At 72.2% G+C, this 54,812-nt stretch carries 58 protein-coding genes, 1 pseudogene and 1 riboswitch (1 of these 60 only partly in view); of the genes and pseudogenes, 24 read left to right on the top strand and 35 right to left on the bottom strand.

The annotated features are described in order from the left end of the window. The first annotated feature begins 37 nt into the window (after positions 1-37). Positions 38-799, top strand: a complete 762-nt coding sequence (locus tag ACZ7EG_RS32685; protein WP_471086898.1) for a GntR family transcriptional regulator — start codon at positions 38-40, stop codon at positions 797-799. A gap of 140 nt (positions 800-939) precedes the next feature. Here ACZ7EG_RS32685 and ACZ7EG_RS32680 read toward each other — a convergent pair whose 3' ends face one another. The 3 genes from ACZ7EG_RS32680 to ACZ7EG_RS32670 form a co-directional block, all read right to left on the bottom strand. Continuing rightward, positions 940-2,088, bottom strand: a complete 1,149-nt coding sequence (locus ACZ7EG_RS32680; protein WP_471086895.1) for an ROK family protein — start codon at positions 2,086-2,088, stop codon at positions 940-942. An 86-nt stretch (positions 2,089-2,174) separates the two neighbouring features. Beyond that, positions 2,175-2,837 carry a response regulator gene (locus ACZ7EG_RS32675; protein ID WP_471086892.1) on the bottom strand — a complete coding sequence of 221 codons (663 nt, stop codon included), beginning with the start codon at positions 2,835-2,837 and terminating at the stop codon, positions 2,175-2,177. Between the two features lie 14 nt (positions 2,838-2,851). Beyond that, entirely contained in the window at positions 2,852-4,021 is a 1,170-nt protein-coding gene (locus ACZ7EG_RS32670) for a sensor histidine kinase (protein ID WP_471087177.1), read from the bottom strand. A gap of 108 nt (positions 4,022-4,129) precedes the next feature. Between ACZ7EG_RS32670 and ACZ7EG_RS32665 the strand changes: the two genes are divergently transcribed. Genes ACZ7EG_RS32665 through ACZ7EG_RS32655 form a run of 3 tightly spaced genes read left to right on the top strand, consistent with a single transcriptional unit; the run spans position 4,130 to position 6,265 of the window. Further along, on the top strand, positions 4,130-5,050 hold the full coding sequence (locus ACZ7EG_RS32665) for an ABC transporter ATP-binding protein (protein ID WP_471086889.1): 921 nt from the start codon (positions 4,130-4,132) through the stop codon (positions 5,048-5,050). Positions 5,051-5,052: 2 nt separating this feature from the next. Further along, on the top strand, positions 5,053-5,778 hold the full coding sequence (locus tag ACZ7EG_RS32660) for an ABC transporter permease (RefSeq protein WP_471086886.1): 726 nt from the start codon (positions 5,053-5,055) through the stop codon (positions 5,776-5,778). 55 nt (positions 5,779-5,833) lie between these two features. After that, positions 5,834-6,265: a hypothetical protein gene (locus tag ACZ7EG_RS32655; RefSeq protein WP_471086883.1), complete on the top strand. Its 432-nt coding sequence runs from the start codon at positions 5,834-5,836 to the stop codon at positions 6,263-6,265. Between the two features lie 4 nt (positions 6,266-6,269). Here ACZ7EG_RS32655 and mug read toward each other — a convergent pair whose 3' ends face one another. The 8 genes from mug to ACZ7EG_RS32615 all read right to left on the bottom strand — a co-directional run bounded on the left by mug (position 6,270) and on the right by ACZ7EG_RS32615 (position 15,646). Next, a complete protein-coding gene (gene mug, locus ACZ7EG_RS32650) occupies positions 6,270-6,815 on the bottom strand; it encodes a G/U mismatch-specific DNA glycosylase (protein ID WP_471086880.1) in 546 nt (181 codons plus the stop codon). Between the two features lie 13 nt (positions 6,816-6,828). Beyond that, positions 6,829-8,271 carry an adenylosuccinate lyase gene (gene purB, locus ACZ7EG_RS32645; RefSeq protein ID WP_471086877.1) on the bottom strand — a complete coding sequence of 481 codons (1,443 nt, stop codon included), beginning with the start codon at positions 8,269-8,271 and terminating at the stop codon, positions 6,829-6,831. Between the two features lie 92 nt (positions 8,272-8,363). Next, positions 8,364-9,143, bottom strand: coding sequence for an SGNH/GDSL hydrolase family protein (locus tag ACZ7EG_RS32640; RefSeq protein WP_471086874.1), 780 nt, complete (start codon positions 9,141-9,143; stop codon positions 8,364-8,366). Positions 9,144-9,205: 62 nt separating this feature from the next. After that, on the bottom strand, positions 9,206-10,219 hold the full coding sequence (locus ACZ7EG_RS32635) for a hemolysin family protein (protein ID WP_471086871.1): 1,014 nt from the start codon (positions 10,217-10,219) through the stop codon (positions 9,206-9,208). Beyond that, entirely contained in the window at positions 10,216-11,556 is a 1,341-nt protein-coding gene (locus ACZ7EG_RS32630; RefSeq protein ID WP_471086868.1) for a hemolysin family protein, read from the bottom strand. Before ACZ7EG_RS32630 ends, ACZ7EG_RS32635 begins: the two co-directional genes overlap by 4 nt. A 176-nt stretch (positions 11,557-11,732) precedes the next feature. After that, positions 11,733-12,197: a GNAT family N-acetyltransferase gene (locus tag ACZ7EG_RS32625; RefSeq protein WP_471086865.1), complete on the bottom strand. Its 465-nt coding sequence runs from the start codon at positions 12,195-12,197 to the stop codon at positions 11,733-11,735. Positions 12,198-12,252: 55 nt separating this feature from the next. After that, on the bottom strand, positions 12,253-14,820 hold the full coding sequence (locus tag ACZ7EG_RS32620; protein WP_471086862.1) for an ABC transporter permease: 2,568 nt from the start codon (positions 14,818-14,820) through the stop codon (positions 12,253-12,255). Between the two features lie 4 nt (positions 14,821-14,824). Beyond that, complete coding sequence (locus ACZ7EG_RS32615) at positions 14,825-15,646, bottom strand: ABC transporter ATP-binding protein (RefSeq protein ID WP_471086859.1); 822 nt, start codon at positions 15,644-15,646, stop codon at positions 14,825-14,827. Between the two features lie 134 nt (positions 15,647-15,780). On the opposite strand from ACZ7EG_RS32615, the gene ACZ7EG_RS32610 reads away from it, so the two are divergent. Then, positions 15,781-16,056: a toxin-antitoxin system HicB family antitoxin gene (locus tag ACZ7EG_RS32610; RefSeq protein WP_361940119.1), complete on the top strand. Its 276-nt coding sequence runs from the start codon at positions 15,781-15,783 to the stop codon at positions 16,054-16,056. 4 nt (positions 16,057-16,060) lie between these two features. Beyond that, positions 16,061-16,435: a fic family toxin-antitoxin system, toxin component gene (locus ACZ7EG_RS32605; protein WP_104781954.1), complete on the top strand. Its 375-nt coding sequence runs from the start codon at positions 16,061-16,063 to the stop codon at positions 16,433-16,435. Here the strand turns inward: ACZ7EG_RS32605 and ACZ7EG_RS32600 are convergent, their stop codons facing one another. The 5 genes from ACZ7EG_RS32600 to bioB form a co-directional block, all read right to left on the bottom strand. Continuing rightward, positions 16,436-17,110 (bottom strand): class I SAM-dependent methyltransferase, encoded by a 675-nt coding sequence (locus tag ACZ7EG_RS32600; protein WP_471086855.1) that lies wholly within the window; start codon positions 17,108-17,110, stop codon positions 16,436-16,438. Positions 17,111-17,328: 218 nt separating this feature from the next. Next, positions 17,329-18,228: a class A beta-lactamase gene (gene bla, locus ACZ7EG_RS32595; RefSeq protein WP_471086852.1), complete on the bottom strand. Its 900-nt coding sequence runs from the start codon at positions 18,226-18,228 to the stop codon at positions 17,329-17,331. Between the two features lie 84 nt (positions 18,229-18,312). Continuing rightward, the gene (gene bioD, locus ACZ7EG_RS32590) at positions 18,313-19,038 is read right to left on the bottom strand and encodes a dethiobiotin synthase (protein ID WP_471086849.1); all 726 of its coding nucleotides are present in this window, start codon (positions 19,036-19,038) and stop codon (positions 18,313-18,315) included. A gap of 1 nt (position 19,039) precedes the next feature. Next, positions 19,040-20,320 carry an adenosylmethionine--8-amino-7-oxononanoate transaminase gene (locus ACZ7EG_RS32585; protein WP_471086847.1) on the bottom strand — a complete coding sequence of 427 codons (1,281 nt, stop codon included), beginning with the start codon at positions 20,318-20,320 and terminating at the stop codon, positions 19,040-19,042. Continuing rightward, positions 20,313-21,485 (bottom strand): biotin synthase BioB, encoded by a 1,173-nt coding sequence (gene bioB / locus ACZ7EG_RS32580; protein ID WP_471086845.1) that lies wholly within the window; start codon positions 21,483-21,485, stop codon positions 20,313-20,315. The genes ACZ7EG_RS32585 and bioB overlap by 8 nt, the downstream gene beginning before the upstream one ends. 150 nt (positions 21,486-21,635) lie before the next feature. Between bioB and ACZ7EG_RS32575 the strand changes: the two genes are divergently transcribed. Next, positions 21,636-22,763 carry an 8-amino-7-oxononanoate synthase gene (locus ACZ7EG_RS32575; protein ID WP_471086842.1) on the top strand — a complete coding sequence of 376 codons (1,128 nt, stop codon included), beginning with the start codon at positions 21,636-21,638 and terminating at the stop codon, positions 22,761-22,763. 63 nt (positions 22,764-22,826) lie between these two features. Here the strand turns inward: ACZ7EG_RS32575 and ACZ7EG_RS32570 are convergent, their stop codons facing one another. Next, entirely contained in the window at positions 22,827-23,057 is a 231-nt protein-coding gene (locus tag ACZ7EG_RS32570) for a DUF397 domain-containing protein (RefSeq protein WP_471086839.1), read from the bottom strand. Between the two features lie 9 nt (positions 23,058-23,066). Next, positions 23,067-23,927 (bottom strand): helix-turn-helix domain-containing protein, encoded by an 861-nt coding sequence (locus tag ACZ7EG_RS32565; RefSeq protein WP_471086836.1) that lies wholly within the window; start codon positions 23,925-23,927, stop codon positions 23,067-23,069. A 213-nt stretch (positions 23,928-24,140) separates the two neighbouring features. On the opposite strand from ACZ7EG_RS32565, the gene ACZ7EG_RS32560 reads away from it, so the two are divergent. Beyond that, positions 24,141-24,599, top strand: coding sequence for an ATP-binding protein (locus ACZ7EG_RS32560; RefSeq protein WP_471086833.1), 459 nt, complete (start codon positions 24,141-24,143; stop codon positions 24,597-24,599). A gap of 137 nt (positions 24,600-24,736) precedes the next feature. Here ACZ7EG_RS32560 and ACZ7EG_RS32555 read toward each other — a convergent pair whose 3' ends face one another. From ACZ7EG_RS32555 to ACZ7EG_RS32540, 4 genes and pseudogenes are all read right to left on the bottom strand, one after another. Continuing rightward, entirely contained in the window at positions 24,737-25,366 is a 630-nt protein-coding gene (locus ACZ7EG_RS32555; protein WP_471086830.1) for a DUF6328 family protein, read from the bottom strand. A gap of 82 nt (positions 25,367-25,448) precedes the next feature. After that, positions 25,449-25,922 carry a C40 family peptidase gene (locus ACZ7EG_RS32550; RefSeq protein ID WP_344464487.1) on the bottom strand — a complete coding sequence of 158 codons (474 nt, stop codon included), beginning with the start codon at positions 25,920-25,922 and terminating at the stop codon, positions 25,449-25,451. A 3-nt stretch (positions 25,923-25,925) separates the two neighbouring features. Then, positions 25,926-26,106: riboswitch (cyclic di-AMP (ydaO/yuaA leader) on the bottom strand. Positions 26,107-26,472: 366 nt separating this feature from the next. Further along, positions 26,473-26,781 carry a hypothetical protein gene (locus ACZ7EG_RS32545; protein ID WP_471087174.1) on the bottom strand — a complete coding sequence of 103 codons (309 nt, stop codon included), beginning with the start codon at positions 26,779-26,781 and terminating at the stop codon, positions 26,473-26,475. Between the two features lie 159 nt (positions 26,782-26,940). Next, positions 26,941-27,033 (bottom strand): annotated as a pseudogene (locus tag ACZ7EG_RS32540) (ATP-dependent Clp protease proteolytic subunit); the annotation flags it as partial. Positions 27,034-27,093: 60 nt separating this feature from the next. On the opposite strand from ACZ7EG_RS32540, the gene ACZ7EG_RS32535 reads away from it, so the two are divergent. The 9 genes from ACZ7EG_RS32535 to ACZ7EG_RS32495 all read left to right on the top strand — a co-directional run bounded on the left by ACZ7EG_RS32535 (position 27,094) and on the right by ACZ7EG_RS32495 (position 33,996). Then, the gene (locus tag ACZ7EG_RS32535; RefSeq protein WP_471086826.1) at positions 27,094-27,342 is read left to right on the top strand and encodes a hypothetical protein; all 249 of its coding nucleotides are present in this window, start codon (positions 27,094-27,096) and stop codon (positions 27,340-27,342) included. Positions 27,343-27,392: 50 nt separating this feature from the next. Next, a complete protein-coding gene (locus tag ACZ7EG_RS32530) occupies positions 27,393-27,521 on the top strand; it encodes a hypothetical protein (protein ID WP_471086823.1) in 129 nt (42 codons plus the stop codon). Between the two features lie 113 nt (positions 27,522-27,634). After that, a complete protein-coding gene (locus tag ACZ7EG_RS32525; protein ID WP_104781970.1) occupies positions 27,635-27,937 on the top strand; it encodes an urease subunit gamma in 303 nt (100 codons plus the stop codon). A gap of 13 nt (positions 27,938-27,950) precedes the next feature. Continuing rightward, positions 27,951-28,262, top strand: a complete 312-nt coding sequence (locus ACZ7EG_RS32520; RefSeq protein ID WP_053674249.1) for an urease subunit beta — start codon at positions 27,951-27,953, stop codon at positions 28,260-28,262. Then, entirely contained in the window at positions 28,255-29,976 is a 1,722-nt protein-coding gene (locus ACZ7EG_RS32515; RefSeq protein ID WP_471086820.1) for an urease subunit alpha, read from the top strand. Before ACZ7EG_RS32520 ends, ACZ7EG_RS32515 begins: the two co-directional genes overlap by 8 nt. 10 nt (positions 29,977-29,986) lie before the next feature. Beyond that, positions 29,987-30,661 (top strand): urease accessory protein UreF, encoded by a 675-nt coding sequence (locus ACZ7EG_RS32510; RefSeq protein ID WP_471086817.1) that lies wholly within the window; start codon positions 29,987-29,989, stop codon positions 30,659-30,661. Between the two features lie 155 nt (positions 30,662-30,816). Then, positions 30,817-31,494 carry an urease accessory protein UreG gene (gene ureG, locus ACZ7EG_RS32505; protein WP_471086814.1) on the top strand — a complete coding sequence of 226 codons (678 nt, stop codon included), beginning with the start codon at positions 30,817-30,819 and terminating at the stop codon, positions 31,492-31,494. After that, positions 31,491-32,264, top strand: a complete 774-nt coding sequence (locus ACZ7EG_RS32500; protein WP_471086811.1) for an urease accessory protein UreD — start codon at positions 31,491-31,493, stop codon at positions 32,262-32,264. The genes ureG and ACZ7EG_RS32500 overlap by 4 nt, the downstream gene beginning before the upstream one ends. A 130-nt stretch (positions 32,265-32,394) precedes the next feature. Then, positions 32,395-33,996, top strand: coding sequence for an alpha/beta hydrolase (locus tag ACZ7EG_RS32495; RefSeq protein ID WP_471086808.1), 1,602 nt, complete (start codon positions 32,395-32,397; stop codon positions 33,994-33,996). A 56-nt stretch (positions 33,997-34,052) separates the two neighbouring features. Here ACZ7EG_RS32495 and ACZ7EG_RS32490 read toward each other — a convergent pair whose 3' ends face one another. Further along, the gene (locus ACZ7EG_RS32490) at positions 34,053-35,084 is read right to left on the bottom strand and encodes an NAD-dependent epimerase/dehydratase family protein (RefSeq protein ID WP_471086805.1); all 1,032 of its coding nucleotides are present in this window, start codon (positions 35,082-35,084) and stop codon (positions 34,053-34,055) included. Between the two features lie 59 nt (positions 35,085-35,143). Beyond that, on the bottom strand, positions 35,144-35,863 hold the full coding sequence (locus tag ACZ7EG_RS32485) for a lysophospholipid acyltransferase family protein (protein WP_471086802.1): 720 nt from the start codon (positions 35,861-35,863) through the stop codon (positions 35,144-35,146). Between the two features lie 346 nt (positions 35,864-36,209). Between ACZ7EG_RS32485 and ACZ7EG_RS32480 the strand changes: the two genes are divergently transcribed. Beyond that, positions 36,210-36,665, top strand: coding sequence for an RpiB/LacA/LacB family sugar-phosphate isomerase (locus ACZ7EG_RS32480; RefSeq protein WP_471086799.1), 456 nt, complete (start codon positions 36,210-36,212; stop codon positions 36,663-36,665). Between the two features lies 1 nt (position 36,666). Here the strand turns inward: ACZ7EG_RS32480 and ACZ7EG_RS32475 are convergent, their stop codons facing one another. From ACZ7EG_RS32475 to ACZ7EG_RS32455, 5 genes are all read right to left on the bottom strand, one after another. Further along, positions 36,667-37,905, bottom strand: coding sequence for a PP2C family protein-serine/threonine phosphatase (locus ACZ7EG_RS32475; protein WP_471086796.1), 1,239 nt, complete (start codon positions 37,903-37,905; stop codon positions 36,667-36,669). 65 nt (positions 37,906-37,970) lie between these two features. Further along, positions 37,971-40,430, bottom strand: a complete 2,460-nt coding sequence (locus ACZ7EG_RS32470) for a SpoIIE family protein phosphatase (RefSeq protein WP_471086793.1) — start codon at positions 40,428-40,430, stop codon at positions 37,971-37,973. Between the two features lie 553 nt (positions 40,431-40,983). Then, positions 40,984-42,237 carry an ornithine--oxo-acid transaminase gene (gene rocD, locus ACZ7EG_RS32465; RefSeq protein ID WP_471086790.1) on the bottom strand — a complete coding sequence of 418 codons (1,254 nt, stop codon included), beginning with the start codon at positions 42,235-42,237 and terminating at the stop codon, positions 40,984-40,986. Continuing rightward, positions 42,234-43,064: a dimethylargininase gene (gene ddaH, locus ACZ7EG_RS32460; protein ID WP_471086787.1), complete on the bottom strand. Its 831-nt coding sequence runs from the start codon at positions 43,062-43,064 to the stop codon at positions 42,234-42,236. The genes rocD and ddaH overlap by 4 nt, the downstream gene beginning before the upstream one ends. A 126-nt stretch (positions 43,065-43,190) precedes the next feature. Continuing rightward, positions 43,191-43,706, bottom strand: coding sequence for an Lrp/AsnC family transcriptional regulator (locus ACZ7EG_RS32455; protein ID WP_142165257.1), 516 nt, complete (start codon positions 43,704-43,706; stop codon positions 43,191-43,193). A 123-nt stretch (positions 43,707-43,829) separates the two neighbouring features. Here ACZ7EG_RS32455 and ACZ7EG_RS32450 point away from each other — a divergent pair, with 123 nt between their 5' ends. From ACZ7EG_RS32450 to ACZ7EG_RS32435, 4 genes are read left to right on the top strand one after another with little or no spacing between them, the layout of a single operon-like run. Next, entirely contained in the window at positions 43,830-44,579 is a 750-nt protein-coding gene (locus tag ACZ7EG_RS32450) for a LytR/AlgR family response regulator transcription factor (RefSeq protein ID WP_471086783.1), read from the top strand. Between the two features lie 2 nt (positions 44,580-44,581). Beyond that, complete coding sequence (locus tag ACZ7EG_RS32445) at positions 44,582-44,980, top strand: hypothetical protein (RefSeq protein ID WP_471087171.1); 399 nt, start codon at positions 44,582-44,584, stop codon at positions 44,978-44,980. 27 nt (positions 44,981-45,007) lie between these two features. Then, positions 45,008-46,720 (top strand): sodium/solute symporter, encoded by a 1,713-nt coding sequence (locus ACZ7EG_RS32440; RefSeq protein ID WP_471086780.1) that lies wholly within the window; start codon positions 45,008-45,010, stop codon positions 46,718-46,720. Continuing rightward, entirely contained in the window at positions 46,717-47,931 is a 1,215-nt protein-coding gene (locus tag ACZ7EG_RS32435; protein WP_471086777.1) for a sensor histidine kinase, read from the top strand. Before ACZ7EG_RS32440 ends, ACZ7EG_RS32435 begins: the two co-directional genes overlap by 4 nt. A 4-nt stretch (positions 47,932-47,935) precedes the next feature. Here the strand turns inward: ACZ7EG_RS32435 and ACZ7EG_RS32430 are convergent, their stop codons facing one another. The 5 genes from ACZ7EG_RS32430 to ACZ7EG_RS32410 form a co-directional block, all read right to left on the bottom strand. Further along, positions 47,936-48,115 (bottom strand): hypothetical protein, encoded by a 180-nt coding sequence (locus ACZ7EG_RS32430; protein WP_362243437.1) that lies wholly within the window; start codon positions 48,113-48,115, stop codon positions 47,936-47,938. A gap of 80 nt (positions 48,116-48,195) precedes the next feature. Continuing rightward, positions 48,196-49,146 (bottom strand): cytochrome c oxidase assembly protein, encoded by a 951-nt coding sequence (locus ACZ7EG_RS32425; protein WP_471086774.1) that lies wholly within the window; start codon positions 49,144-49,146, stop codon positions 48,196-48,198. Positions 49,147-49,303: 157 nt separating this feature from the next. Further along, entirely contained in the window at positions 49,304-50,329 is a 1,026-nt protein-coding gene (locus ACZ7EG_RS32420; protein ID WP_471086771.1) for a 6-phosphofructokinase, read from the bottom strand. A gap of 203 nt (positions 50,330-50,532) precedes the next feature. Beyond that, entirely contained in the window at positions 50,533-51,261 is a 729-nt protein-coding gene (locus ACZ7EG_RS32415) for a type 1 glutamine amidotransferase (protein ID WP_471086769.1), read from the bottom strand. A gap of 23 nt (positions 51,262-51,284) precedes the next feature. Continuing rightward, entirely contained in the window at positions 51,285-52,523 is a 1,239-nt protein-coding gene (locus ACZ7EG_RS32410; RefSeq protein WP_033307230.1) for a MurT ligase domain-containing protein, read from the bottom strand. Positions 52,524-52,681: 158 nt separating this feature from the next. On the opposite strand from ACZ7EG_RS32410, the gene def reads away from it, so the two are divergent. Next, positions 52,682-53,227, top strand: coding sequence for a peptide deformylase (gene def / locus ACZ7EG_RS32405; RefSeq protein ID WP_471086765.1), 546 nt, complete (start codon positions 52,682-52,684; stop codon positions 53,225-53,227). A gap of 63 nt (positions 53,228-53,290) precedes the next feature. Here the strand turns inward: def and ACZ7EG_RS32400 are convergent, their stop codons facing one another. Then, positions 53,291-53,935 carry a TetR/AcrR family transcriptional regulator gene (locus tag ACZ7EG_RS32400; protein ID WP_376644778.1) on the bottom strand — a complete coding sequence of 215 codons (645 nt, stop codon included), beginning with the start codon at positions 53,933-53,935 and terminating at the stop codon, positions 53,291-53,293. A gap of 172 nt (positions 53,936-54,107) precedes the next feature. On the opposite strand from ACZ7EG_RS32400, the gene ACZ7EG_RS32395 reads away from it, so the two are divergent. Next, positions 54,108-54,812: the 5' portion of an acyl-CoA dehydrogenase family protein gene (locus ACZ7EG_RS32395; protein WP_362243449.1), read on the top strand. 522 nt of this gene lie beyond the right edge of the window; 705 of the gene's 1,227 nt are visible here — the first part of the coding sequence; it begins with the start codon at positions 54,108-54,110; its stop codon lies off the right edge, out of view.

The raw sequence follows: 54,812 nt of genomic DNA, 5'->3' as shown, positions 1-54,812 counted from the left end.
TGAAACGCTGCCGACCACGGCGATTGCGGAGGACAGGGTGGGGACCACGCAGCTGGAATCGGTGCAGGAACCGAAGTACTGGCATTTGAAGACCGTGCTCAGTGAGGCGCTCGACTCGGAGTTCTCCGTGGGGGAGATCCTGCCCAACGAGCGCGACCTCGCGGCACGCTTCGGAGTCGCCCGCGCCACGCTCCGCCAGGCCCTGGAGCAACTCGAACTCGAGGGCAGGCTGCAGCGGCGCCGCGGTGTCGGTACGACCGTCGCGCCGCCCCGCATGGGCGTCTCCCTCGGCACCGGCCCGCACACCTGGCCGGGCGGCCCCGAGGACGCCTGGCAGCCCGTCGACTGCACGGCGGCCGTGCCGCCCCCGGCCGTCGCCGACGCACTGGAGACCGGCCGGGACGAGCCCGTGCACATCGTGAGGCGCTCCCGCGTCTCGCACGGCCGGCCGGTGGCCGCGGAGCTGCTGTACATCCCGCAGCCCTCGGTGCCCGAGCTCTCGGGCATCGACGCGCCGTCCGGAGCGGCACGCGCGCGTGCGGTGCTGCGGGAGCTGCAGCGGCTGGAGCTGGAGCGGCAGGAGAACGCGGTGGAGCTCGGCTCCGCCGGGGCCGACGAGGCGAAGGAGCTGGACCGGCTGCCCGGGGCGCCCGTACTGGTGGTGACCACGCGGTTCGTCGCCGGGGGGCGGGTGGCCGCGTTGTCGGTGGCGACGTACCGGGCTGACACGTGCCGCCTGACCTTCGGTGACTCGGGGGATGTGCAGATCCACGCCGGGATGCAGCGGCAGGCTTCCTGACCGTTCCGTACGGGGGCGTGCGGGGCGCGGCGGACCGCGGGTTCGTCGCGGCTTGTCGCGCCCCCGCGGCGGAGCCGATACGACACGGCCGCGCGCCCCCGGGAGGGGGCGGAGCCGCATATCGACACGGCCCCGCGCACCTAGAAGGGGCGTTGCTCCACCGCGAAGAGCTGTTCTTCCACGTGGTCCAGGGCCAGGCGCAGGGCGCCCGTTGCCACTGCCGCGTCTCCCAGGACGGAGAGGGTCACCTCCGGGGGGCGCAGGCAGTAGCGGGCGAGTTCCTCGCGCAGAGGGGTCAGGACGCCGTCCAGGCCCGCCGCCCAGCCGCCGATCACGACCAGCTCCGGGTCCAGGGCGAGGACGAGGGCCGCCACGTCGTGGACGAGGCGCTGGATGAAGCGGTCGACGGCTGCGCGGGCCTGCTGATCGCCCTCGCGGGCCTGCGCGAAGACCGCGGCGACCGCCTGCTCGTCGAGGGGGTGCAGGGGCTCGTCCGTGGTCGACAGGAGCGTCTCGGGCGTCACCCCCCGGCCCAGCAGATGCAGCGCCCCGATCTCACCGGCCGCCCCTCCGTAGCCGCGGTGCAGCCGCCCCCCGATCAGCGAACCGGCGCCCGGGCTGAGCCCCGCCAGCACGAAGACCACGTCGTCCGACTCGGTGGCGGCGCCCTTCCAGTGCTCGGCCACGGCGGCGGCGTTGGCGTCGTTCTCGACCAGGACCGGGCACTTGAACGACCGGCTCAGCCGCTCGCCCAGCCGCAACCCCGTCCACCCCGGCAGCGCCGTGCCCAGCCGCACCGTGCCGTCGGCCTCGACGATCCCGGGCGTCGCCACGCCCACGGCCCGCAACGAGCCGCGGGCGACCCCGGCCCGCCTCAGCAGCTCGGCGACCGCCCCGCGCAGCCGCTCCAGCCGCTCGTCCGCCCCCGCCGTCTCGGGCACGTCCTTCGCCTGGGCGCCGATCACCCGGCCGTCCAGGTCGGACAGCAGCGCCGCCACCCGGTGCGCCCCGATCTCCAGCCCCATCAGATGCCCGGCCTCCGCCCGGAACCGGAACCGCCGCGCCGGACGCCCCTGCCGCCGGGCAGCACCCTCCTCGGCCGCCTTCTCGACGACGAGCCCGGCCTCGATGAGCCCTTCGACGACGCCCTCGACGGTCGGCCTGGACAGCCCCGTCACCCCGGTGATCTCGGTCAGCGTCGCGCAGTCCGTGGCGCGCAGCGCGTGCAGCACCACCGCGGAGTTGATCCTTCGCAGCAGCGAGGGATCCCCGCCGGTCAGCCGCCCCACGTCCGTCCTCCCAGGTCGTGCGCGTGTTGGCCGGATCGTACTTCGGTACGGCACACCCCGGCGAGGGGCAGACACAGCCCCGGCGATCAGCCCGGCGCCACGAACCCGGACTCGTACGCCGCGATCACCGCCTGGGTGCGGTCCCGCGCCCCCAACTTCGCCAGCACCGAGCTGACATGAGACTTCACGGTCTCGGTCCCCACGACCAGTCGGGCGGCGATCTCCGCGTTCGACAGGCCCCGCGCCATCAGCCGCAGCACCTCGGCTTCCCGCTCGGTCAGCTGGGCCCGCTCCAGCACGGCCCGGGCCGCACGGTTCCCGCCGGTGTCGCCGTACTCGGCGGCGAGCTGCCGCACCGAGGCCGGGAACAGCAGCGACTCGCCCTCGGCGATGAGCCGCACCGCGTGCACGATCTCGGCGGGCCGGGCCCGCTTGAGCAGGAACCCGTCGGCGCCCGCCCGCAGCGCCTCGTACACGTACTCGTCGTTCTCGAAGGTCGTCACCACGAGGATCCGGGGCGGCTCGTCGACCGTCCGCAGCAACGCCCGGGTGGCCTCGATGCCGTCCAGCAGCGGCATCCGCACGTCCATGGCGACCACGTCCGGCCGCAGCCGCCGCACGAGCGGGATCACCGCCGCCCCGTCGGCGGCCTCCCCGACGACCTCGATGTCGGGCTGTGCCTCCAGCACGGCCCGCAGACCCGCGCGCACGAGAGGTTCGTCGTCGACGAGGAGAACGGTGACCGGCATCGGGCCAGCGTAGATCACCTCAGGGGCAGTTCCGCATGGACCTGCCAGTCGCCTTCGTCGGGTCCGGTCCGGGCCCGCCCGCCGAGCAGGGCCGCGCGCTCCCGTATCCCCCTCAGGCCACTGCCGCGTCCGGAGCCGACCGTCCCGGCCGGCAGGGGATTGCGCACCGCGAGGACGACGGTGTCGTCGGCGACCTGGACGCGGACGCGCACCGGGACCGCGCCCGCGTGCCGCAGCACATTGGTCAGCGACTCCTGGAGGATTCGGTAGCCCTCCCGGGACACCGGCCCGGGTACCGTCTCCACCGGGCCTGTCACCTCGGCGTCGACCTTCGCCCCCGAGGCGCGGGCCGACTCCAGCAGACGCCCTGCGTCCGCCAGGGTCGGCCTCCCGCTCACCGGATTCCCCGACTCGCGCAGGACGCCGAGCACCCTCTCCAGGTCCTCCAGGGCGGCCCGGCCGGTCTCCTCGATGGCGGCCAGCGCCCGGTCGGTGAAGGCCGGATCGCCCGCCGCCCGGGCGGCGCCCGCCTGCACGACGGCGACCGTGAGCGCGTGCCCGATGGAGTCGTGCAACTCGCGGGCGATCCGCGTGCGCTCCAGCAGCTGGTCCGTTCGCTCCTCCAGCGCGGCCAGCCGCTCGGCGGGGGAGGGGCCGAGCAGGCGCAGGGCGATGCGGGTGATGAGGTGCCCCGAGCCCACCACGACCGCCGCCGCCAGGACCAGGGGAAGGGGCGCGAGCAGGGCGTGCCACCAGTGCCGGCCCTCGACGGGCAGCCAGGCGCCGCCGAGGCGCCCGCCGCCCAGCGCCGTCGACACCAGGTCCATCGTGAGGAGGAGAAGCTGGACGGCGAGATGCGACACCAGGGCGCCGAGGAACAGCCTTGTCTGGAGCCACACCACCATCCGCCCACGGTCGCCCCACGTGGCTGAGGGGGCGACGACGATCTCCGCGCTCCCGGCCGCGTCCCGATGGCCCGTCAGCAGCAGCCTGGCCTGGAACCCCTCCACGACCCGCATGGCGGGGACCAGGCCCGCGAGGCCGAGCAGCAGGGTCGCCGTGCCCACGGTCCACCACGCCTCGTCGATGAACAGCCACAGGGTCGGCCACACGATGGCCATGGAGAGATGAAGCCACCGCGTGTACGTCACCGCCCGGGTGAACGGGCGCAGCATCCGGACCATGGCGTCATCGTGCCAGCAGGCACCGGCGGTGAGCCTCCCCCGCACGGGGGAGACGATCTCCACCACCGGGGGAGGACCGCACCCCGGTCCGGCCCCGACGCTGCTGCCATGACCAGCATCGACGTCCAGGACCTCACCAAGGAGTTCGGCGACCGGCGAGCCGTGGACCGGCTCACCTTCCGCGTGCTGCCCGGCCGCGTCACCGGCTTCCTCGGCCCGAACGGCGCCGGGAAGTCCACCACCATGCGGCTGGTGCTCGGCCTCGACCGGCCGACCACCGGTTCCGCCACGATCGGCGGCCGGCCCTACCCGGCGCTCCGCGATCCCCTGCGCCATGTGGGCGCCCTTCTCGACGCGCAGGCCGCGCACGGCTCCCGCACCGCCCGCGACCATCTCCGCGTTCTGGCGGCGAGCAACCGGATCCCGGACCGGCGGGTCGACGAGGCACTGGAGGAGACGGGCCTGGCGTCGGTGGCCCGGCGCCGGGTACGGACGTACTCGCTGGGCATGCGCCAGCGGCTCGGCATCGCCGCAGCCCTGCTGGGAGATCCCGAGGTCGTCATGCTGGACGAGCCGTCCAACGGCCTCGACCCCGAAGGCATCGTGTGGATCCGGCAGTTGCTGCGCCGCCTCGCGGAAGAGGGCCGCACGGTCCTGGTCTCCAGCCATCTGATGAACGAGACCGCGTCCTTCGCCGACCACCTGGTCGTCCTCGGCCGGGGCCGGCTTCTCGCCGACACCCCGATGCGGGACTTCATCCACGCGCGCGTTCAGCCCCGCGTCCGCATCCGTACGACCGACCCCGGCGCCCTCACATCGGCGCTCGCCCGGCACGGCCACGCCGCCGAGGAACACACGGACGGGCACTGGACCGTGCGCGACGCGCGCGTGGACGACATCGGCCGCATCGCCTCGGCCTCGGGTGCGCCGGTCCTGGAACTGGCCGCCGAGGAGGGCACCTTGGAGCAGGCCTACTTCGACCTCACCCGGGCCGAGACCGAGTTCACCGCACAGCCCCAGGAGGCCTGACCATGGAATTCACGCCCGTACTGCGCTCCGAGTGGCTGAAGGTCCGCACCCTGCGCTCACTCCCGGGAGCACTGCTGGCCCTGCTCGCCGTGACCACGGCGTTCTCCGCGATCGCCGGAGTCCCGGATGCCTCGGACCCCGGGTTCGATCCGCTTTTCACGGCCCTGTCCGGCGTCATACCGGGCCAGATCGCGGCCGTCACCTTCGGGGCCATGGCCGTGTCGTCGGAGTTCCACCAGGGCGCGTTGCGGCTCTCCCTGGCCGCGGTGCCGCGGCGCGGACGGTGGTTCGCGGCCAAGGCGGCCGTCATCGCCCTGCCGGCTCTCCTGGTGGGGCTGGCCACGGCCCTCGCCGCCCTCCTCGTGGGGCGGGCGGCCCTCGGCGCGGCGGCCGACGGGCTGAGTACCGGCGAGCAGGTGCGCGGGGTGGTGGGCTGTGGTGTCTACCTCATGCTGATGGCCCTGTTCGCCGCGGGGACCGCCGCCCTGCTCCGCAGCGGCGTGGCAACCCTCTCCCTGCTGGTGCCGTTCATCCTCGTCGTGTCGTTCGTGATCGGCGACGCGACGGGCACCGCCGCCGACTTTCTGCCCGACAAGGCCGGGCAGGTGGTCCTCAGGGAGACGTACGACGGCACCCTCGGCCCCTGGTCGGGACTCGCGGTGACCGCGCTGTGGACGGCCGCCGCCCTGCTGGCGGGAGCCTGGAGCGTACGGCGCAGGGACGCCTGACGGCGAGCCGGTTGATGCCCCGCCAAGTGTCAGTGGCGGCGGGTTTACTGGAGCCATGAACATCGCACAGCACATCGCCCTCATCGACGAGCTGTGCTACCGCCCCTTTCCGGCGGAGCACGGCCCGTCGGACGTCGGTGTCTCGGGGCCCGGTCATCACCTCGCGGTGTTAGAGGCCGGGGCCGGCGGCGATCCCGGGGCCCGGGCGGTGACGACCGACCAGTTCGAGAAGGACCGGGACGCCGTCTACGAGCTCCTCGCCTCCCGCTGGGGCGACACGGACCCCTACAACCTGCAGACCGTGCTGCTGCGCACCGAGCGGGAGGACATACCCCGGCCGTGGGCCGAGTTGAGCGCGCGGGCCGGCGTGGCCCACCTGTGGGAGGTGGAGGGCACGGGCCGCTGGGTCGCCGTGGCGGTCGCGGACCGGGACGCCTCCCGGGAGGTCCAGCTGCTGGCGCTGGTCACGGAGACGGACCCGCCGTAGCGGATCAGTCCCCGGCGGCTTCCCGCAGCCGCCCGAACTCCTGCGCCATCGTGTCGAGTGTCCAGTGCGCGTTCAGCCCGCTCGGGTTGGGCAGCACCCACACGCGTGTGTCACCGATCGTCCGCGCCTGCGCCCCCACCCGCGCCTTGCGGTCGTCGAACGCGGCGCGGTACGCCGTCACGCCGACCACGGCCAGCCAGCGGGGCCGCAACCGTGCCACCTTCGCCGCGAGCAGCCGCCCGCCCTCCCGGTACTCCTCGGCGCTCAGCTCGTCCGCCCGGGCGGAGGCCCGCGCCACGACGTTGGTGATGCCGAGCCCGTACGACAGCAACTCCTGCTGCTCGGACGGCTTCAGCAGCCGCGGCGTGAACCCGGACCGGTGCAGCACCGGCCAGAAGCGGTTGCCCGGCCGGGCGAAGTGATGGCCCGTCGCGGCGGTCATCAGGCCGGGGTTGATGCCGCAGAAGAGGACATGCAGACCCTCCGCGACCACGTCGGGCACGACGCGGTCGCGGGCGGCCCGAAGCTCCTCGGGCGTGAAACGCGCCATCGCGAGCGGCGCGTCAGAGGATCGCGCCGGGCGTGTAGCCCGCGGCCTCGGGGTGCTGCTTGACGATCTCCTCGACCCGGGCGACGACGGCGGCGACCTGGTCGCCCGCGGCACCGGTGAAGGACAGCTTGTCGGCCATCAGCGCGTCCAGCTGTTCCCGGTCCAGCGGGATGCGCGCGTCGGCGGCCAGCTTGTCGAGCAGCTGGTTGCGCTCGGCGCCCTGCTCGCGCATGGCGAGCGCGGAGGCGACGGCGTTCTCCTTGATCGCCTCGTGCGCGAGCTCCCGGCCGACGCCCGCGCGCACGGCACCCATGAGGACCTTCGTGGTGGCGAGGAACGGCAGGTAGCGGTCCAGCTCCCGGGCGACGACCGCCGGGAACGCGCCGAACTCGTCGAGCACCGTCAGGAACGTCTCCAGCAGACCGTCCAGCGCGAAGAACGCGTCCGGCAGTGCGACGCGGCGCACCACCGAGCAGGACACGTCGCCCTCGTTCCACTGGTCGCCCGCCAGCTCGCCGGTCATCGAGGCGTAACCGCGCAGGATCACCATCAGGCCGTTGACACGCTCGCAGGAGCGGGTGTTCATCTTGTGCGGCATCGCCGAGGAGCCGACCTGGCCGGGCTTGAAGCCCTCGGTGACCAGCTCGTGCCCGGCCATCAGTCGGATCGTCTTGGCCAGCGACGAAGGGGCCGCCGCCAGCTGCACCAGCGCGGTGACGACCTCGTAGTCCAACGAGCGCGGGTAGACCTGGCCGACCGAGGTGAACGCCTGCGAGAAGCCCAGGTGCCCGGCGATCCGCTGCTCCAGGTCCGCCAGCTTCGCGGCGTCCCCGCCCAGCAGGTCCAGCATGTCCTGCGCGGTGCCGACCGGGCCCTTGATGCCGCGCAGCGGGTAGCGGCCCAGCAGCTCCTCGATACGGCTGTGGGCGACGAGCAGCTCGTCGGTGGCGGTGGCGAAGCGCTTGCCGAGGGTGGTGGCCTGGGCGGCCACGTTGTGCGAGCGGCCGGCCATGACCAGCTCGCCGTACTCGCCGGCCAGCTTGCCGAGACGGGCGAGGACGGCGACCGCGCGGTCGCGGACCAGCTCCAGGGAGAGGCGGATCTGGAGCTGCTCGACGTTCTCGGTGAGGTCGCGGGAGGTCATGCCCTTGTGGACGTGCTCGTGCCCGGCGAGGTCGTTGAACTCCTCGATCCGCGCCTTCACGTCGTGTCGCGTGACCTTCTCGCGCTCGGCGATGGAGGCCAGGTCGACGGTGTCGAGGACGCGCTCGTAGTCGGCCAGGGCCGCGTCCGGCACCTCGATGCCGAGGTCCTTCTGGGCCCGGAGCACGGCGAGCCAGAGCTGCCGCTCCAGCCTCACCTTCTGCTCGGGCGACCAGAGCGTGGCGAGCTCGGCGGAGGCGTAGCGTCCGGCGAGGACGTTCGGGATGCGGGGCTTGGCGGGAGCGGAAGTCACGTGTACGGATTCTACTGGCGATTCCTGCAGGCCAGCGCCGCGGGTGTCTTTGTCGGAACCTACGAGAGCGGGCCGGCCGCATCCACCTGCGGCTACGCCAGGTCCTCGTACGGCATCAGCTCCGGCCGCTTGGGGGGCAGTCCGTCGCCCGAGGAGCGGCCCGTCAGGCGGCGGCCTATCCACGGGAGCAGGTGCTGCCGGGCGAATCGCGCGTCCGCGACGCGCCGCATGACCCAGCCCGGCGGCAGCGTCGCCGGCATCGGCGAGTGCCACTCGGCGTCCTCGGGGTCGTAGCCCAGCGTCTGCCACACCGCCTCCGCGACCCGGCGGTGGCCCTCCGCCGTCAGGTGCAGCCGGTCCACGTCCCACATCCGCGGATCGCTCAGGGAGGGCGCGCCGTACAGGTCGACGACGATCGCGCCGTGCCGGGCCGCCAGCTCGTCGACGCAGGCGAACAGCTCTTCCATGCGCGGCCGGAACCGCTCCAGGACCGGGCCCTGCCGTCCCGGGCTGCGCATCAGGACGAGCTGCCGGCACGCGGGGGCCAGCTTCTCCACGGCCTCCTCCAGGAGCCCGCGCACCCGGCCCATGTCGCACTTGGGCCGCAGCGTGTCGTTGAGCCCGCCGACCAGGGTGATCGCATCGGCCCCCATGGCCGCAGCGACGTCGACCTGCTCGTCGACGATCTGCTGGATCAGCTTGCCGCGCACCGCGAGGTTGGCGTACCGGAAGCCGGGCGTCCGGGCCGCCATCCGGGCGGCGAGCAGGTCGGCCCAGCCGCGGTAGGAGCCGTCGGGCATCAGGTCCGACATGCCCTCGGTGAAGGAGTCGCCGACGGCGACCAGGCTGGTGTGGGTGGGGTTCGTCTGCATGGCGACGGAAATGGTATCCCGTGCACATACCCGTCAGTCGGTCGGTCCCGCCGGACCGGTTCTCACGCCCGCTGCCCGAACAGTTCCCGCAGGACGTCCTCCATGGTCACCAGCCCGGCCAGCCGCCCGTCCGCCCCGAGGACGGCCGCGAGATGCGTACGACTGCCCCGCATCGCCGTGAGGACGTCGTCCAGGGGCGTGTGTTCCCGCACGCGCGCGATGGGGCGCATGTCCCGCAGCCGGAACGGCGTGGTGCGCCCGGCGGCGTCCAGGGCGTCCTTCACATGCAGGTAGCCGACGATCCGCCGCCCCTCGTCCACCACGGGGAAGCGGGAGAACCCGGACTCCGCCGACAGCCGCTCCAGTTCCTCCGGGGTGACACCCACGCTCGCGTACACCACGCGTTCCAGTGGCAGCACCACGTCCCGCACGGGGCGGCGGCCCAGTTCCAGCGCGTCGCGCAGCCGTTCCTGGGCACGGTCGTCGATCAGTCCGGCCTCGCTGGAGTCCTTCACGATCTGCGCGATCTGCGCGTCCGAGTAGGAGGCGGCGACCTCCTCCCGGGCCTCGACGCGCAGCAGTTTCAGCAGGGCGTTGGCGAACGTGTTCACCGTGAAGATCACCGGACGCAGGGCCCGGGACAGCGCGACCAGGGGCGGTCCGAGGGCCAGCGCGCTGCGCACCGGCTCGGCGAGCGCGATGTTCTTCGGCACCATCTCGCCGAGCAGCATGTGCAGATAGGTCGCGAGGGACAGCGCGATCACGAAGGACACCGCGTGCCCCGCGCCCTCGGGCACGCCCGCCGCGTGGAACACCGGCTCCAGCAGATGCGCGATCGCGGGCTCGGCCACCACGCCCAGCACCAGCGTGCACAGCGTGATGCCGAGCTGGGCGGCGGCCATCAGCGCGGACACGTGCTCCAGACCCCACAGCACACTCTTCGCGCGCCGGTCGCCCTGGTCGGCGTAGGGCTCGATCTGGCTGCGGCGCACGGAGATCAATGCGAACTCGGCACCGACGAAGAAGGCGTTGACGACGAGTGTCGCCAGTCCGATCAGCAGCTGGGCGGCGGTCACAGCTCCACCCCCTTCTCGTCGGGCTGCCGGTCGTCGAGGGGTGCGCGCAGCCGGACGCGGGCCGCCCGGCGCCCCGTGGCGTCCAGGACCTCGAGGTGCCAGCCGGCGACCTCGAGGGTGTCACCCGCGGCCGGTATCCGGCCCAGCACCGTCGCCACCAGCCCGGCGAGCGTCTCGTAGGGCCCCTCCGGAGCGCGCAGCCCGATGCGTTCCAGGTGGTCCACGCGTGCGGAGCCGTCGGCCGAGTACAGCGCGTTCCCGGACTCGTCGGTACCGGCCGCGGCCAGGTCGGGCGTCTCGTGCGGGTCGTGCTCGTCGCGCACCTCGCCGACGACCTCTTCGACGATGTCCTCCAGCGTGGCCACGCCCGCCGTGCCGCCGTACTCGTCGATCACGACGGCCATCGTGCGCTTGCCGGAGAGCCGGTCCAGGAGCCGGTCGACGGTGAGCGTCTCCGGGACCAGCAGCGGCTCGCGCATCAGCTCGGAGACGTAGATCCGGGTCCTGCGCTCGGCCGGCACCGCCAGCACGTCCTTGACGTGGGCCGTCCCGACGACCGAGTCGAGGGTCCCGCGGTACACGGGGAACCGGGACAGGCCCGTCGCCCGGGTCGCGTTCGCCACGTCCTCCAGGGTCGCCTGCACCTCCAGCGCGACGACCTGCACCCGGGGCGTCATGACGTTCTCCGCGGTCAGGTCGGCGAGGTTCAGCGTGCGCACGAACAGCTCGGCGGTGTCCGCCTCCAGGGCGCCCTCCTTGGCGGAGTGCCGGGCGAGGGCGGCCAGCTCCTGCGGCCCGCGCGCCGAGGCGAGTTCCTCGGCCGGCTCGACACCGATCCGCCGTACGACCCGGTTCGCCGTGTTGTTCAGGTGCGTGATGAACGGCCGGAACGCGGCACTGAACCAGCGCTGGGCGTTGCCCACGGTCTTGGCGACGGTCAGCGGCGAGGAGATCGCCCAGTTCTTGGGCACCAGCTCGCCGACGACCATGAGGAACACCGTGGACAAGGCGGTGCCGATCACCAGCGCGATGCTGTGCGACGCCGAGCGCGAGACGCCGAGGTCCTCCAGCGGCCCGGCGATCAGGGCGGCGATCGACGGCTCGGCGAGCATGCCGACCACCAGGTTCGTGACGGTGATGCCGAGCTGCGCCCCGGAGAGCTGGAACGTCAGGTTCCGTACGGCCTTCAGCGCACCCTGCGCGCCCCGCTCGCCGCGCTCGACGGCCTGCTCCAGCTCGGCGCGCTCGACCGTGGTGAGGGAGAACTCGGCCGCCACGAAGGCGCCGCAGGCGAGCGAGAGCAGGATCGCCGCCAGAAGGAGGAGCACTTCGGTCATCGGTTCACCCCCGTTCCATGGTTCTCCAGGACGGGGCGGAACGCGCGGTGTCGCGCACGGGGAGGCTCGCCCATGGGCGGAGGCTCACAACCTTTCATGCAGGACCGAGTGGCCATTCAAGAGTAAAGGATGGGCAAAGTCCGCCTCCGGTTGTGATCAGTGCCTCGCGGCCGTGACTACTCGGTGAGCGGCTTCACCCAGCGTCGCCACTGCTCCTCTGCCCCGTATCCGGCCGCTCCCCACGTCCGGTGCGCGGTCTCGTTGCGCGTGAGCACCATCGCGTCCGCGCGGCGCCCGCCGAGCCGTACGAACCGCTCCTCCGCGGCGGCGAGCAGTGCGGTCGCGACACCCTGGCGGCGGTGGTCCGGGTGGACGGCCAGCCGGTACAGATGGCAGCGCCAGCCGTCGAACCCGGCGATCACCGTGCCGACCAGTTCGCCGTCGCTCCCCCGAGCTCTCGACTCCGCTCGAGCAGAGGGGACCCCCATGGCGAGGATCAGCGCCTCGGGGTCTCGCGCGACGAGCCGCTCCACCCCACCGCGGTCGTCGCTGATGCTCGTGCCCTCGGCGGCCACCTTCCAGAAGGCCAGAACAGCGTCGAGGTCCTCGGGCGTCGCGGCCCGGATGCGTACATCGGTCATCCCGAGATCACATCACCCGCGCCGACCCGCGGCAGGCCGTTTCAGGATGCGGACGTCACTCGTGGGCGATGGCCGCCAGGACGTTCATGCGGGAGGCGCGCAACGCCGGCAGGAGCGCCGCCACGACTCCCACCACCGCCGAGCCGGCCACCACCAGCACGATCGTGACCCACGGGATCGCCAGGGCCGTCATGCCCTGGAGGGCCAGTACCTGCTGTGTGCACACACCCCACACCAGCCCCAGTGCGAGCCCGAGGACCGCGCCGAACACCGCGATCACCACCGACTCCAGCCGGATCATCCGCCGCAGCTGACGCCGGGCCAGCCCGATCGCCCGCAACAGTCCGATCTCCCGGGTGCGTTCGACGACCGACAGCGCGAGGGTGTTGACCACGCCCAGTACCGCGATGATGATCGCCAGCCCGAGCAGCGCGTACACGAGGTACAGCAGGACGGCGATCTGGTCACGGACCAGCTGCTTGTAGTCGGCCAGGTCCCGCACCTGCACCTGCGGGTACGGTTCCAGGGTCTCCTCCAGGTGCGCGCGCAGATCGTCGTCGCTCGTGCCTGCGGCGGCGTTGACGTACAGCGCGGAGTCCCGCCCGCCCGGCGCGTACCGCTCCAGGGTGCCCAGCCCGAAGAACAGCCCGCCCTGGGTGCCGAACCCCTCTGCGGTGTCCTGGTCGGTGAGCGCACCGACCGTCAGCTCGGCCGAGCGTCCGCCCGGGAACTCCACCGGCAGGACGCTGCCCACACGTACGCCGTGGTCGCGTGCGAAATCCCGGTCCATGGCCAGGTGCCCGCGTGCGAGCGCGGCCGCCGAGTCCCCTTGCGCGTAGGTGATGTTGGCGACCTCGTCGAGCCGCGGATCGTAGCCCGCCGCCGTGGTCTCCACGCGGTCGCCGTCCGGGAGGCGCACCGCGACCGGTGTGAACCTCCCGCGCACGACCAGGCCCACGCCTTCGGTGCGGCGCACCTTGTCGGTGACCTCCTGCGGGAACGGCTGGAAGTTGGTGTTCTGCACGACGAAGTCGGCGCCGAGCGTCGTGTCGATCTGCCGGTCGAACGAGGCGGTCATCGACTCGCTCGCCACCGACATCCCGCCGACCAGGGCGATTCCCACCATCAGAGCCGCCGCGGTGGCTCCGGTGCGGCGGGGGTTGCGCAGGGCGTTGCGCTGGCTCATCCGGCCGATCGGACCGAACAGCGCGGGGAAGGCCGCGCCGAGCACCCGGATCACCGGGCGCACCAACAGGGGCCCGGCGATCACCGTCGCGATCAGGGTGAGCACCACGCCGAGCCCGAGCAGGGACGCCGCCGACGACGTCTGCCGGGACACCGCGCACCCCGCGAGTGCCGCCGCACCGGCTGCCCCGACGATCGCGCCCGCCACCGCACGCACCCGCAGCGGCCGGCCCACCCCGGTCACCTCGGCGTCCGAGAGCGCGGCCATCGGCGAGACGCCCGCGGCCCGCCGGGCCGGGAGGTACGCGGCGACGAAGGTGACGCCGAGCCCGACGACGTACGCCGCCACGGGGGTCACCCAGCCGATCTGCATCTCGTCGGCGTCGATGTTCATGCCGAGCAGGCCCATCAGAGCGATCAGCCCGGCCGCGAGCCCGATGCCCGCGGCGAGTCCCAGCGTGGAGCCGACGAGCCCGAGAAGCAGGGCCTCGGTGAGCACCGAGGCGCGGACCTGGCGCCGGTCGGCTCCCAGCGCACGCAGCAGGCCCAGCTCACGGGTGCGCTGGGCGATGAGCATGGAGAAGGTGTTGACGATCAGGAACACGCCGACCAGGACGGCGACCCCGGCGAAGCCGAGCATCACGTACTTGATGACGTCGAGGAACCCGCCCAGTTGCTCGACGTCCGACTCGGCCTGTTCGTCGGCCGTCCTGAGGTCGTAGGTGTGCGCTCCGAGCGCGCCGGCCACGCGCTGTTTGAGCCGGTCGTCGCCGACGCCCCGCGCCGCGTCGACCGAGATGCTCGTGGCCGTACCCGGCCGGCCCAGCAGCTTCGTCTGGGCGGTGGGGGTGTCGAAGTAGAGCAGCGCGGAGCCGGGGTTCGTGGTCGTGAACGTGGCGATGCCGACCACCCGGACCCGGAACGACCCGGGGGGTGCGATGACCGTGAGGCTGTCGCCGACCTGCACGTCCTTGCGGCCGGCGGTCTCGGAGTCGAGCAGCGCCTGCGCGGGGCCGCGCGGGGCATGACCCGAGGTCAGTTGCACGGGGCTGCGCTCGTTCGGGTTCCAGGCGTAGCCGAGCGTCGGTGCCCCGGTGGTCGGGCCCACCGGGTCGTTCTCCTCGTTCACGACCGTGAGGCCGTTCACCTTCACGTCGGCGCGGGCCGCCGCGACCCCGTCGATCTGCCGGACCCGTTCTGCGAGCGCGGCCGGCAGGGTGGCCGTCCGGCCCGACGGCAGCGCCTCGTCGAGGTCCTTCTTCGGGCTGACCGTGACATCGGCCGCGGTGGAGGCGAACAGCCGGTCGAACGTGCGGCTGACGGTGTCCGAGAAGATCAGGCTCCCGGTGACGAACGCGACGGACAACAGGACGGCGAGCGCGGAGAGCAGCAGTCGCCCCTTGTGCGCCAGGAAGCTCCGCAGGGTCGCCTTGAGCACGGGCTCAGTTCTCCTCGGGTGACACCGGGGCGCCGGCGTCCTCGGAGCGGGTGCGGATCACGTCGAACCTCTTCATCCGCTCCAGGACCGCCTCCGCCGTCGGGCGCCGCATCTCGTCGACGATCCGGCCGTCCCCGAGGAAGAGCACCAGGTCCGAGTGGGCGGCGGCCCCGGGATCATGGGTCACCATGACGACGGTCTGCCCGAGCTGGTCCACCGCCTCGCGCAGGAAGCCGAGCACCTCGAGCCCGGCGCGCGAGTCGAGGTTGCCGGTCGGTTCGTCCGCGAAGATCAGCTCGGGCCGGGAGGCCAGCGCCCGCGCGCAGGCCACGCGCTGCTGCTGCCCGCCGGAGAGCTGCGAGGGGCGGTGCCTCAGCCGGTCCCGCAGGCCCAGGGTGTCGATCACCTGGTCCAGCCATGTCCCGTCGGGCTTGCGGCCCGCGATGTCCATGGGCAGGGTGATGTTCTCCAGCGCGTTCAGGGTCGGGATGAGGTTGAACGACTGGAACATGAACCCGATCCGGTCCCGGCGCAGCCGCGTCAGCTCGCGCTCCCTCAGCCCGGTGATCTCCGTGTCACCCAGCCACACCTGACCGGCCGAGACGGTGTCGAGACCGGCCAGACAGTGCATCAGCGTGGACTTGCCGGAACCCGACGGGCCCATCACCGCGGTGAACCGGCCCCGGACGACGTCCACGTCCACCGAGTCGAGCGCGAGCACGGCCGTCTCGCCCGCGCCGTACGCCTTGGTCAGACCGCGGGCGCGGGCCGCGATCCCGTCGGCCGACGCGAGGCCGGGAGCGTGCTCCGCAGCAGGTGTGGACAAGGCCGCCTCCTCTGGGTGGACGTCAGGACCTCCAACCCTGCCCGAGAGTAATGTGACCCGTCCCACACTCGGTATCCTCCGCGGGTCGGACTCCGCCCTTGCCGGTGCTAGCACCTGCGCGCTAGCTTCGGGGTATGGCGAAGACCCAGCTGAACGTGCGCGTCGACGAGGGCACCGCCCGCGCCGCCCGTGAGCGTGCCCTGGCCCGCGGGATGAGCGTCAACCGCTACATCGAGGAGCTGGTCAGACAGGACACCGGCGAGGTGGGCCACACCTTCGTGGAGGCCGCCGCGGACTTCATGAAGCAGTACGAGTCCGTCTTCGCCGAGGAGTTCGGTGGGGGTGCCCCCGCTCGAGCGAAGCCGGGAGTGGGGGAGGACCGCGAGGACACGCGCGAAGGTCGCCACTGAACCGTTGAACAACCTCGAGATCGACCTCGCCTGGCTGCTGATGCTCGCCGAGCACAAGACCCCCGGGGACCCCCAGGTCACCGACTGGGGAGCCCTCGTCGCCGCCGTCGCCCGCCACCAGGCCGCCGTGTTCGACGTCCCCGTCTACGACAGCCCGCACGCCCGCGCCGCCGCCCTGCTCCAGCTCCTGATCCACGTCCCCGCGCTGGAACGCTCCAACGCCCTGTTCGCCTCCGCCGTCGCCTACGCGTACCTCGTCGCCAGCGGCGTCAAGGTCATCACCTCGCCCGAGCAGGTCCGCGACCTCGCCCGGCTGGTCAAGAGCGGCGAGGCCTCCGTGCGGGAGATCGAGCAGGAGCTGCGTCAGTGGAGCCTGTGATCAACCGCCGACCGGGCGCCAGGCGGTCCCGAGCACGCAGTACGAGGTGGGCAGCCGCGGCCCCTCAGCCGGCATCAGCACCTGCCGGTAGGGGCCGAGCTCGAACCCGGCGTCCCGCAGCGCCCGCACCGGCTCCCGTGCCACATGGCAGCCCCCGCTCAGCACCGGCCACACCGTCCGGTCCAGCACCTGCTGCGTGAGGGTCATCGCCCGTCCGCCGCCCCGGCCGTGCTCGAAGAACCGCACCTCGCCGCCCGGCCGCAGCACCCGCCGCAGCTCCCCGAGCGCCCGGGGCACGTCCCGCACACTGCACAGCACCAGCGACACCACGGCAGCGTCGAAGCCCTCGCTCTTGACCGGCAGCGCCTCGGCCGTCCCCGGCACCACGTCCACCGGCACCCCGGCCCGCAGAGCGGCCTCCACGGCCAGGTGCCGCAGCCGCCGCTCCGGTTCGATGGCGACGACCTCCGCGACGGTGCCCGGATAGTGCGCGAAGTTCAGTCCGTTGCCCGCGCCGATCTCGATCACCCGCCCCGACAGCCCGCCGAGCAGTCTCCCGCGTATCGGGCCCATGCCCATCCGGGTCTCGGCGGCCACGCTGATCCGGGCGTAGCAGCGGGCGAACAGCGGATGGTGCACGGCGTCCCGTGGCACCTTGCCTGAGCGGAGCGGCATGGGAACCTCCCTGACGAGGCCGGCCTTGCGCCTTACCGTGATTGTCCCCCGGACGGGCCCGGCGCATCCCTGCCGTCTACCGCAGGAGTACGCGCCGGAAGGCTCCCCTGCCGTCCGACCCCGTCGGGCACGGCGGAGTGAGGGCGAGCAGACCGGCGACCCCGAGGGCGCCGGTCACCAGCCAGGGGTCCCACGACGACCTGCCGTCGGCGGTCAGGCTAGGCGAGTTCCGCCGCCAGCAGGGCCGCGGCGCCGGCCACCAGCGGATTGTCGGCCGGGGCGTCCTCCTCCGGCTGCGTGGTCAGCACCGACATCACGATCGGCGGGCCGTCCGGCGGCCAGGTGATGCCCACGTCGTTGTTGCTGCCGTACTGTCCGCCGCCCGTCTTGTCGGCGAGCAGCCAGTCGGCCGGCAGACCCTTGCGGAACCTCTCCAGGCTCGTCGTGTTGTGCAGCAGCCAGTCCGTGAGCCGGGCCCTGTCCCGGGGCTCCAGCACGTCGCCGAGCACCAGCCGGGCGTAGGTCAGGCCGATGGCGCGCGGGGAGGTCGTGTCGGTCACGCGCCACGGCTCCGCGGAGTTGAGCTCGGGCTCCCAGCGGTCCAGCCGGGTGACGCGGTCACCCGTCGAGCGGGCGAAGCGCGTGATGGCGGTCGGTCCACCCAGCTCCTTGAGCAGCAGGTTTCCCGCGGTGTTGTCGCTGAAGCGGATGGTGGCGTCGCACAGTTCGCCCACGGTCATGCCGGTCGCGACGTGCTTCTCGGTGACGATGGAGTAGCCCGACCTGATGACGTACGCCTGGGTGTAGTGGATGCGCCGGGCCAGGAACTCGCCGTCGCGGTCGAGGTCGCGCAGCACGGCCGCGGCGGCGAGCGTCTTGAACACCGAGGCCATCGGGAAGCGCTCGTCGGCCCGGTAGGCCACCGTCCGGCCCGTGCGCATGTTGCGGGCGTACACGCCCAGCCGCGCGGTGTGCTCCTGCTCCAGTTCCCGCAGCCGCGCGGTGACCGCGGCGGTGCCGGTCGACGCCTGGGCGGTGCCGCCGCCCAGCGAGAGAGCGGCGGCCGTGCCCAGCGCGAGAGCCGTACGGCGGGACGGGCGTAATCCGTTCGCGTGCAAGGTGGTCCCTTCGGAGGCGATCACGTACAACGTTCAACACGCGATCACATCCGCGCCGGTTGCACCGCCCTCCCGCCCGGACCCTCAGAACGCCCCGGGAGCCTCCCGCACCCGGAAGGCCTCCGCGTCCCACGATCCGTCCAGTTGCGGCGCCAGCCAGTGCGGCGCGGACGCCCGGAAGGCGATGGGGGACAGGGCGCCCGACCCGGCCGGGACGGCGCCCAGCAGCGGGGCTCCGGCCACGTCGGGCAGGTCCGCGAGATTGCAGCGCGCGGCGAGGTCCGGGGCCGCGGGCCAGCTCCCGATCACGATCCCGGCCATCTCCAGCCCCCGGGAGCGCAGTTCACGCGCCGTCAACTCCGTCATGTTGAGGGTGCCGAGCCCCGCGGGCGCCACGACCAGTACCGGCGCCGACAGCAGCCGGGCCGCGTCCGCCAGCGTCCCTCCGGCCGCGTCGAACCGGACGAGCAGTCCGCCGGCGCCTTCGACCAGCACCAGATCGTGCTCGGTGGCCAGTTTGGCCGCCGCCTCCGCGACCTCGTGCGGATGGACCGGGGCCCGGCCGGCCCGGCGCGCCGCCGTTGCCGGGGCCAGCGGCTCGGGATACCGGGCGAGTTCGGTCGTCGTCACCGGGCCCGCCAGGCGCCCCACCTCGGCGGCGTCCCCGGGCTCGTCCGGCCGTACGCCCGTCTGCGCGGCCTTGAGCACGGCCACCGACCGGCCGGCCGCCAGTGCCGTCGCGGCGACGGCGGCGGTCACGACCGTCTTGCCGACCTCCGTGCCCGTGCCCGTGATCACCAGTACCGGCATGTCATCCCTCCCGCGCCGCCGCGCACACGGCGCGCGCGATCCGCGCCAGGTCCGCTTCGCCCGTCACGTACGGCGGCATGGTGTAGATCAGATCGCGGAACGGCCGCAGCCACACGCCCTCGCGCACGGCCGCCCGCGTCGCCGCCTCCATGTCCACGGCGTGATCCAGCTGGACCACGCCGATGGCGCCGAGGACGCGTACGTCCCTCACGCCCGGCAGGTCCGAGGCGGCCGAGAGCCCGTCCCGCAGCCCCGTCTCGATCCGCTTGACCTCCGTGAGCCAGTCCTGCCCGATCAGCAGCTCGATCGAGGCGCAGGCCACGGCAGCCGCCAGCGGATTGCCCATGAACGTCGGCCCGTGTGCGAGCACCGGTACCTCGCCCCGCGAGATGCCGTCGGCCACCCGCGCGGTGCACAGGGTCGCCGCCATGGTCATGTAACCCCCGGTCAGCGCCTTGCCCACGCACATCACGTCCGGCGTGACGGCCGCGTGCTCCGCCGCGAACATCGCACCCGTACGGCCGAAGCCGGACGCGATCTCGTCGAACACCAGCAACACGTCGTGCGCGTCGCACGCCTCGCGCAGCACCCGCAGATAGGCGGGGGAGTGGAACCGCATCCCGCCCGCGCCCTGCACCACCGGCTCGACGATCACCGCCGCCAGTTCACCCGCGTGCTGTTCGATCAGCGACCGCAGCTGCTCGGCGTACGCCTCCTCGTACTGCGCCGGGGGCGGGTCGGCGAACACCTGGCGCTGCAGCACCCCGGTCCACAGGTCGTGCATCCCGCCCTGGGGATCGCACACCGACATCGGCTGCCAGGTGTCGCCGTGGTAGCCGCCGCGCCAGGTCAGCAACCGCTGCTTGCCGGGGCGGCCCAGCGAACGCCAGTACTGCAGGCACATCTTGACCGCCACCTCGACCGACACCGACCCGGAGTCGGCCAGGAAGACATGCTCCAGGCCCTCGGGTGACATGTCGACAAGGAGCTTCGCCAGCCGCACGGCGGGCTCGTGGGTGAGCCCGCCGAACATCACGTGGGACATCCGTCCGAGCTGCTCGCGGGCGGCCTCGTTGAGCACCGGGTGGTTGTAGCCGTGGATCGCCGACCACCAGGACGACATCCCGTCGACCAACTCCCCGGAGCCGTCGGCGAGCCGCAGCCGCACCCCGCTCGCCGACTCCACGACGAGCGGTTCCTGCCGGCCGGGCATCGGACCGTAGGGATGCCACACGTGCCGCCGGTCGAGTTCCAGCAGCTCGGAAACGGTCGGTTCAGGCATTGGGCGCGAGGTCCGTCCCGGCACCCCGGCGGCGCACGGCGACCAGGTCGGTCCGCGGTTCGGCGCCCGTGGAGGAGTCCGCGACCTGCGGTTCCTCGCCGGAGCCGCACGCCCCGCCGCCGGAGCCGCACACTCCGCCCCCGTCGTGGCAGCCGCCGGCGGCCCGGTGCTCGGGCAGCGTCACCTGATCGGTGCCCTCCACCTCGAACCCGGCGTCCGCGATCATCTCCAGGTCTGCCTTGCCTGCCTGGCCCTCACTCGTGAGGTAGTCGCCGAGGAAGATCGAGTTGGCCAGGTGCAGCGCGAGCGGCTGCATCGTGCGCAGATGGACCTCGCGCCCGCCCGCGATCCGCACCTCGACGTCCGGGCAGACGAACCGCGTCATCGCCAGGATCCTCAGGCACCGCTGCGGGGTCAGGTTCCACTCCTTGCCGAGCGGGGTGCCCTCGAACGGGATCAGGAAGTTCACCGGAACCGAGTCCGGGTCCAGCTCACGCAGCGAGTAGACGACGTCCACCAGGTCCTCGTCCGTCTCGCCCATGCCGGCGATCAGCCCGGAGCAGGCGGACAGACCGGCCGCGTGCGCCTTCTGCACGGTGTCGACGCGGTCCTCGTAGGTGTGCGTGGTGGTGATCTCCCCGTACGTCGCCTCGGACGTGTTGAGGTTGTGGTTGTAGGCGTCGGCGCCGGCCTCGCGCAGCCGCTCCGCCTGGCCCTCGGAGAGCAGTCCGAGGCAGGCGCACACCTCGACGCCCTCGTTGTTGTCCTTGATCGCCCTGATCGTCTCGGAGACCCGGTCCACGTCCCGGTCGGTCGGGCCGCGCCCGCTCGCCACCAGGCACACCCGCTTGGCCCCGCCGGCCACCCCGGCCGCCGCCGCGTCGGACGCCTGGTCGGGCTTCAGCCAGGTGTACTTCAGGATCCCGGCCGTCGAGCCGAGCCGCTGCGAACAGTAGGAGCAGTCCTCGGGGCACAGGCCGGACTTGAGGTTGACGAGATAGTTCAGTTTCACTCGTCGGCCGAACCAGTGCCGACGCACCTTTCCGGCCGCGGCCACCACATCGAGCAGGTCGTCGTCGGACGTCGCGAGGACGGCCAGTGCCTCGTCGCGGGTCGGCAGCTCGCGCCGAAGCCCCTTGTCCACCAGCGTGTTCAGCAGGTCCATGGAAGCCGATCCTGTCCTACGGAGGCGCCCCTGGCCAAGGAGAGTTCGCACAAGAGAGTCGCTTCGAGGTGTGGGTATTGCCACACAGTGACCTGCTGGTAGTCCCGCTAGTGTCTGTGCACTGCCTACAAATTCCCCGGAGGACCACCCATGGCGTTCGGCTGGATCGACGAGCAGGCGGAGCTGCGTGCCCGCGCCGGACTCGTACGGACTCTGCGTCCCCGTCCGGCCGATTCGCCGCTCCTCGACCTGGCGAGCAACGACTACCTCGGGCTGGCCCGACACCCCGAGGTCACCGAGGGCGCCGCCCGGGCCGCGCGGGACTGGGGCGGCGGCTCGACGGGCTCCCGGCTCGTCACCGGCACCACCGAACTGCACGCCGAACTCGAGCGGGAACTGGCCGATTTCTGCGGTTTCGAGGCGGCCCTCGTCTTCTCCTCCGGCTACGCCGCCAACCTCGCCGCGGTCACCGCGCTGGCTCCGCACGGCTCCCTGATCGTCTCCGACGCGGGCAACCACGCCTCGCTCATCGACGGCTGCCGGCTGGCCCGCGGCACCACCCAGGTGGTGGCGCACGCCGAGCCGGACGCCGTGCGCAAAGCGCTGGCGACCCACGAGGGCACGGCGATCGCCGTGTCCGACACGGTCTTCTCGGTCGACGGCGACGCGGCCCCCCTCACCGCGCTGGCCGAGGCCTGCCGGGAGCACGGTGCAGGGCTGGTCGTCGACGACGCCCACGGACTGGGCGTTCTCGGCGACGGCGGCCGCGGCGCTCCGCACGCGAGGGGCCTCGCGGGCGCAGGCGACGTCGTCGCGACGGTCACCCTCTCCAAGTCGCTCGGCAGCCAGGGCGGAGCCGTCCTCGGCCCCGCGCGGGTCGTCGACCATCTGGTCAACGCGGCCCGGACGTTCATCTTCGACACCGGACTCGCCCCCGCGGCGGCGGGGGCGGCCCTGGCGGCCCTGCGGCTGCTGCGCCGCGAGCCGCAGCGGGCGGCACGGGCCCGCGCGGTGGCGGGCGAACTGCACGCACGCCTGACCGCCGCGGGTCTGGAAGCGGTCCGTCCGGACGCCGCGGTGGTCTCGGTGCGGGCGGCCTCTCCCGAGGACGCCGTGCGCTGGGCGGCACAGTGCCGCGCGGCGGGCCTGGCCGTGGGGTGCTTCCGGCCCCCTTCCGTGCCGGACGGCATCTCACGGCTCAGGCTGACCGCCCGCGCGGACCTGACCGGTCAGCAGATCGAACGCGCTGTACGGCTGATCGGCGAGACGCGGCCATGAGTCGGCGTGACAGGGCCGTGCGTCGCACGATGCCGGGCTGATCGAACGCGTTTGCAAGCGCGCCTACATACGGTCCACTCCGGCCGCGAAGGCCGCCCAGCTCTCCGCAGAGAAGAGCAGCGCGGGTCCGGCCGGGTCCTTGGAGTCGCGCACGGCGAGCAGTCCGGCCCAGGGCGGGCCATCAGGACACGCGGTCTCGACGCAGTTGTTCGCGCCGGTGCTGTAGCTGCTGCGCAACCACCGCACACCGTGCAGTTCGATGCTTGAGGGGACGTGACGAGGCAGTGCACGCATGGTGCCTCCTTACGCGCCGGCGGCTGTCCCGGCGATGAAATCCAACGAGTCCTCGGGCGAAAGGGCGTGGATCTGAAGGGCGTTGAAGGCCTCCGTGTAGGCCTGGAGGTCTTCTTTCCGCTCGAGGTAGAGGCTACTCGTCAAGTGGTCGAGAACGACCACATCCAGATCAGAAGTACTCGAAAATGAGAAGATAACGAAAGGGCCGGTGACACCTATGTGCGCTCCGGCGGCGAACGGCAGCACCTGCAGGCGCACTTGGGGCAGCCGGGCCGCCTCGACCAGTCGTTCAAGCTGGCGGGCCATGACCCCGGGCCCGCCCACTTCCCGCCGCAGCACCGCCTCGTCCAGCACGGCGCTCAGTCTCAGCGGGGGATCGGCGCGCAGCACGTCCTGCCGGGCCAGCCGCACCTCGACCAGCGTGTCGAGCCGGTCCTCCGGGAGCCCCTCCACCGCGGCCCGCGTCACCGCACGCGCGTACTCGGGCGTCTGGAGCAGGCCCGGGACGACGGTGGTCTCCAGCGTGCGCATCACGCCGGCCTGGGACTCCAGGCTGATGAAGTCCCGGTAGGTCGGCGGCAGCACCCCGCGGTAGGCGTGCCACCAGTGATGCCGGCCACCGCTGTCCTCGGCGCCCGCCAACGCCATGAGGAGTTCGCGCAGTTGGGCGTCCGTCACACCGTAGACATCCAGAAGTAACCGCACATCGGCCGGTTTCACCCCGCTCGTGCCCGTCTCGATCCGGCTGACCTTGGACTGGTGCCAGCCCACCAGCCGGGCCGCCTCACCGCTCGTGAGCCCCGCCGAGGAGCGCAGCGCGCGCAGTTCGGCGCCCAGTTTGCGGCGGCGCACCGCGGGACCGTGCTGCATGGGCTCCTCCTTACTCCTTCGGAGCCACCCAAATACGGTTTCGTGTCGCAGAGTTCACCGCTTTGAGCGACAGATATATGCATATCTTGGTGGATCGCCGACCTTCACGGGTGTTTCGGTGGCAGTCTGACGACGAAGCACCAGTCCGGGACCGTACTCGAACCATCCGCTCCGTGTCGGGCTACGGTCCCGTGGGAAAGGGACGACGTCGCCATGGCAGACCATCTGGAAGCATCCGTCACTCTGCCGAGCGATCCCGCCTCGGTCTCCGCAGCGCGTGCCTATGTGGTGAACACGCTGGCGGAGTGGGGCCTGCCGACGGACACGGAGGTGTCCGACACCGTCCGGCTCATCATCTCGGAACTCGCCACCAACGCCGTCCAGCACACCTTCGGTCAGTCGCCCACCTTCACCGTGGAGGTCGAGCTGGATCGCGACGAACGGCTGCGCATCGGTGTCACGGACAGTCACCCGCGCTTCCCCAGACGCCTGCCCGCAGCCGTCCAGCAGGACAACGGCCGCGGCCTGGTCATCATCCGCTGGCTGACCGCCGAGTGCGGTGGCAGACTCCGTATCCGCCCCACCCGCGAAGGCGGCAAGACCATCTCGATCGAACTCCCGTGGGCCGTCCCGGTCCGCCCGGTGACGACGGCGGGCCAGCAGGAGGCGTAGCCGGTCACAGCAGGACCTGAAGGCCCTCCCCACCGGGTGCCTCGACGCACCCCGGCCCGCGCGACCCACATCCGGGCCACCCTCGCGGCTCTACGCGGCCCGCTGCGCGCTGTGCGACCCGCCCGAGCCCGCGGCCCTCACCGGTGCCGCGCCGACGCCTCCCGGTGCGCTGCCGCCCCTCGCAGCTCTGACGGCTGCCGGACGGTGCGCCGCAGCGGTGCCGGGATCCGGATCTCGGCCCCCTCCGGCTCCTCCTCGGTGGTCTCCCCGGCTCCGTCCCGTTCCACGTGCAGCCCCGCCCGTCGCACCAGCCGGGGGAGTATCCCCCACAGCCCGACGCAGACCAGGAAGGTCGCGACGCCCGCGGCGATGCCACCGGCCCGGCCCGTGGTCACGTCGACCACCAGCAGCACCGAACCGCTGAACGCGAACACCAGCACGCTCAGACCGGTCGTGGCCAGACGCGAGGAGACCTGCACTATGCGGGGCTTGGCGCCCTGCTGGAAGAGGGAGCGGTGCAGCGCGGCCGGCGCGGTGAAGAGCGCGGCGGCCAGGACCGCCAGCAGCAGCGTGATGACGTAGGTGACGCGCTGAACCGTGTCCAGGTCCCCGAAGCGCGAGGTGAAGGCCAGCGACAGCAGGAAGGCGAAGAGGATCTGCACACCCGTCTGGGTGACGCGGAGTTCCTGGAGCAGCTCGACGAAGTTGCGGTCGGCGCGTTGCAGCGGAGTCTCGTTGCGCGCGGTGCAGGGACGGTGCTCGGCCATGACGTCACGGGTATCCACTTACGGCCGTGTCACGCTCCGGCGTGCGGCGGCGCGTCAAGGACGCCGCCGCACGCCGGGCGGATCACTTCACGCGCCCGTACCAGACGCTCTTGGTCCAGATCTTCTGCAGTCGCACCACGTCCCCGCTCTTCGGGGAGTGCCAGAGCTTGTTCTTACCCGCGTAGATACCGACGTGGTACACGTTGCTGCCCGAGTGGAAGAACACCAGGTCTCCCGCCTTGCGGTTCTTGGCGGAGATGTGGCGCGTCTTGTTGTACTGCTGGGCAGCCGTGCGGGGGAGCTTCTTGCCGGCCTTCTTGAACGAGTAGAGCGTGAGCCCGGAGCAGTCGAACCGGTGCGGCCCTATCGCCCCGTACTTGTAGGGCGAACCCTTCTTGGATGCCGCGATCTGGAGTGCCTTGGTCGCCGGTGTGGCTGCCGCGGCCTCGGAGGTGAAGCCGGGCGCCACGATCGAGCCGCCCACCGCGGCGATGGTGAGCGCCGAGGCCGTACCGGCTCGGGCCATGAGCGACGGGACACGATTGAGCGCAGTCATGCGCAACCCTTCGTCAGCCGCCTGTGAAGGATGACCTGTCGGATTCGGGCTGACAAAGTTGCCCGGCCGCTGACGCGGCTTCACCCCAAGGGCTGCTCGGGTCCGGTCATGGCGTGACCGTTCCGGCGACCCGTCGTGCTTGGGTCCTCCACTCCTGCCGATCCACTCCTGTCGACCGGTCATCCGGGCGGCGGCAGGACTCGGCGTCCGCCCGGATCGCCCCGCCACAGCGGCGGGGGCTTGTCGTCAGACAGGGATCTTGGCGCATGCCTGTCCGGATTTCCCAACGGAACCGGGGATTTGTGTTGTTACTCACCACTCACCCGTTCGGGTGGACACGTGTGCGTTCGCGCCACTGTCCACGGGTTCGCGGACCGTCGGACCAGCGGCGGAATACCCCAGTCCGTCCCCGGGCTACGCGTGTTGCGCAACCGGGAGGGCCCGAAAATCGGTCCTCCGCCTACTCCGAACAGGGGTACGTCTTTTGGTCCGTTTCAACTCAGCTCCGAACGCTCCGCCGTCGTCGGGCATCCGGACCGACGGCTTCGCGTCAACTGACGGACTCCGGGGGCAGGGTGAGCCGGGCCGTGCGCCGCTCACCGTCCAGCACGCGCAGCGCCCGGACCAGGGTGTCGGCGTGCAGTTCCGTCTCGCCCCGCTGGTGCATCAGGGCCAGAGCATCACGCAGCGCGGTCACCTTGCCGACGAGGGCCTGGGCGGCGCGCAGCCCGCGGTAGGTGTCGCCGTCGCGGGCCGGGTTGATGCGGCCGAGCAGGTCGACGACGTCGAGGTAACGGTCGATCAGTTCCGCCTCGGCGCGGGTCAGGGCGGGAAGCGACGGCAGTTCGGGCGGGAGCACCGGGGCCTCACTGCCCGGTCGGCGGGGCGAGGGTGGCCTTGCGGCCGGGGATGATCCCGTCCACCAGGCCGTACTCCGCCGCCTCCTGCGCGGTGAGGACTTGTCCCGCTCGATGTCCGCGCTCACCTGCTCCCGGGTGCGGCCCGTGTTCAGGGCGAGCATCTCCTCCATCCGGCTCCGGACGCGGGCCAACTCATCCGCCTGGATGGCCAGATCGCTCGCCTGACCGCGGATCGGCTCGGGCAGGGGCATCGCGGCGGAGCACTGGAGGGCCGGCCACTAGGCCCGTGCCCGTGCAGACGGAAGACCTCGGTGACCTTGTCCACGACCTTCCGCATCACGCGCAGGTCCGACGAACTCATCGCCTCCGTTCTCGGCAGGACGCTCGCCGCCCGTGAGTCCCTGGTCGTCGACGGCCGGCCCGCCTTCCCGCGGCTCGTCGTCCAGGTGTGGACGGAGACCCTGCGCAACGAGGAGCCGGCACTCCTGCTCGCGGACGGCTACGGCTCGGTCCGCGCGGCCTGGGGAGGATCGTCGAGGACTACCAGGAGGCCGGGATGATGCCGGGCGGACGTGGCGCCGGACCACGTGGCCCGCACGATGATGCCGCGGTGCTCGGGTTCATCGCCCAGCAGTCCCTCTTCGGGCCGGCGCCGGTCGAGGCCCTCCGGGACGGTCTGCGGGCGCTGATCGGCATGCGGGACGGGGACACGCCGACCGGTGGATCACGACTGGATTAACGTGCCCGAAACGCGGTCCGACTAGCCTGCCGCTCCACGCCACCTGGCACTTTGCCCCGTGGCCGCGGCAACCGGGCCCCGCACGGCCCGGAGCGACGACTGTGAGGTGGGACGTGCAGCTGACCCCGCACGAGCAAGAACGACTGCTGATCCACGTGGCGGCGGACGTCGCCGAGAAGCGCCGGGCCCGTGGTCTGAAGCTCAACCACCCCGAGGCGGTCGCGCTCATCACCTCGCACATCCTCGAAGGCGCGCGGGACGGCCGGACCGTAGCGGAGCTCATGTCCTCCGGACGTAAACTCCTGACCAGGGACGACGTCATGGAGGGCATCCCCGAGATGATCCACGACGTCCAGGTCGAGGCCACCTTCCCGGACGGCACCAAGCTCGTCACCGTCCACGAGCCGATCGTCTGACGGGGAGACCGCCGTGATTCCCGGAGAGATCCTGTTCGCCGAGGACCCGATTGCCTACAACGAGGGGCGCGAGGTCACCCGCCTCACCGTCCTCAATGCCGCCGACCGGCCCGTACAGGTCGGCTCCCACTACCACTTCGCCGAGGCCAATCCCGGCCTGGAGTTCGACCGCGCCGCCGCACGTGGCAAGCGGCTGAACGTCGCGGCCGGCACGGCCGTGCGCTTCGAGCCCGGGATCCCCGTCGACGTCGAACTCGTTCCGCTGGCCGGAGCCCGTGTGGTGCCCGGTCTGCGCGGGGAGACCGGAGGTGCCCTCGATGCCTGAGATCTCGCGTGCCGCGTACGCCGACCTGTTCGGCCCGACGACCGGCGACCGGATCCGCCTCGCCGACACCGACCTGCTGGTCGAGATCGAGGAGGACCGTTCCGGCGGCCCCGGACTCGCCGGTGACGAGGCCGTGTTCGGCGGCGGCAAGGTCATCCGCGAGTCCATGGGCCAGGCGCGGGCCACGCGCGCGGAGGGCACCCCGGACACGGTGATCACCGGCGCGGTGATCATCGACCACTGGGGGATCGTCAAGGCCGACGTCGGCATCCGCGACGGCCGGATCACCGGCATCGGCAAGGCCGGCAACCCCGACACCATGGACGGCGTGGACCCGGAGCTGGTCATCGGCCCGGAGACCGAGATCATCGCGGGCAACGGGCGGATCCTCACGGCCGGCGCGATCGACGCGCACGTGCACTTCATCTGCCCGCAGATCGCCGACGAGGCGCTGTCCTCCGGCATCACGACCCTGGTCGGCGGCGGCACCGGCCCGGCCGAGGGCTCCAAGGCCACCACCGTGACACCCGGACCCTGGCATCTGGCGCGGATGCTGGAGGCCATGGAGGCCCATCCGCTCAACATCGGCCTCCTCGGCAAGGGCAACACCGTCTCCCACGAGGCGATGCTGTCGCAGATCCGGGGCGGCGCCCTCGGCCTGAAGCTGCACGAGGACTGGGGCTCCACCCCGGCCGTCATCGACGCCTCGCTGACCGTCGCAGAACGGACCGGCATCCAGGTCGCCATCCACACGGACACGCTCAACGAGGCCGGGTTCGTGGGCGACACCCTGGCCGCGATCGCCGGGCGGGGCATCCACGCGTACCACACCGAGGGTGCGGGCGGCGGGCACGCGCCGGACATCATGACCGTGGTCTCCGAGTCGTACGTGCTGCCCAGCTCCACGAACCCGACCCGGCCGTTCACCGTCAACACCGCCGAGGAACACCTCGACATGCTGATGGTGTGCCACCACCTCAACCCCGCGGTGCCGGAGGACCTGGCCTTCGCCGAGTCCCGGATCCGACCGTCCACGATCGGGGCTGAGGACGTGCTGCACGACCTGGGCGCGATCTCGATCATCTCCTCCGACTCCCAGGCGATGGGGCGCGTCGGCGAGGTCGTCATGCGGACCTGGCAGACCGCGCACGTGATGAAGCGACGGCGGGGCGCGCTGCCCGGCGACGGACGAGCCGACAACCGTCGCGTCCGTCGCTATGTCGCCAAGTACACGATCAACCCCGCGCTCGCACAGGGTCTGGCCCGGGAGGTCGGATCGGTGGAGAGCGGCAAGCTGGCCGACCTGGTGCTGTGGGAGCCGGCGTTCTTCGGCGTCAAGCCGCAGCTCGTCATCAAGGGCGGGCAGATCGCGTACGCGCAGATGGGCGACGCGAACGCCTCGATCCCCACCCCGCAGCCGATCCTGCCGCGGCCGATGTACGGGGCGATCGGGCGAGCACCGGCCTCCAACTCCCTCAACTTCGTCGCGCCCCTGGCCGTCGAGGCCGGACTGCCGGAGCGGCTGGGGCTCGGGAAGCGGTTCGCGGCGATCGAGTCGACGCGCGGGGTCACCAAGGCCGACATGCGGGAGAACGACGCGCGGCCCGAGGTGCGGGTCGATCCCGACAGCTTCGCCGTGCACATCGACGGGGAGCTGGTCGAGGCTGCACCGGCGGCCGAACTGCCCATGGCGCAGCGGTACTTCCTGTTCTGAGGATGGTCTGATGTCACGTGCAGCGCTTCTCGTCCTGGCCGACGGGCGATTTCCCGCCGGGGGGCATGCGCACTCCGGTGGTGCCGAGGCGGCGGTCAAGGCCGGGCGGATCAGTGGGGCGGCGAGCCTGGGGGAGTTCTGCCGGGGCCGGTTGCACACGGCGGGGCTGGTGGCGGCGGGACTGTCCGCGGCCGCGGCGCTCGGGATCGACCCCGTCGCGCTGGACCGTGCCGCGGAGGCGCGCACGCCGTCGCCCGCGTTGCGGGTCGCCGCGCGGAAGCTGGGACGGCAACTGCTGCGGGCCGCGCGGGCGACCTGGCCGTCCGCCGAACTGGACGCGCTCGGCAGGGAGTTCCCCAAGGGGGCGCATCAGCCGGTGGTGCTGGGGCTGGCGGCGCGGGCGGCGGGACTGGGGCCGGTGGACGCGGCGTACTGCGCGGCGTACGAGAGCGTGAGCGGGCCCGCGTCGGCGACCGTGCGGTTGCTGAGTCTGGACCCCTTCGACGCGACGCGGGTGCTGGCCCGGCTGGCCCCGGAGGTGGACCGGGTCGCGGACCGGGCGGTGGAGGCGGCCCGGAAGGTGGTCGACGACGGGGTCGACGCCCTGCCCGCGGGGTCGGCACCGCTGCTGGAGATCGGGGCGGAGGTGCATGCGGCATGGCCGGTACGCCTGTTCGCCTCGTAGCCGCCCCCTAGAAGCGCCGCGCAGACCGGGGGCTGTGTTCGATGTGCGGCTCCGCCGCGTGAGCGCGACCAGCACCCACTCACCCGCACCCCGACGGCGGCGCCCGCCATCCCGCATCGCCCGCGAACCCGGGCCCGTCCCACCAGGAGCCGCACATGCACCTCGATCACGCCCACGACCTCCCCACCGCCCTCAGCGCGGACGCCCACCGTCCCGACGGCACCCGCAGGGCGCTCCGCATCGGACTCGGCGGCCCCGTCGGATCCGGGAAGACCGCCACCGTTGCCGCGCTCTGCCGGGCGCTCAGGGACGAGCTGGCGCTCGCCGTCGTCACCAACGACATCTACACGCGCGAGGACGCCGAGTTCCTGCTGCGCGAGGCCGTGCTGCCGCCCGAGCGGATCACCGCCGTGGAGACGGGCGCCTGCCCGCACACCGCGATCCGCGACGACATCTCCGCCAACCTGGAAGCGGTGGAGGACCTGGAGGACGCGGTCGGGCCGCTGGATCTGGTGCTCGTGGAGTCCGGCGGGGACAACCTCACCGCGACCTTCTCCAAGGGGCTCGTCGACGCGCAGATCTTCGTGATCGATGTCGCCGGGGGCGACGACATCCCGCGCAAGGGCGGACCGGGCGTGACCACCGCCGATCTGCTCGTCGTCAACAAGACCGACCTCGCCCCGTACGTCGGCTCCGACCTCGCCCGGATGGCCGCCGACGCCAAGGCGCAGCGCGCCGAACTGCCGGTCGTCTTCCAGTCGTTGCGGAGCGAGGCCGGGGTGGCGGACGTCGCCGTGTGGGTGCGTGCGCAGCTCGCCGCGTGGACCGCGTGAACGTGCGTACCGGTGCCGGGGTGCGGTCCCTCGCGCGGATCGTCGCACGGGACGACGGGCGCGGCGGGACCTCGCTGCCCGTGCTGGAGAGTGACGGGCCCCTGGCGCTGCGGCGCACCCGGGCCACCGGCTCTGAGGCTCGGGTCATGCTGGTCGGCGCGATGAGCGGGCCGCTCGGCGGTGACCACTTCACCGTGGAGGGGCGGGTGGAGGAGGGGGCGCGGCTGTCCGTCGGGTCGGCCGCCGCCACCATCGCGCTGCCCGGGCAGGCGAAGGGCGAGGCCCGCTACGACGTCCGGCTCGATGTCGCCGATCACGGCGAACTGCACTGGCTGCCGGAGCAGTTGATCTCCGCTCAGGGCAGCGACCTGTACGTCACCACCCGCGTCGAGCTCGCGCCCACCGCCCGGCTCGTGCTGCGCGAGGAGCAGGTGCTCGGACGCGTCGGTGAGGAACCGGGGCGCCTCACGAGCCGTCTGACCGTGCGGATCGCCGGGCAGGCCGTGCTCGACCAGGAACTGGCCTGCGGGCCCGGCGCGCCGGGCGGCTGGGACGGGCCCGCCGTCCTGGCGGGGCATCGGGCCGTCGGGCAACTGGTCGTCGTTTGGCCGGAGTTCGCCGTCGAGCCGGTGGCTGCGACGGTGCTGGGGGAGGGGGCCTCGGTCGTACCGCTCGCCGGACCCGCCGCGCTGGTGACCGCGGTGGCGCCGGACGCCCTCAGGCTGCGGCGAGTGCTCGACGAGGCGTTCGCGTCGCTCCCGCGGGCGTAGGCGTCCGTAGAGCAGAACGGCCTCTCCGTTTATCGGATTGGCAAAGAAGGGCGTCCGACCCTGTTGTCAGGGACCGCACAACAGGAAGGATCCTCCGTACTGATCGCAACGAGGTACGGGGAGGTCCCCCTTGAGGGGTTCTAGACCGAAGAAGCGGGTGGCGGCGCTCGGTTCGGCCGGCGCGCTCGTCACGGCCACGCTGATAGCCGGCGCCGTCGCGGCGCCCACCGCGAACGCGAGCGCGGGCAGCGGTTACGGCCAGGACCGCGAGGCCCGCGGCGCCGCGATCGCCGCCGCCCGGGCCGCGAAGGCCGGCATCGACTGGCAGGACTGCCCCGCCGACTGGAACCTGGCCAAGCCGATCCAGTGCGGGTACGTCACCGTGCCGCTCGACTACGCCAAGCCCTACGGCAAGCAGATCAAGCTCGCCGTCGACCGCATCGGCAACACGGGCACCAAGGCCGAGCGACAGGGCGCGCTCGTCTACAACCCCGGCGGCCCCGGCGGCTCCGGGCTGCGCTTCCCGACCCGGGTCACCAACAAGAACGCCGTCTGGGCCAACGCGGCCAAGGCCTATGACTTCGTGGGCTTCGACCCGCGCGGCGTGGGCAAGTCCGCGCCCATCTCCTGCGTCGACCCGCAGGAGTTCGTCAAGGCGCCCAAGGCCGACCCGGTGCCCGACTCCGAGGCCGACAAGCTCGCCCAGCGCAAGCTGGCCCGCGAGTACGCCGAGGGCTGCCAGGAGCGCAGCGGCGCGATGCTGCCGCACATGACCACGCCGAACACCGCGCGCGACCTCGACGTCATCCGCGCCGCCCTCGGCGAGAAGAAGCTCAACTTCCTCGGCGTCTCCTACGGCACCTACCTGGGCGCCGTCTACGGCACGCTCTTCCCGGGCCACGTGCGCCGCATGGTCGTCGACAGCGTCGTCAACCCCTCCCGCGACAAGATCTGGTACCAGGCCAACCTGGACCAGGATGTCGCCTTCGAGGGCCGCTGGAAGGACTGGCAGGACTGGGTCGCCGCGAACGACGCGACCTACCACCTCGGCACCACTCGCGCCGCCGTCCAGGCGAAGTGGCTGGAGCTGCGCGCCACCGCGAAGAAGAACCCCATCGGCGGGGTCGTCGGCCCGGCCGAGCTCATCTCCTTCTTCCAGAGCGCCCCGTACTACGACTCCGCCTGGGCGTCGACCGCCTCGGTCTTCAGCAAGTACGTCGCCGGCGACACCCAGGCGCTCGTCGACGCCGCCGCCCCCGACCTGTCCGACACGGCGGGCAACGCGTCCTCGGAGAACGGCAACGCCGTCTACACGGCCGTGGAGTGCGCCGACGCCAAGTGGCCCACCAGCTGGCGCAAGTGGGACCGCGACAACACGCGGCTCCACAAGGACCACCCCTTCATGACCTGGGCCAACGCCTGGATGAACCTGCCGTGTGCGACCTGGCCCGCCAAGCAGCAGACGCCGGTCGACGTCAAGACCGGCAAGGGCCTGCCCGGCGTGCTCATCGTCCAGTCCGAGCGGGACGCGGCCACCCCGTACGAGGGCGCCGTGGAGCTGCACAAGCGGTTCAAGGGCTCCCGCCTGATCACGGAGAAGGACGCGGGCTCCCACGGCGTCACCAGCCTGGTCAACCCGTGCATCAACCCCCGCGTGGACAGCTACCTGCTCACCGGCAAGCTGGACGGCGCCGACGTGACCTGCGCGCCGCACGCCACGCCGAAGCCGTAGTCGTGACCGACTGCGTTCGGTGGTGAGGGGCGGCCGGGACACCGGCCGCCCCTCCCTCATGCCGGCCGGGCCGCGAACCAGGCGTCCTCCGCCGCGTAGTCGAAGAGGTCCGGGTAGGCGCGGGCGAGGGTGGGGAACGCCTCGCGCCAGTCCTGGCCGGACAGCCGGTGGACGAGCCACTCGACCGTCTCCGGCAGGCTCTCCGGGTAGGACACGACCGGCCGGTACCCCAGCTCCCGTTCCGCGGCCGACATGTCGCACACCACCGGCGACTCCACCGACCAGGGCGAGCTGCCCGCGGACCCCTGCGCCGACCCGTCCAGCAGGACGGTCTTCGTCTCCGCCCCCATGATCGCGTCCACCGCAGACCCGATCTCCGACACGGTCGGTGGCAGCGGATCGCAGGCGTTGAGCACCCGTGAACCCGGCGAGGCCGCCGCCAGCCGGATCAGTTCGGCGATGTTGCGCGCGGCCGAGGTGTGGAACACGCTCTCGCCACGGAAAGCGAGCATCCGCCCGCGCCGGCCGTCGAGGTTCCGCTTGACGAAGTACAACTCGCGGGGGAGCGGGCTGTACGATCCGTGGATCGCCCCCGGACGCAGCACGGTGGTGGGCAACCGGTGGCCGGCCGCGAGCAGTTCACACTCCAGAGCCACCTTGCGCGTGCTGTACGTGGCGTCCCCGGGCGGAACCGTGACCTGGTCCTCCGCGATCGGCACGGGGTACTGCGGGAGCCCGTCCGGCTCGCCCATGGTGTCGAAGCCGCGGCCCTTGCCGTCCTCGTACACCGACACGGAAGACACGACCACGGCCGAGCCGATCCGGTCGGCCAGGGCGGTCAGCTGCCGTGCGTGCGGGGCCCCGTAGGCGACCATGTCGACGAGGAGGTCACAGCCGTCGCCGATGAGTGCGCCGAGCGCCGCGTCGTCCTCGCGGTCCAGCCGCCGCGTCCGCACCCCGCCGGGCCAGTTCTCGTGCCGGCCGCCACCGCGCGAGGCGGCCGTCACCTCCCAGCCGTCCCTCGCCAGCGCCTCCACCGCCGGACGACCGACCTGCCCGCCCGCCCCGATCACCACAGCACGTCTCATGCCGCGACCGTAGAGCGCCGAGGGCCGGCCGAGGAACGGGCTTCTGCCGACAGCAGAGCTCAACTGAGGGGCATGCGCCGGAACTTCCGCTCCTTCGTTGCGGCTGCCTCCTCGGCCTTCACCACGGCCGCGTACCGGTCGACGTACTCCTGCTCGGACAGGGAGAGGATCGCGTACATGATCTCGTCGGTGATGGCGCGCAGGACGGCCTTCTCGTTCTCCATGCCCTCGTAGCGGGAGAAGTCGAGGGGCTCACCGAAGCGGATCACCACGGGGTGGATGTGGGGGATGAGCTTGCCGGGCGGCTGCGCCTCGAAGGTGCCGATCATCGCGCAGGGAATCACCGGGACGCCGGCCTTGAGCGCCATCACCGCCACCCCGACCTTGCCCTTGTAGAGCCGGCCGTCGTGCGAGCGGGTGCCCTCCGGGTAGATGCCGAGCAGCTCGTCCTTGCTCAGCACCCCGAGGCCCTCGCGGATCGCGGCCTGGCCCGCGTCCTTGCCGGAGCGGTCGACCGGGATCTGCCCCGCGCTGCGGAAGAAGAAGGCGGTCAGCCTGCCCTTGACGCCCGGGCCCGTGAAGTACTCGGCCTTCGCGAGGAAGGTGATGCGCCGTTTGAGGATGGCGGGCATCAGGAAGTGGTCCGAGAACGACAGGTGGTTGCCGGCGATGATGGCGGCGCCCTCCGCGGGAACGTGCTCCAGGCCCTCTATCCGAGGCCGGAAGACCAGTCGCAGCAGCGGGCCCAGCAGAACGTATTTCAGCAGGTAGTAGAACAAAGCGGGCGCTCCTCGACTCTCGCGGTGGTCTCAACCGCCGCGTTCCAGCAGGTCAACCGGCATGTCGTGGGGTGCCAGTGTAGGTGTAGGCGCGGTCGCCGGGCACCTCGTGCGGGCGGCGGGCACAGATCCTTCGCCAATTGACTGATGGTCAGTCAGGTGCCGGGTGTCCGGTGGTGCTCCTGCGGCTGGGGAGGGTCGCGGGACCAGCGTGCTGCGCCACCCGGGTGACGGGCAAGCCGAACGGGTGGGGTGGCGCGATAGCGGGGGTGCGTGACCTGCCGGTGGCTCTTGCGGGCGAGAGGGCCGCTGTGGGCCGGTGGCCCCGGCGAGTAACCTGCCAGGCATGCGGATCGCTGTTTCCTCGGACATGGACGAACCCGTCGCCCGCTCCCTCGTGGCCGCCCTGCGCGAGCGGGGTCATGAGGTGCGCCCGCACGGCGCTCTGCGCCCGGGGGACGACCCGCAGTGGGCGGTGTGCTCCGAGGCGGCGGCACGCGAGGTCGCCGATGGCAGGGCCGACCAGGCGGTGGTGTGCTGCTGGACCGGCACGGGCGCCTCGATCGCGGCGAACAAGGTGCCCGGCGTACGGGCGGCTCTGTGCACGGACGCCTACACGGCCGACGGGGCGCGCCGCTGGAACGACGCCAACGTGCTCGCGCTCAGCCTGCGGCTGACGTCGCAGCCGCTGCTGACGGAGATCCTCGACGCGTGGTTCGCCGGTGAGCCCAGCGCGGACGCCGAGGACCGGCAGAACGTCGACCGCGTCCGGCTGCTCGACCACGGCAAGACGCGCATGTAGGTCACAGCCGCACGATGATCAGCGCGGTGTCGTCGGTGGCGCCGCCGGGCGGGAGCAACTCCAGCAGAACGGTGTCGGCGAGGGTCTCCGGGTCCTTGTCCCGGTGCTTGCCCAGCGCCTCGGCGAGCCGGTCCAGGCCCGTGTCGATGTCCTCGGTGCGCCGTTCGATCAGGCCGTCGGTGTACAGCACGAGAGTCGCACCCGCCGAGAACGTGGTGGCGGCCTGGGGCCTGGGGATCGGGTCCGGGCGGGCGTCCAGCGGCGTGTCCGTGGCCTGGTCGAGGAACTCCGTACGGCCGTCCGGGTGGACCAGCACGGGCGGGGGATGGCCGGCGCTGCTGTACGTGATGACGTGGCGGTCGCAGTCGATGAAGGTCGTCACGGCGGTCGCCGACTCCGCTCCGTCGATCACATGGGCGTAGCGCCCCAGCACGTCCAGGGCCTGGGCCGGCCCGTCGGCGACCCGGGAAGCCGCGCTGAGCGCACTGCGCAACTGGCCCATCACCCCGGCGGCCGCCAGCCCGTGCCCGACCACGTCGCCCACGGCCACGCCGATCCGGTCGCCGCCCACCAGGTCGACCAGGTCGTACCAGTCCCCGCACACGTTGAGCGCGCCCACGGCCGGGCGGTACCGGACGGCGGCCGGGTGGTTGCGGACCTGGCGGGGCGCGGGAAGCATCGCCTCCTGCAGCGCCAGCGCCACCTCCCGCTCCCGGGAGTGCGCCCGGCGCAACCGTTCATTGAGCTCCTGCAGCTCACGAGCACGGGTGTACAGCTCGGCCTCCAGCACCCTGGTCCGGCTGCCCTGGGTCCCCGGAGAGCCGCCCCGGGCCCGGATCAGCTCCGTGACCTCCTCCACCCGGTGCAGGATCAGCACGACCGCGCCGTCCGAGCCCAGCAGTGGCGCGTTCACCGGGCTCCAGTAGCGCTTGTGCCACTCGCCGGGCCGCTCCGGGTCCTCGACGTCGTAACGCTGCAGGGCCATGGTGTCGCGCTCACCGGTGGCCAGGACGCGGTACAGCGAGGCCTCCAGATTGCGCATGCCCGTCGCGGCCGGGTCGTTCGGGTTGTCCGGGAAGACGTCGAACAGGTACTTGCCGATCAGCTGCTCCCGCGTGCGGCCGGAGACGCGGGCGAACTCCTCGTTGACGTCCGCGTACACGAGCTCGGGTGTCAGGAGCGCCACCATGCCGGGCAGGGCCTTGAAAACCGCACCGTAGTCGATCGCCGTCTCCGCCATGGCTGTCGCCTCACCGCCGCCGGGGTACACCAGTTTCGCACGGTATGGGCGAACCTCAAGCGTCTTCACCCGGGACGTTCCGCCAGGGACTGCTCGGCCCAGATGATCTTTCCCTCGGGAACGAACCGCGTGCCCCACCGCTGCGTGAGCTGGGAGACCAGCAGCAGCCCGCGTCCGCCCTCGTCCGTCGTCCGGGGATGGCGCAGGTGGGGAGCGGTGGCCCCGCCGTCGAGGACCTCGCAGACCAGGGCACGCTCCCTGATCAGTCGGAGCCGGATGGACCCGGTGGCGTATCGGATGGCGTTGGTGACGAGCTCGCTCACCACCAGCTCGGTGGTGAAGGCCAGCTCCTCCAGACCCCAGTGCGCGAGCTGCCGGGTGGCCGTGCGGCGGGCGTCGGCGACCACGGCCGGGTCCGACGGCAGGTCCCAGGCCGCGACCTGCCCGCTGCCGAGACGTTTCGTCCGGGCCATCAGCAGGGCCACGTCGTCGTACGGGCGGGCCGGGACCAGCGCGTCGACCACGGACCGGCAGTACGACTCGAGCGGGCCCGCCTGCTCCAGGGCCCGGCGCAGTCGCTCCCGGCCCGCGTCGACGGCCCAGGTCTCGCCCCGGGCCAGCAGCCCGTCGGTGTGCAGCGCCATGGTGCTGCCCTCCGCCAGGGTCAGCTCGACCGCCTCGAAGGGCGGGCCGCCCACGCCGAGTGGCGGTCCCTGCGGCAGTTCGACGAACACGACCGAGCCGTCGGGCCGCACCACGGCCGGGGCGGGATGCCCCGCCGCGGCCAGCGCACACCCCCCGTCGACCGGGTCGTAGACGGCGTACAGGCAACCGGACCCCACGCCCGGCGTGCCCGCGGAGCCCATCGTCCCGGGCTCCGCGCCCTCCTCCCGCGCCGAACGCGCCACCAGATCGTCGAGGTGCGCCAGCACCTCCGCGGGCGGCAGATCCAGAGCCGCCAGCGTCCGCACGGCGGTCCGCAACTGCCCCATGGCCGCGGCGGCGTCGATGCCGTGCCCCGGCACCTCGCCCACGACCAGCGCCACACGCGCCCCGGACAGCGGGATGAGGTCGTACCAGTCGCCGCCGAGACCGGTCAGCTCGTCCGCCGGCCGGTAACACGCGGCCACCTCGACGGCGTCCTGCTCGGGCAGGCGGTGGGGGAGCAGACTGCGCTGCAGGACGAGCGCGGCGTCCCGCTCGCGGGTGTAGCGGCGGGCGTTGTCCACACAGACGGCCGCGCGGGCGACGAGGTCCTCGGCCAGCCGCAGGTCCTCCTCGTCGAAGTGCTCCCGGTGGTCGCGCCGGTAGAAGGTCGTGATGCCCAGGGTGATGCCGCGCGAGCGTATCGGCACGGTCATCACGCTGTGCAGACCCAGCTCCCGGAACGTGGCCCGGCGGCCGCTCGGGGTCCTCGTGGTCCAGTCCCGGGTCAGCGGGTCGAGACGCTCCGCGCGCCAGGACCGTCCCGTGGCCAGACAGCGGAAGGGCGGCGTTCCGGCCCGGAAGGCCACCCCCTCGCCGATCTCGATGACGGCCTCCACGAGATCGTCCTGCGCGGAGCGGTAGCCGGCGCGGCGCAGCTCCACCGGTTCCTCCGAGTCCGCGAGCGGCCCGGGCACCGGCTCGCCGCCCCGCAGCACCGACTCCAGCAGGTCCACGGTGACGAAGTCGGCCAGCCCCGGCACGGCCACGTCCGCCAGTTCCTGCGCGGTGCGCGTGAGGTCGAGGCTGCGGCCGATGTTCTCGCCCGCCCGGTCGAGCAGCGCCAGCCGCTGTCGCGCACGGTGCCGCTCGGTCATGTCCACGACCGTGTAGTACACGCCGATCGGATGGCCCCGGTCGTCCTCGAGGCGGGTGAACGACAGCATGTGCGCCGTCTCGCGCAGCGGGGCCGAGCGCACGTGGCCCACATGCTCGTAGCCGACCACCGGCTCGCCGGTCTCCAGCACGTGACGCATCTGCGCCTCGACCGCCTGGGCGTCCATGCCCGGCTGCACGTCGGCGAAGCGCAGCCCGAGCCGGCGCGCCGCCGGACCGCCACCGAACTGCTCCAGGGCGGCGTTCGACCACACGAAGCGCAGGTCCGTGTCCACGATCGCGATACCGACGGGGGCGCCCGCCGCCATCTGCTCCAGCACCGTGCGGCTCATGTCCCAGCCGGGGGCGTCGGACAGCTCCGACAGGAGCAACAGCCAGCGCGCGCCGCCCTGCGCCTCCTCGGCCGAGGCGATCCGGGCCGCGACCTTCAAGGGTTGCCCGTCCCTGCGGCGGGCCGTCAGCAGCCCCGTCCAGCCGCCGTTCCTGCGGCACCGCTCGACCAGGTCCGGTACGCGCTGCGCGTCCTCGGCGACCAGCAGGTCGGCCAGCTTCCTGCCGACCGCCTCGGCAGCCGGGTACGCCAGCAGCCGCCGGGCATCCTCGGTCCAGCCCGTCACCACGCCCTGTGGATCGAGCAACAGGGGCGCCGCGTCGGCCACATCGAACCGCTGCCGGGCAACGCCGTACACCTCGTCTGCGCCCACGGCCGACCTCTCTGTCGCTGACAGTGGTCTACCACCTCTTGCCTCAATCTTCACCCTTCCGGCGACGTGGGGCGGCTTGTGCGGGGCCGGTCGGGGCCCCGGGGCCGGACGCGGTGGGGGTGTTCCGGACGCCGGGCGGAGGGCGGCGGCGGCCAGGTGACGAGCACGCCGCCCCGGTTCCGTCCGCGCGGCTGAACGGCCGGTCGACGCGAGGCGGCCGGCCGCCGGTGTGCACGCCTGTGCGGCACCCGCCCGGTCGACGCCGGGCGCGTCCCTGGGCCGGATCGTGGAGGGGGCGCGCGCGCAGCTTGCGCCGCCTCGTGGAGAGAAGCGGGTGCAGCCTTGCGCTGCCTCGTGGAGGGGGGCGGGTGCAGTCTTGGGCCGGATCGTGGAGGGGGGCGGGTGCAGTCTTGGGCCGGATCGTGGAGGGGGGCGGGTGCAGTCTTGCGCTGCCTCATGGGGAGGGACGGGTGCAGCCTTGTGCCGCCTCGCGGAGAGGGGGTGGGCGGCCCGTCTCAGGCCTCCACCCCCGCCCCGGTGACCTCAATCCCCCTTACCCCAGCGCCTTCTCCAGAGCCCCGAGTGCCCCCGTCAGCTCCTCGCCCGTGATGGTGAGCGGTGGGGCCAGGCGGATCGTCGAGCCGTGGGTGTCCTTCGCCAGGACTCCCTGTCGCATCAGGCGTTCGCTGATCTCGCGGCCGGTGCCGAGTGCGGGGTCGATGTCGACGCCCGCCCACAGCCCGCGGGAGCGGAAGCCGACGACGCCCCTGCCGACCAGAGCCGTCAGACCGTCGCGCAGGATCACGCCCAGTTCGGCCGCGCGGCGCTGGAACTCGCCCGTCTCCAGCAGCTCCACCACCGCCGTACCGACCGCAGCCGCCAGCGGATTGCCGCCGAACGTCGAGCCGTGCTCACCCGGGTGCAGCACCCCGAGCACCTCCCGGCGTCCGACCACCGCCGACACCGGCACGATGCCACCGCCCAGCGCCTTGCCCAGCAGCAGCACGTCCGGCACCACCGGCTCGTGCTCGACCGCCAGCGTCCGGCCCGTGCGGCCGAGCCCGGACTGGATCTCGTCCGCGATGAACAGACAGCCCTTGCGGCGGGTCAGCTCCCGCACACCGGCGAGATAGCCGTCGTCGGGAATGATCACCCCCGCCTCGCCCTGGATCGGCTCGATCAGCACCGCCGCCGTGGTCTCGTCGACCGCCGCCTCCATCGCGGCCAGGTCGTTGTACGGCACCACCCGGAAACCCGGGGTGAAGGGCCCGAAGCCCGCCCGGGCCGTCTCGTCGGTGGAGAAGCTGACGATCGTCGTCGTACGCCCGTGGAAGTTGTCCGCCGCGACCACGATCGTCGCCCGGTCGGCCGGTACGCCCTTGACGTCGTAGGCCCACTTGCGGGCCACCTTCACCCCGCTCTCCACCGCCTCCGCGCCGGTGTTCATGGGCAGCACCATGTCCATGCCGGTCAGCGCCGCCAGCCGCTCCGCGAATTCGGCGAGCCGGTCGTTGTGGAAGGCGCGCGAGGTGAGGGTCAGCCGGTCGAGCTGGCGATGGGCCGCCTCGATCAGCGCAGGGTGCCGGTGGCCGAAGTTGAGGGCCGAGTAGCCGGCCAGCATGTCGAGGTAGCGCCGCCCCTCCACGTCCTCCACCCAGGTGCCCTCGGCACGCGCGACGACCACCGGCAACGGGTGGTAGTTGTGCGCGAGGACCGGCTCCTCCGCGCGGATCAGCTCCTGCGAGCCACGGGTCTCCTGCGTGCCCCGGGCCTCCGGCGAGTCCTCGGTGCGGACGGGTGCGGTCATGAGCGGATCTCCCGGATCTCCTGGGTGCAGCACTTGATGCCGCCACCGGCCTTGTGGAACTCGGACAGGTCGACGGGGACGGGGGCGTAACCGCGGTCGGCCAGTCGCCCGGCCAGGCCCGTCGCCCCCGGTGAGATGAACACGTGGCGCCCGTCGGAGACGGAGTTGAGCCCGAACGCCATCGCGTCCTCGCGGGTGGCGAGCACCGCGTCCGGGTACAGCCGGGCCAGCACCTCGCGGCTGCCCGGCGAGAACGCCTCGGGGTAGTAGGCGATGTTGCCGTCGTGCCCCTCGTCGAGGACGAACAACGCCGTGTCCAGGTGGTAGAAGTACGGATCCACCAGCGTCAGGCTGATCACCGGCGTCCCGAAGTACTCCTGCACCTCGCTGTGGGCCTCCCGGGTCGTCCGGAAGCCCGTCCCGGCCAGGATCCAGCGGCCGGCCGGCACCAGGTCGCCCTCGCCCTCGCACACCGACTCGGGGTGGTAGACGTCGTAGCCCTCCGTCTTGAACCACGCCTCGTACGGCACGGACTCGGGACGGCGCTCGGGCGCGTGGAAGAGCGAGCCGAAGACGCGGCCGTCGACGACGACCGCCGCGTTCGCCGCGAACACCATGTCGGGCAGGCCGGGAACGGGTTTCACACTGTCCACGGTATGGCCGTGGGCACGGTAGGCGTCGACCAGCGCCTGCCACTGGTCCAGGGCGCGGATGACGTCGACGGGTTCGTCGGGATGCATCCACGGGTTGATCGCGTACTGCACGGCGAAGTGTCTGGGTTCGCAGACGAGGTAGCGCCGCCGGCGCGGCACACGGGAGTCGGGCACAGAGGGGTCCCTCCGCTTCCTCACGGTGTGTGACTGGGGGTTGACACAACGGTAGGAACTGGCGGCGGTGCCCGACAAGGAACAATGGTTGCGCGTTCGCGCAGGAACGCTGCGTCTTCAGGCTGCTCAGCGCACGTCTGCTGCGCCGCCGGGAACCCCCTCCGGGGCCGGATGACTCGCCCCCGCCTCCGGGCTCTCCGGCAGCAGATGGGACAGCACCATCACGCTGATCGTCTTCCGGATGAACGGCTCCTGCCGGATCCGCTCCAGCACCTCCTCGAAGTGCTCCACGTCCCGCGCCCGCACGTGCAGCAACGCGTCCGCGCCGCCGGTCACGGTCATCGCCGCGGCGATCTCCGGGTAGTCGCGCACCACCTCGGCCAGCCGCCGCGGCGGGGCGGCGCCCTCGCAGTACACCTCGACGTAGGCCTCCGTGCGCCAGCCCAGCGCCGACGGCTTCACCGTCGCCGAGAATCCGGTGATCACGCCCGTCTCGCGCAACCGGTCCACCCGCCGCTTGACCGCCGTGGCCGACAGCCCGATCGCCGTGCCGATCTCGGCGAACGACGTCCTCGCGTTCGCCATCAACGCGGTGATGATCTTCCGGTCGAGTTCGTCGAACGGGGTGGACCTGCTGTTCATGCGGGCACTGTATCCACCGGCACTCCGGCCGGCGCCCCGCCGGGCGCGGGCACCGCGTCCGGCGCGAACGTCCACCCCCCGGCACATGTCCAGACGTTCGGATCACCCCTACACTCCGGGTTCATGCTGCGCGCCCTGGCTGTCGACGACGAACGCCCCTCGCTGGAGGAGCTGCTCTACCTCCTGCACGCCGACCCCCGCATCGGCAGCGCCGAGGGCGCCGACGACGCGACCGAGGCGCTGCGCCGCATGAACCGCGCCCTGGAGTCCGGCCCGGGCGGGCCCGAGGCCATCGACGTCGTCTTCCTGGACATCCAGATGCCCGGCCTCGACGGTCTCGACCTCGCCAGGCTGCTCACCGGCTTCGCCCGGCCGCCACTGGTCGTGTTCGTCACCGCCCACGAGGACTTCGCCGTGCAGGCCTTCGACCTCAAGGCCGTCGACTACCTCCTCAAACCGGTCCGCAAGGAACGCCTCGCCGAAGCCGTCCGCCGGGCCGCCGAACTGTGCGGCGCCGCCCCCCGCATCCCCGTGCACGAACCCGACCCGGACCACATACCCGTCGAACTCGGCGGCGTGACCCGCTTCGTCGCCGTCGACGACATCACCCACGTCGAGGCCCAGGGCGACTACGCCCGCCTGCACACCGACAAGGGCAGCCACCTGGTGCGCATCCCGCTGTCCACCCTGGAGGAGCGCTGGCGCACCCGCGGCTTCGTCCGCATCCACCGCCGCCACCTCGTCGCCCTGCGCCACATCGGAGAACTCCGCCTCGACGCGGGCACCGTCAGCGTCCTCGTCGGCTCAGAGGAACTCCAGGTCAGCCGGCGCCACACGCGCGAACTGCGCGACCTGCTCATGCGGAGGCCGTGACGGTGCCCCAGGACCACACCGAACGCCGCGTCGTCGTCACCGGCCCGCCGCGGCGGACTCCTCCCCACGCCCGGCTTCGCTCGCGCGGACGGTACCCCCAGGCCTCCTCCGGCCATTACCGTCCGCGCACCGAGATCGACGAGCAGACCACCCTCGGCCACACCTATGTCCGCTCCCTGATGCGCACCCAACTGCGCGCCGCCCTCATCGTGTTCGCGGTCCTCGGCCTGCTCGTCGGCCCGCTCCCGCTGCTCTTCGCGGCGATGCCCGACGCCCGCCGCCTGGAATGGGCCGTCCTCGGTTTCGGCCTCTACCTCCCGCTGGTGCTGCTGGCCCGCTGGTACGTCCGCCGCGCCGAGCGCAACGAACGCGACTTCGTACGCCTCGTCGAAGACCGCTGAAGCCCCACCGATGAACCCCGGCCACCCATGAACTCCAGCTACGCCATCCCCGCCGTCGCCCTCGTCGTCGTCGCGACCGTCCTCGTCGGCGCCTTCGGCCTGCGCATCTCCCGCACCACCTCCGACTTCTACGTCGCCTCCCGCACCGTCGGCCCCCGCCTCAACGCCGCCGCCATCAGCGGCGAATACCTCTCCGCCGCCTCCTTCCTCGGCATAGCGGGCCTCGTCCTCGTCCAGGGCCCCGACATGCTCTGGTACCCGGTCGGCTACACCGCCGGCTACCTGGTCCTGCTCCTCTTCGTCGCCGCCCCGCTGCGCCGTTCCGGCGCCTACACCCTCCCCGACTTCGCCGAGGCCCGCCTCGCCTCCCAGGCCGTGCGGCGCCTCGCCGGCGCCTTCGTCGTCGGCGTCGGCTGGCTGTACCTGCTGCCCCAGCTCCAGGGCGCCGGACTGACCCTGACCGTGCTGAGCGGGGCGCCCGACTGGCTCGGCGGCGTGATCGTCGCCGTCGTCGTCACGGCCATCGTCGCCGCCGGCGGCATGCGCAGCATCACCTTCGTCCAGGCCTTCCAGTACTGGCTGAAACTCACCGCCCTGCTCGTCCCCGCCCTGTTCCTGGTCCTCGCCTGGCAGAGCGACGGAGCACCCCGGCACGCCTTCGACGAACCGGCCACCTTCCGCGAGCAGCGCGTCGTGCGCGTCGACGACTCGGTCGACCTGAAGCTGGACCGGCCCCTGAGCGTCACGGTGACCGGCACCGTCGACGGCCGTACCCACACCGGCACGCGCCTGGACCTCACCGCCGGAAGCCACCACATCGAGCGTGGCACCCGGCTCACCTTCGCCCGGGGCGCCCCCGTCCCCGAGGCCGAGCGCGGCGGCGGCGACCTGTCCCCGTCGCAGGCCGAGAGCCGAGAGGAACGCCCGCTGTACGCCACGTACGGACTGATCCTCGCCACGTTCCTCGGCACCATGGGCCTGCCGCACGTCGTGGTCCGCTTCTACACCAGCCCGCACGGCGTCGCCGCCCGCCGCACCACCGTCGCGGTCCTCGGCCTGATCGGCGCGTTCTACCTCCTGCCCCCGGTCTACGGCGCCCTCGGCCGCCTCTACGCCCCCGAACTGACCCTCACCGGCGACCCGGACGCCGCCGTCCTCCTGCTGCCCGATCGCATGATCGGGGGAGTGGGGGGCGACCTGCTGGGCGCGCTGGTCGCCGGGGGCGCCTTCGCCGCGTTCCTCTCCACCGCCTCCGGCCTGACCATGGCGGTCGCCGGCGTCCTCACCCAGGACGTCCTGCCGTCCCGGGGCGTACGGCACTTCCGCCTCGGGACGGTCCTCGCCATGGCCGTGCCCCTCGCGGCGAGCGTCCTGGTGGGCGGGCTGCCGGTCGCCGACGCAGTCGGGCTCGCCTTCGCCGTCTCGGCGTCCTCGTTCTGCCCGCTGCTCGTCCTCGGCATCTGGTGGCGGCGGCTGACCCCGCCCGGAGCCGCCGCCGGGATGCTGGTCGGAGGCGGTTCCGCCCTGCTCGCCGTCGCCGCGACCATGGCGGGCTACCCGGGCGAGGGCGCCGCCCTGCACGCCCTGCTCGCCTGGCCCGCGCTGTGGTCGGTGCCACTGGGCTTCCTCACCATGATCCTGGTGTCCCTGGCCACCCCCGGCCGGGTCCCGCCCGGCACGGCGGCGGTCCTGGCCCGGTTCCACCTGCCCGAGGAGCTGCGCACCGAGGTGACGGCATGAGCGGCTTCCTGGCGGGCCTGTGCGTCGCCGTGCTCCCGGTGCTCGCCCTCGGGGTCTGGCTCGGCCGGCGCACCGCACGGGCCAAGAGCCTCGCCGGCCTCGGCACCCCCGTCGAGCACGCCACCTTCGAGACCCTGCACACGGCGTCCCTCGCCGCGCCCCCGCTGCGGGCCGGCCTGACGGAGGAGACCGCCCGCAAGTCCGCCCGCAAACTCCGCTCCCTGCTGGGAACGGACGCCCTCTGCCTCACCGACCGGGGGCAGGTCCTGGTCTGGGACGGTGACGGCTCCCACCACCGCACCGAGATCATGGAACGGCTCGCGGGCGCCCTGGAAACCGGCCGCGGCGAGGCCTTCCGGCTCACCTGCGACAGACTCGACTGCTCGGTGCGCTGGGCGGTCGTCGCCCCGCTCACCGTCGACGACCGGGTGCACGGCGCCCTCGTGGCCTGCGCGCCGCGTGAGTCGGCGGTGCTCGTCCGGGCCGCCGGCGAGGTCGCCCGCTGGGTCTCGGTCCAGCTGGAACTGGCCGATCTCGACCAGTCCCGCACCCGCCTCATCGAGGCCGAGATCAAGGCGCTGCGGGCCCAGATCTCCCCGCACTTCATCTTCAACTCGCTCGCGGTGATCGCCTCGTTCGTCCGCACCGACCCCGAGCGCGCCCGCGAACTGCTGCTCGAATTCGCCGACTTCACCCGCTACTCGTTCCGCCGGCACGGCGACTTCACCACCCTCGCCGAGGAACTCCACGCCATCGACCACTACCTGGCGTTGGTGCGGGCACGCTTCGGTGACCGCCTCGCCGTCACCCTCCAGATAGCGCCGGAGGTGCTGCCGGTGACCCTGCCGTTCCTCTGCCTTCAGCCGCTCGTCGAGAACGCCGTCAAGCACGGCCTGGAGGGCAAGGCCCCGTCCTCGGGCACGTGCCACATCCAGATCACCGCACAGGACGCGGGCGCCGAGGCCCTCGTCGTCATCGAGGACGACGGCGCAGGCATGGACCCCGGCCTGCTCCGCCGTATCCTCGCCCGCGAGGTCAGCCCCTCGGGCGGCATCGGCCTCTCCAACGTCGACGACCGGCTCCGCCAGGTCTACGGCGACGACTACGGGCTCGTCATCGAAACCGCCGTGGGAGCCGGCATGAAGATCACCGTCCGGCTCCCCAAGTACCAGCCCGGCGTGCACTCGGCGGGGCGGCTGCCCCGGGAGTGAGCCGTCAGGTGCTGCGCGTCGTCACCACCAGCCCCAGCGTGATCAGGCCCAAAACAACCCAGCCGAACCACAGCCAGCCGTTGCTCCCGAGCGCCACCGTGTAGGCCGTCACCAGGACCAGCCCGCCCAGCGTGAGCGCCCCCATCGTCTTCGTCGAGTTGGAACCGTTCGTGGAACCGGGCATCGCAACACCCTCCTCATGGTTCGGTGCCTCCATGGTGCCCGGCGGACGCCCGGCGCGCACGGCCCGTACCGAAGAGGTCTTCAGCGCCCCGGCGTGTTCAGGGAGGCCAGGTAGGCGTTGTACGCCTCCAGCTCCTTGTCGCCGTCGCGGTCCGCGGCCCGGTCGGTGCGCCTGGCCTGCCGCTGGTCCGAGGCGTACCACTGGAACAGCAGCGCCACCAGCACCAGCACGGAGGGGATCTCGCTGAACGCCCAGGCGATGCCGCCCGCCGCGTTCTGGTCGGACAGCGCCTCGATACCGAGGGAGGCGGGCGGGTTCTTGAACGTCTCGACCATCGGCTCGGACGCCATCATCAACGCGATCCCGAAGAACGCGTGGAAGGGCATGCCCGCGAACAGCTCCAGCATCCGCATCAGGTAGCCCGGGCGGTGCGGGCCCGGGTCCACACCCATGATCGGCCAGAAGAACACCAGGCCGACGGCGAGGAAGTGCACCATCATCGCGATGTGGCCCGCCTTGGAGCCCATCAGCGTGTCGAAGATCGGGGTGAAGTACAGCCCGTACAGGCTCGCGATGAACAGCGGGATCGTGAACGCCGGGTGCGTGATGATCCGCATGTACCGGCTGTGCAGGAACATCAGCAGCAGCTCACGCGGCCCCTTGCGGCCCCGCCCCGCCGTGGGCAGCGCCCGCAGCGCCAGCGTGATCGGCGCCCCGAGCAGGATGAGGATGGGCGACACCATGCTGATGACCATGTGCTGCACCATGTGCACGCTGAACATGACCATGCCGTAGTCGTTCAGCCCGGTGCACATCATGAGCACGATGCTGAGCACGCCCAGGACATAGGCGACGGTGCGCCCCACCGGCCACGTGTCCCCGCGCCGGACGAGCCGTACGACACCCCACCCGTACAGGGCGAGCCCGACCAGGCAGGCGACGAGGAAGAACGGGTCCGCCGACCACTCGAGACCTCGTCCCAGCGTGAACGGCGGCAGATCCATGGTCATGCCGTGCCCGCTGTGATCCATTCCGCCGGCTCCTGTTTCGTGGGGGTGTGCAGCCATCTGTCCGCCCACAAGAGTAGAACCGCCCCCGACCACACAAGTGACCGGGGGCGAACTTCAGGGGCGCGGGGAACTGCGCGAACGGCCAGACACATCCCGCACCCGGCCGACCACGGCAACCTCAGAGAACGGTCTCGGCCTCGTCGTACCGATCCTCCGGCACCGTCTTCAGTGTCCTGACGGCCTCGGCGAGCGACACCATCACGATGTCGGTCCCGCGCAGCGCGGTCATCCGCCCGAACTCACCCCGGTGCACCGCCTCCACCGCATGCCACCCGAACCGCGTGGCCAGCACCCGGTCGTAGGCGGTCGGCGTACCGCCCCGCTGCACGTGTCCGAGGATCACCGGGCGGGCTTCCTTCCCGAGGCGCCCCTCCAGCTCCACGGACAGCTGCCGGGCGATCCCCGCGAACCGCTCGTGCCCGTAGATGTCCTTGCCGCCCTCGTCGAACTCCATGCTCCCGGCCCGGGGCTTCGCCCCCTCCGCCGCCACGACGATCGCGAAGCGCTTGCCCGCCTCGAACCGCTCGCCGACCCGCCGGGTCAGTTCCTCTATGTCGAAGGGCCGCTCGGGCACGACGATGGCGTGTGCACCGGCCGCCATACCGGAGTGCAGCGCGATCCAGCCGGTGTGCCGCCCCATGACCTCGACCACCAGGACCCGCTGGTGGGACTCGGCCGTGGTCTTCAGCCGGTCCAGGGCCTCGGTCGCCACGCCCACGGCCGTGTCGAACCCGAAGGTGACGTCCGTGACCGCGATGTCGTTGTCGATGGTCTTCGGCACACCCACGATGGGCAGACCGCTGTCCGACATCAGCCGCGCGGCCTTGAGCGTGCCCTCGCCGCCGATGGGGATGATCGCGTCGAGGCCGAGCTCCTCGACATGGCCCTTGGCCCGCTCCACACCGTCCCGCAGATGGGAGGGCTGGACCCGGGAGGACCCGAGAATCGTGCCGCCGCGGGCAAGGATGCCACCCACCGCGTCGAGGTCGAGCTTGAGGTAGTCGCACTCCAGGAGGCCCTTCCAGCCGTCCCGGAAGCCGATGACCTCGTCGCCGTGGTCGACGACGGCGCGGTGCACGACGGACCGGATGACGGCGTTCAGGCCGGGGCAGTCGCCGCCGGACGTGAGGACACCAATGCGCATAGCCCGAAATACCTTCTCAACGTGGGCCGGGGACCGGACCACGTTGTCCGGCTGGAATCCCCGCCACCCTAGCGGCACCGAGGGGCCGGACCGAAGCACGCGTCCGCCTGCTGGACGACCCCGCTCACCTGTGCGGATGGGTCGTCATACGGGCTGTTGACCAGCAGGTTGACGCGTGCCTCGGGCACGCTGCGGGGTTGTGCCTAGGCGGGCTGCTGAGCAGCGGCGATGCGCTCGTTGCGCAGGGCCTCGTACCAGCGGTCGTCCGTCGGCGGCAGCGCGTTGACGTCGAGGGCCAGCTTCAGCAGCAGGTCCGCGATCAGCGGGTTGCGCGCGAGTACCGGCCCGTGCATGTACGTGCCGAAGACGGTGTCGTTGTACGCGCCCTCCGTGCCGTCGCCCGTGCCGTTGCCGTTGCCGAAGCGCACCTGGGCGAGCGGGCGGGCGGTGGGGCCGAGGTGGGTGACGCCCTGGTGGTTCTCGAAGCCCGTCAGCGGGGGCAGGCCGAGGCGTGCGTCGATGTCGCCCAGCACGTCACCGACGCACCGCGCGCCCTCGCCGCGCACCGACACCACGTCCAGCAGCCCGAGACCGGGCTCGCGCTGGCCGAGGTCGTTGATGAACTCGTGGCCGAGGATCTGGTAGCCGGCGCACACCGAGAACACGATGGCGCCGTTCTCCACGGCCCGGGTCAGTCCGCCGTCCCGGCGCAGCCGCTCGGCGGCGAGCCGCTGCGGCCGGTCCTCGCCGCCGCCGATCAGGTAGATGTCGCCGGAGGTCGGGATCGGCTGGTCGCTGCGCACGTCCAGCCGGGCCACGTCCAGGCCGCGCTGCTGGGCCCGGCGCTCGACGACGAGGACGTTGCCCTGGTCGCCGTAGGTGCTGAGCAGGTCGGGATAGATCCAGACGATGCGCAGTTGGTTGTCGCTCACAAAAGTCCCCTGACGTCTCGTGCTCAGTTGCCGACGCGGCGGCGCAGGTCCTGGAACGCCGTGTAGTTGGCGATGACCTCGATCCGGCCCGGCGGGCACGCCGCCACCGCCTGGTCGAGGTTCTCGTAGACCTGGAAGTGCTGGTCGGCGACCTCCAGCCGCACCGCCAGGTCCAGCCGCCGGTCGCCGACGACGCAGATCGGGTGGCCGGTCAGGCGCGAGTAGTCGACGTCCCACAGCCAGGAGGTGTCGGTGCCGTCGGCGGAGCGGGCGTTGACCGACAGGATGACCGGGGTGGGCGGCGGGTCGATCAGGGAGAACGTCTCCAGCCAGCCGGCCGGGTTCTTCGCGAGCAGCAGCCGCAGGTCACGGCCCTGGAACTGGACGACGTCGTAGCGCCCGGCCACCGCCTGCACCTGGTACATGCGCTCCAGCGCGACCTGCGGCGGCACCCCGAACACGGCGGCCACGGCTGCCGAGGAGGCGGCGTTGGCCTTGTTGGCGCGGCCCGGCAGCTGGAGGTGGATCGGCCAGGCCGAGCCGTGCGGGTCGAGCACGTGGTCGCCGGAGAGCGCCCAGCTCGGCGTCGGACGGCGGAAGCCGCACTCGCCGCAGAACCAGTCGTCGCCGGGGCGCTGCATCACGCCACCGCACGACGGGCAGGACCAGGCGTCGTCCTTCCACATCTGCCCGGCCGCGACCCAGATCACATTGGGGGAGGACGACGCCGCCCACACCACCAGCGGGTCGTCGCAGTTGGCCACGACCACGGCCTTGGAACCCGCGAGTCCCTCCCGCCAGTTCTCCGCGAGCATGCGGGTCTCGGCGGCACGGTCGAGCTGGTCGCGCGAGAGGTTGAGCAGGGCGATGCACTTCGGGGCGGTGTCCCGGGCGACGCCGGCGAGGTACTTCTCGTCGACCTCGATGACGCCGTAGCGGGCGTCCGAGCTGCCGGCGAGGGCCGAGGTGATGCCGGCCGGCATGTTGGCGCCGAGCGCGTTGGAGACGACGGGTCCCGCCGCGCGCAGGGCCTCGGCGATGAGCCGGGTGGTGGTGGTCTTGCCGTTCGTCGCGGAGACCAGGATCACGTCCAGGTTCTGGGCGAGCCGGGCGAGGAGGTCGGGGTCGAGCTTCAGCGCGACCCGGCCGCCGATCACCGAACCGCTGCCGCGCCCTGCGGCGCGCGATGCCGCCGCGACCGCCTTGCCCGCGGTCACGGCCAGCTTGGCCCGCGGCGAGAGCGGGTCCGAGTTGCCTGCCATCAGTTCTCGATCCTCCTTGCGTACGCGCCGCGCCTTGAAGCCTGACGGCCACGTGGTGTGGACCTCAGCCTATCGAGATCCATTCGCACTCCCGAACCGTGGCACTGTGGCGAACTCGTGTGGGAGACGCGGACCGACAGGACCTTACTCTTGCCGCCATGCGACAGAGCCCCATCCCCGGCACCCACGGCAGCGTGAGACCCCTCACCCTGCACGGCGACCCCGTCCTGCACATGCCCTGCGCGGAGGTCACCGAATTCGGCCCCGAACTGGCCCGGCTCGTCGAGGACTTGTTCGCGACCATGTACGCCGCCCAGGGGGTCGGCCTCGCCGCGAACCAGATCGGTGTGCCCCTGCGGGTCTTCGTCTACGACTGCCCCGACGACGAGGAGGTCCGCCACGTGGGCCACGTGGTCAACCCCCGGCCGGCCGAGACCGACGGCGTGGTGATCCGGGGCCCGGAGGGCTGCCTGTCCCTGCCGGGCCTGGAAGCGGGCACGGAGCGCTACGACCACGCGGTGGTCGAGGGCTTCACGGTGACCGGCGACCCGGTCACCGTCCACGGCACGGGCTTCTTCGCCCGCTGCCTGCAACACGAGTGCGACCACTTGGAGGGCCGCATCTACGCGGACCACCTGACGGGCTGGCGCCACCGCAGGCTGATGCGCCAGGTGGCCCGGTCTTCCTGGCACGGGGTGCGGTGAGACTCCGAGGGGCGCGGGGAACTGCGCGACCAGCTCCCACGGTCCCGCACACGAAGACGGTGGTCAGAACCCAGGGCCTCCCACCCGGTCACCGGCCGCCGCAAGGCGCCCCCACAACAGATCCGCCAAACTCCGCACCAACTCCGCACGGGAGCAGGGCCGTTCTCCGAGCCACCAGTCCCCGGCCGCGTGCATCATGCCGACGATTCCGTGCCCCCACACCCGCGCCAGCTGCTGTCCGCCCGGCCCGAGATCCAGCCGCTCCTCGATGACCTGCGCCAGCTCCTCGCCCATCCGCCGCAGCAGCGGCGCGCTGTGCTTGCCGACATCGAACCCCGGGTCCCCCGGCTGGCCCCCCTCCGCGGGGTGCATCAGGAACCGGTACACCTGGGGCCGCAACTCGATCGCCGTGAGGTATGTGTCCAGCGTCGCCTCGACCCGCTCCCGCCGGTCCGCCGGCGCGTCCAGCGCCGCGCGCAGCGAGTCCAGCAGGGCGTCCGTGTGCCGCATGGCAAGGGCCGCGTAAAGTCCGCCCTTGTCGCCGAAGTGCCGGTAGAGGATCGGCTTGGTGATGCCGGCCTCCGCCGCGATCGCGTTCATCGATGCCTGCGGTCCGTCGCGCAGCACCACCCGGTCGGCGGCCTCCAGCAGCTCACGCCGGCGGCGGTCGGCGGACCGTTGCTGATCGGTCCGCTGCGTGGTGTCCATGGTCTCTCCCCACCCGTGCTGTTTCCATGACGCCTGCGAAAACTAACACTGAAGCGTGCCCCCGACACCGAACGGGTGCCGACCGGTCGGTAGGAGTTGACTTCGACTACCCGCCGGTAACAGACTGGTGTTACCGCAAGTAACATGCATGTGTGCCGCTGGAGGGGACGACATGGCCGAGTTCACCATGGATCTCAACGACGAACAGAAGGAGGTCCGGGACTGGCTGCACGGCTTCGCGGCCGATGTGATCCGCCCCGCGGCCGCCGAATGGGACGAGCGTGAGGAGACTCCCTGGCCGGTCATCCAGGAGGCCGCCAAGGTCGGCATCTACTCCCTGGACTTCTACGCCCAGCAGTACTTCGACTCGACCGGCCTCGGCATCCCCATGGCGATGGAGGAGCTGTTCTGGGGCGACGCGGGCATCGCCCTGTCCATCGTCGGCACCGGCCTCGCCGCCGTCGGCGTCCTCGCCAACGGAACCGAGGAACAGATCGGCACCTGGATCCCGCAGATGTACGGCGACGCCAACGATGTCAAGGTCGCCGCCTTCTGCTCCTCCGAGCCCGACGCCGGCTCCGACGTGGCCTCCATGCGCACCCGGGCCGTGTACGACGAGGCCAAGGACGAGTGGGTGCTCAACGGCACCAAGACCTGGGCGACCAACGGCGGCATCGCCAACGTCCATGTCGTCGTCGCGGTCGTCGACGCCGAGCTCGGCTCCAAGGGGCACGCCTCCTTCATCGTCCCGCCCGGGACGCCGGGTCTGGCCCAGGGCCAGAAGTTCAAGAAGCACGGCATCCGCGCCTCGCACACCGCCGAGGTCATCCTCGACAACGTGCGCGTTCCCGGCTCCTGTCTGCTCGGCGGCAAGGAG

The sequence above is a fragment of the Streptomyces sp. NPDC037100 genome, assembly GCF_055606225.1.
This window is presented reverse-complemented; position numbering and strand designations above follow the sequence as displayed.

Excerpts from the sequence above, each read along its gene's own strand:
- ACZ7EG_RS32490 (WP_471086805.1), bottom strand. The coding sequence starts at position 35,084 with ATGAGACGTGCTGTGGTGATCGGGGCGGGCGGGCAGGTCGGTCGTCCG.
- mug (WP_471086880.1), bottom strand. The coding sequence starts at position 6,815 with ATGGCGCGTTTCACGCCCGAGGAGCTTCGGGCCGCCCGCGACCGCGTC.
- rocD (WP_471086790.1), bottom strand. The coding sequence starts at position 42,237 with ATGACCGCACCCGTCCGCACCGAGGACTCGCCGGAGGCCCGGGGCACG.
- ACZ7EG_RS32435 (WP_471086777.1), top strand. The coding sequence starts at position 46,717 with ATGAGCGGCTTCCTGGCGGGCCTGTGCGTCGCCGTGCTCCCGGTGCTC.
- ACZ7EG_RS32420 (WP_471086771.1), bottom strand. The coding sequence starts at position 50,329 with ATGCGCATTGGTGTCCTCACGTCCGGCGGCGACTGCCCCGGCCTGAAC.
- ACZ7EG_RS32510 (WP_471086817.1), top strand. The coding sequence starts at position 29,987 with ATGTCACGTGCAGCGCTTCTCGTCCTGGCCGACGGGCGATTTCCCGCC.
- ACZ7EG_RS32515 (WP_471086820.1), top strand. The coding sequence starts at position 28,255 with ATGCCTGAGATCTCGCGTGCCGCGTACGCCGACCTGTTCGGCCCGACG.
- ACZ7EG_RS32440 (WP_471086780.1), top strand. The coding sequence starts at position 45,008 with ATGAACTCCAGCTACGCCATCCCCGCCGTCGCCCTCGTCGTCGTCGCG.
- bioD (WP_471086849.1), bottom strand. The coding sequence starts at position 19,038 with ATGCCGGTACTGGTGATCACGGGCACGGGCACGGAGGTCGGCAAGACG.
- ACZ7EG_RS32555 (WP_471086830.1), bottom strand. The coding sequence starts at position 25,366 with ATGGCCGAGCACCGTCCCTGCACCGCGCGCAACGAGACTCCGCTGCAA.
- ACZ7EG_RS32675 (WP_471086892.1), bottom strand. The coding sequence starts at position 2,837 with ATGCCGGTCACCGTTCTCCTCGTCGACGACGAACCTCTCGTGCGCGCG.
- ACZ7EG_RS32660 (WP_471086886.1), top strand. The coding sequence starts at position 5,053 with ATGGAATTCACGCCCGTACTGCGCTCCGAGTGGCTGAAGGTCCGCACC.
- ACZ7EG_RS32480 (WP_471086799.1), top strand. The coding sequence starts at position 36,210 with ATGCGGATCGCTGTTTCCTCGGACATGGACGAACCCGTCGCCCGCTCC.
- bioB (WP_471086845.1), bottom strand. The coding sequence starts at position 21,485 with ATGGACCTGCTGAACACGCTGGTGGACAAGGGGCTTCGGCGCGAGCTG.
- ACZ7EG_RS32400 (WP_376644778.1), bottom strand. The coding sequence starts at position 53,935 with ATGGACACCACGCAGCGGACCGATCAGCAACGGTCCGCCGACCGCCGC.
- ACZ7EG_RS32610 (WP_361940119.1), top strand. The coding sequence starts at position 15,781 with ATGGCGAAGACCCAGCTGAACGTGCGCGTCGACGAGGGCACCGCCCGC.
- ACZ7EG_RS32600 (WP_471086855.1), bottom strand. The coding sequence starts at position 17,110 with ATGCCGCTCCGCTCAGGCAAGGTGCCACGGGACGCCGTGCACCATCCG.
- ureG (WP_471086814.1), top strand. The coding sequence starts at position 30,817 with ATGCACCTCGATCACGCCCACGACCTCCCCACCGCCCTCAGCGCGGAC.
- def (WP_471086765.1), top strand. The coding sequence starts at position 52,682 with ATGCGACAGAGCCCCATCCCCGGCACCCACGGCAGCGTGAGACCCCTC.
- ACZ7EG_RS32570 (WP_471086839.1), bottom strand. The coding sequence starts at position 23,057 with ATGCGTGCACTGCCTCGTCACGTCCCCTCAAGCATCGAACTGCACGGT.
- ACZ7EG_RS32425 (WP_471086774.1), bottom strand. The coding sequence starts at position 49,146 with ATGGATCACAGCGGGCACGGCATGACCATGGATCTGCCGCCGTTCACG.
- ACZ7EG_RS32655 (WP_471086883.1), top strand. The coding sequence starts at position 5,834 with ATGAACATCGCACAGCACATCGCCCTCATCGACGAGCTGTGCTACCGC.
- ACZ7EG_RS32410 (WP_033307230.1), bottom strand. The coding sequence starts at position 52,523 with ATGGCAGGCAACTCGGACCCGCTCTCGCCGCGGGCCAAGCTGGCCGTG.
- ACZ7EG_RS32630 (WP_471086868.1), bottom strand. The coding sequence starts at position 11,556 with ATGACCGAAGTGCTCCTCCTTCTGGCGGCGATCCTGCTCTCGCTCGCC.
- ACZ7EG_RS32625 (WP_471086865.1), bottom strand. The coding sequence starts at position 12,197 with ATGACCGATGTACGCATCCGGGCCGCGACGCCCGAGGACCTCGACGCT.
- ACZ7EG_RS32560 (WP_471086833.1), top strand. The coding sequence starts at position 24,141 with ATGGCAGACCATCTGGAAGCATCCGTCACTCTGCCGAGCGATCCCGCC.
- ACZ7EG_RS32565 (WP_471086836.1), bottom strand. The coding sequence starts at position 23,927 with ATGCAGCACGGTCCCGCGGTGCGCCGCCGCAAACTGGGCGCCGAACTG.
- ACZ7EG_RS32575 (WP_471086842.1), top strand. The coding sequence starts at position 21,636 with ATGGCGTTCGGCTGGATCGACGAGCAGGCGGAGCTGCGTGCCCGCGCC.
- ACZ7EG_RS32640 (WP_471086874.1), bottom strand. The coding sequence starts at position 9,143 with ATGCAGACGAACCCCACCCACACCAGCCTGGTCGCCGTCGGCGACTCC.
- ACZ7EG_RS32450 (WP_471086783.1), top strand. The coding sequence starts at position 43,830 with ATGCTGCGCGCCCTGGCTGTCGACGACGAACGCCCCTCGCTGGAGGAG.
- ACZ7EG_RS32585 (WP_471086847.1), bottom strand. The coding sequence starts at position 20,320 with ATGCCTGAACCGACCGTTTCCGAGCTGCTGGAACTCGACCGGCGGCAC.
- ACZ7EG_RS32475 (WP_471086796.1), bottom strand. The coding sequence starts at position 37,905 with ATGGCGGAGACGGCGATCGACTACGGTGCGGTTTTCAAGGCCCTGCCC.
- ACZ7EG_RS32430 (WP_362243437.1), bottom strand. The coding sequence starts at position 48,115 with ATGCCCGGTTCCACGAACGGTTCCAACTCGACGAAGACGATGGGGGCG.
- ACZ7EG_RS32670 (WP_471087177.1), bottom strand. The coding sequence starts at position 4,021 with ATGGTCCGGATGCTGCGCCCGTTCACCCGGGCGGTGACGTACACGCGG.
- ACZ7EG_RS32665 (WP_471086889.1), top strand. The coding sequence starts at position 4,130 with ATGACCAGCATCGACGTCCAGGACCTCACCAAGGAGTTCGGCGACCGG.
- ACZ7EG_RS32455 (WP_142165257.1), bottom strand. The coding sequence starts at position 43,706 with ATGAACAGCAGGTCCACCCCGTTCGACGAACTCGACCGGAAGATCATC.
- ACZ7EG_RS32550 (WP_344464487.1), bottom strand. The coding sequence starts at position 25,922 with ATGACTGCGCTCAATCGTGTCCCGTCGCTCATGGCCCGAGCCGGTACG.